Source organism: Bradyrhizobium sp. MI1.7 (assembly GCF_055811795.1).
The window spans coordinates 1-55,653 of sequence record NZ_JBVVPO010000052.1 but is presented as its reverse complement, the minus strand read 5'-3'; the positions used below and the strand labels follow the sequence as shown (position 1 = coordinate 55,653).

Genomic DNA, 55,653 nt, shown 5'->3' with positions numbered 1-55,653 from the left:
TTCCGCGAACAGCCCATCGCTTCGCGGCCCAAGGAGATTGTCCTGATTCTGATAATGAGGGCCAATTCCGGCGTAAAGCCGAATTCGCCCAGCCTGATTTGCGTTCGCGGACTTTTAGACGGTTGTCGGGGGCCACGCAATCAAGGATCGCATCAAAACTGCATAAGACATTGATTTTTAATGTGAATTATAAAAACAGCCCGCCGACGGTCAGGGCTTGGCCAGCGGCACCGCGGAAATGATGACGAAGGCCTGCGCCAGCGGCCAGTCGTCGGTGATCGACAGGTCGATTTTCGCCTCGAACCCCTCGGGCGTCAGGGCCTGGAGCCGGGCCAGCGCCCCGCCCGTCAACTGCATGGTCGGCCGCCCTCCCGGCAGGTTGACCACCCCCATGTCGCGCCACCAGACACCGTTCCGGATGCCGGTACCTAGCGCCTTCGAGCAGGCCTCCTTGGCCGCGAAGCGCTTGGCGTAGGTTGCAACCACCATCTTCTCGCTCTTGGCGCGCCGCTCCGCCTTGGCCCGCTCGGCCGCGGTGAAGATGCGGTCGAGGAAACGCTCGCCATGGCGCTCGATCACCTTGCCGACGCGGGTGATGTCGATCAGGTCGGAGCCGATGCCGATGATCATGCCCGGCTCCGGCCGCGGTCCATCGCCGCGCGCATGCTGCGCACCGTCTCGGCGAGCCCGACGAACAGCGCCTCGCCGATCATGTAGTAGCCGATGTTGAGCTCCATGATCTCCGGCAGCGCCGCGATCGTCTCCGCCGTCGCATAGTCGAGCCCATGGCCCGCATGAACCTCGAGCCCCGCTTCCTTGGCCAGCTTCACCCCTGCCACGATCCGCTGCCATTCCGCCTCGGCCTTCCCGGTGTGGCCGTCGACGACGGCGTCGCACCAGGCCCCCGTGTGGATCTCGATCACGGGCGCACGCAGCCGCGCCGCCATCTCGATCTGCGCGGGATCGGCGGCGATGAACAGCGAGACCCGGATGCCCGCATCGTTCAGCCGTGCGATGTAGGGCGCGAGCGCATTGTGCTGGCCGACCACGTCGAGGCCGCCTTCGGTCGTCACCTCCTGGCGGCGCTCCGGCACGAGGCACACCGCGTGCGGCTTGGTCGCAAGCGAGATCCGCATCATGTCGTCGGTCGCCGCCATCTCGAAATTGAGCGGCCTGGAGATCTCGGCCTTCAGCCGCGCCATGTCCTCGTCGCGGATGTGGCGGCGATCCTCGCGCAGATGCGCGGTGATGCCGTCGGCGCCGGCCTCGATCGCCAGCAGCGCGGCGCGCACCGGATCGGGATGGCGGCCGCCGCGCGCGTTACGCACGGTTGCGACGTGGTCGATATTGACGCCGAGGCGGAGCGGAGAAGCGGACATTTCAGGACTCACGAAATCAGGGAGATGGACGCATACGAGAGGCGTCTATCCATTAACACGTTCGACACGGGCCACGACCGCCTTGGCGCGCAGCTGGGCGAGGATCGCGCTCAGATGCTTGAGATCGTAGACCTCGAGGTCGATCGTCGTCTCCGTGAAATCGGGCGAGCGGCGCTGCATGCTGATGTTGTCGATGTTGCCGTCGTGCTCGGCGATCACGGTCGCGATCTGTGCCAGCGCGCCGGGCTCGTTGACGTTCTCGACCTTGATGCGGGCCGGGAAGCGCTGCGGGGCGGAATCCTCGATGTCCCAGCGCACGTCGAGCCAGCGCTCCGGCTCCTCCTCGAAATCCTTCAGGGCCGGCGCCTGGATCGGGTAGATCGTGATCCCCTCGCCCGGCGTGACGATGCCGACGATGCGGTCCCCGGGCACGGCGCCGCCGTTCGGCGCGAACTTCACCGGCAGGTCGGAATTGATGCCGCGGATCGGGATCGCGACCGGGCTGCGCGGCGGCTCCGACGACTTCTCCCTGAGCTTGGCGGCGAGCCCCTTCTTGACGCCGTAGCGCGCGATGCGCTCCTCCTTGTAGTCGGGATACATCGCACGCGCGACGTGGGAGGCCTTGATCTCGCCGCGGCCGACCGCCGCCATGACGTCCTCGATCGAGGTGCGCGCCAGCCGCGGCAGCGCGCCCTTGAGCTTGTCATCGGCGTATTCGATCTTGGCGCGCTCGAACAGGCGTTCGACGATGCGCCGGCCGAGACCGACATATTGGTCGCGCACCGCCGTCCTGGTGGCGCGGCGGATCGCGGCGCGCGCCTTGCCGGTGACCGCGAGCGTTTCCCAGGCCGAGGGCGGCGCCGCCTGCGCCTCCGAGGTCAGCACCTCGACCTCGTCGCCGTTCTGGAGCTCCGAGGACAGCGGCGCGAACTGGCCGTTGATCTTGCAGCCGACGGCGCTGTTGCCGACGTCGGTATGCACGGCATAGGCGAAGTCGATCACATTGGCATGGCGCGGCAGCGCGATCAGCTTGCCCTTCGGGGTGAAGCAGAACACCTGGTCGTGGAACAGCTCGAGCTTGGTGTGCTCGAGGAATTCCTCGGGGTTGGCGCTCTCCGAGAGGATGCCGATGGTGTGGCGCAACCAGGCGAACGCATTGGACTCGCGCTTGAGAAACTCGGTCGGCGAGCCCACGTCTTCCTTGTAGAACACGTGTGCGGCGATGCCGCGCTCGGCGATCTGGTCCATCGCCTCGGTACGGATCTGCAGCTCGACGCGCTGGTTGCCGGGGCCGATCACCGTGGTGTGGATCGAGCGGTAGTCGTTCTGCTTCGGCGTCGAGATGTAGTCCTTGAAACGCCCGGGCACGACCGGCCAGTTGGTGTGGACGATGCCGAGCGCGCGATAGCAGGCCTCGATGTCGTTGACGACGAGGCGGAAGCCGAAGATGTCGGACAATTGCTCGAAGCCGACCGACTTGCGTTCCATCTTGGTCCAGATCGAGAACGGCTTCTTGCGGCGGCCATAGACCCGCGCGCCGAGCCCCCGGTGGCGCAGATTGTTGGAGAGCTGGTCCTCGATCTCGCCGATCAGGTTGCGGTTGCGCTCGGCGAGCGCGTCGAGCCGCTGCATCACCACCGAATAGGCTTCGGGATCGAGGGTGCGGAAGGACAAATCCTCCAGCTCCTCGCGCATTTCCTGCATGCCCATGCGCCCGGCCAGCGGCGCATAGATGTCGAGCGTCTCCTCGGCAATGCGCCGTCGCGACTCCGGCGGCACGAAGTCCAGCGTACGCATGTTGTGCAGGCGGTCGGCGAGCTTGACCAGCAGAACGCGGACATCGTCGGCAATGGCCAGCAACAATTTGCGCAGGTTCTCGGCCTGCTTGGCCTCGCGCGACACCAGCTCCAGCCGCTTCAGCTTGGTCAGGCCCTCGACCAGCGCGCCGATCTCGGGCCCGAAGATCTGGTCGATCTCGGCACGCGTCGCCTCGGTGTCCTCGATCGTGTCGTGCAGCAGGGCAGCCACGATGGTGGCGTCGTCGAGCTTCAGATCGGTGAGAATCGCCGCCACTTCGAGCGGGTGCGAGAAATACGGATCGCCCGAGGCACGTGTCTGCGAGCCGTGCGCCTTCATGGCGTAGACATAGGCGCGGTTCAGCAGGTCTTCGTTGGTATTGGGATTGTAGGACCTGACGCGCTCGACGAGGTCATATTGACGCATCATGCGCGCGCGAGGCTTGGCCGGGCGCCCCACCGGCGCAGTCGGGGCCACGGCAACCGATTCGGTTGCGGCCAGCATCTGCGTTTGTCTCCGGCGCCGATACACCATGCCATCCTGCCTTCAAACGGACCATGAGCTGCCCGTTGCATACATCTTAGCCCCGATCGCGCGTGCGTCCGATCAATTCGGTGACAGGCGCGCAACGCGATGCGGCAACGCTATGGTAACCACGAAAACGCCAACAAAAGCAAAGGCCCGAACACGGGTTCGGGCCTTTGATAAGATCACAAGAAATCGACGACTGCGACGGGACGATTACTCGTCCTCCTCGGGCTGTTCTTCCGGCGGCGCGAGGCCCTCGAGGCCCTTCAGGAGCTCCTCTTCGGTCATGCGCTCAACGGCAACTTCGGTATCGTCGGCATCGACGCTGGCACCGGCGGAACCGATCAGCGGGACCGTATCGGGCTCGGGCTCGTCGACCTCGACGAATTTCTGGAGCGAGTGGACCAGCTCCTCGCGGAGGTCCTCCGGCGAGATGGTTTCGTCCGCAATTTCGCGTAAAGACACAACGGGGTTCTTGTCGTTATCGCGGTCAACCGTTAGTTGTGAACCGGACGAAATCATGCGGGCCCGGTGGGCGGCCAGCAGGACCAGGTCAAACCGGTTGTCGACCTTGTCGATACAATCTTCTACGGTGACGCGAGCCATGGACTGTCGCTCCGTTGTGGGTGGGACGAAATATGTGGATGATTGGGGCTAGTTATAGGGGACAGGGCGATTTCGCAAGGCCAATTTGTGATTTGGCCTCGCCAAACGGCTCTGCTACCCCCACATTGGGGCTGGGATGGGTGGTTTGCCGGGCTGCTGTTGAGGGTGGCACCGGGCGTATGCAGGTCCGCCATAACTATACCTTGATTGCCACGACTTCTCCGGATTTGCGGTTTCGACGGGCTTCGGCGGCACCATAGACCTGCGCGGCTTGCTGTCGCCGCGCCAACAATAAACGATCAATCACGAACGCTACGCGAGCAAACTGAATGTCACCTTCTGCCACTAACAAGATCGCGCTCTTCATCGACGGGGCCAATCTCTACGCGACGGCGAAAACTCTCGGCTTCGACATCGACTACAAGCGCCTGCTGAAGGAGTTTCAGAGCCGCGGGACGCTGTTGCGGGCGTTCTACTACACCGCGATCATCGAGGATCAGGAGTACTCCTCGATCCGCCCGCTGATCGACTGGCTCGACTACAACGGCTACACGGTCGTCACCAAGGCGACCAAGGAGTTCATCGACGCCTCCGGCCGCCGCAAGGTCAAAGGCAACATGGACATCGAGCTCGCCGTGGACGCCATGGAGCTCGCCGAGCACATCGACCAGATGGTGCTGTTCTCGGGTGACGGCGACTTCCGCTCCCTGGTCGAAGCCGTCCAGCGCCGCGGTGTCCGGGTCACCGTGATCTCCACCATCGCGAGCCAGCCGCCGATGATCGCCGACGAGCTGCGCCGCCAGGCCGACGTCTTCACCGACCTCGTCGAGCTGCAATCCAAGCTCGGCCGCGACCCGTCCGAACGACCCGCCCCGCGTGACCGCGGCGAGCGTGGCGAGGGACGCCATCACGCCCCGCAGTTCCTCCAGCGCGCGACCACGATGGCGCCGAGGGGCGATGACGACTTCGAGGAGTGAGGCGGCCCGGTCAAGCCGCCAGCCTCTCACCCTCGTTCCCGACCGTGACTGTCCGCTTTGTCCGCGCCTGGTCGCCTTTCGCGAGGCGAACCGCGCGCGCGAGCCGTTGTGGCACAACGCGCCGGTCCCCCCCTTCGGCGACATCAAGGCGCGCCTGCTGATCGTCGGCCTTGCACCAGGCATGCAGGGCGCCAACCGCACCGGCCGCCCCTTCACCGGCGACTATGCCGGCGACCTGCTCTACGCCACGCTGCTCGAATACGGCTTCGCCAAGGGCACCTATCAGGCGCGGCCCGACGACGGCCTGAAGCTGGTCGACTGCCGGATCGCCAATGCCGTGCATTGCGTTCCGCCGCAGAACAAGCCGCTGCCGGTCGAGATCAACACCTGCCGCCAGTTCCTCGGGGCTACCCTGGCGTCGATGCCGAAGCTGCGCGCGATCGTCGCGCTCGGACGGATTGCGCACGACACGGTGCTCAAGCCGCTGAACCTGAAGGCCTCGCAAGCTCCCTTCGGCCACGGCGCCGTGCATCAGGCCGGCGCATTCAGGCTCTACGACAGCTATCATTGCTCGCGCTACAACACGAACACCGGCGTGCTGACGACGGACATGTTCCGCAGCGTGTTCGCGAAGGTGAAGGCCGACCTGGACTAGGGTTCGGCTGGATTGGCCTTCAGCCAGTCCAGGACATCGCCGGCGTTCCGGTCCGGCGGAAACACCGGATAGAACACATGCGTGACTTTGGCGTCGTCGATGATCAGCGCAAGCCGCTTGATCAAGGTCAGGCCAGCGACCTCCATGGTCGGCAGATTGAGGGCGCGCGTCAGCGCCAGCTTCTCGTCCGACAGCACGGGGAACGGCAGGTGCAGCCGCGATGCCATCTCGGTCTGGTACGCGTTGCTCTGGGTCGAGAGGCCGTACACCTGGGCGGCGCCGGCAGCTTTCAGCTCGGCAAACAGATCACGAAACGCGCAAGTCTGCGGCGTGCAACCGCGCGCGCCCGGGATCATGTCCCAATCGTCGACCAGTCCGATCTTGCCGGGCTCGCCGGTGCGCGGATAGGCGAACACCACGGTCCGGCCGGAGAGTGCTGACAGATTCACCGACGTATCGTCGGTCGCGAGCAGGCTGACCGGAGGCAAGGTCATGCCCTTGAGATGCGCGGCGCCGCCGTCGTCGGCGGGTGCGGGAATCTGGCTCCAATCGACCTCGAGCAGGTTCTTCTGAGTCATCCGCCAACCTCTTGCCGCTATCCCCTCGCCCGCAACAGCCGGCCCTTCTCCCGGCTCCAATCGCGCTTCTTCTCGGACTCGCGCTTGTCGTGCAGCTTCTTGCCCTTTGCAACCGCCAGCTGCAGCTTGGCCCGTCCGCGCTCGTTGAAATAGAGCTTGAGCGGGATCAGCGTCATGCCTTCGCGGTCGACCGCGCCCATCAGCTTGTTGATCTGCTTGCGATGCAGAAGCAGCTTTCGCGGCCGCTTGGGTTCGTGATTGAAGCGGTTGCCCTGGAGATATTCGGGAATGGTGGCGTTGATCAGCCAGATCTCGCCGTCCTTGGAATCGGCGTAGGACTCCGCGATCGTGCTCTTGCCGTTGCGGATCGATTTGACCTCGGTGCCGGTGAGCGCAATGCCCGCCTCGATCGTGTCTTCGATCGCATAGTTGAAGCGGGCCTTGCGATTTTCCGCCATGACCTTGATAGGACGTTCGTTCTTATCGGCCATAACAGACAAATCCGGTCGAGATGCGCGCGTAAGCTAACAGTTTGGATGAAGCGCGCGCGTCACTTCTTGAGGAGATCGCGGATCTCGGTCAGCAGTTCGACCTCGGCCGACGGCTTCGCTGGAGCAGCGGGCGCAGCCTCTTCCTTGCGCTTCAGCGTGTTCATGGCGCGGATTACCAGGAACAACACGAAGGCAACGATGATGAAGTTGATCGTCAGCGTCAGGAAGCTGCCGTAAGCAAGTACTGCACCTTGCTTTTTCGCATCCGCTAAGTTGGTGGCGGTCACCGCCTTCGACAAGGGGGCGAAGTAGTTCGAGAAGTCGAGGCCGCCGGTCGCGGCGCCGATGATCGGCATGATGACGTCACCGACCAGCGACGTGACGATGGCGCCGAAGGCCGCACCGATGATGACGCCGACGGCGAGGTCGACGACGTTGCCTTTCATGGCGAACTCGCGGAACTCCGTGAGCATCTTCCTGCCCTTCTCGTCGACGCTCATGAACGGCTCCCCGGTTGGCTAAATCAGTTGATCAGCCCAGCATGAACCATCGCGCTGCGCACGGCAACGCGCGTCGGCTCGGTGACCGGAACCATCGGCAGGCGCAGCGTCTCGTCCAGCTTGCCGAGCAGCGACATCGCGTACTTGATCGGCGCCGGATTGCTCTCGATGAAGAGGTTGTTGTGCAGCGGCATCAGCTTGTCGTGGATTGCGAGCGCCGCCTTGGTGTCGCCCTTCGCCCAGGCGGCCTGGAATTCCGAGCACAGGCGCGGCGCGACGTTCGAGGTCACCGAGATGCAGCCATGGCCGCCATGCGCCATATAGCCGAGGATGGTCGCGTCCTCGCCGGAGAGCTGGTTGAAATCCTCGCCCATCGCCGCGCGCTGCTGCGAGACGCGGACCATGCTGGCGGTGGCGTCCTTGACGCCGGCGATGTTCTTCAGCTCCCACAGCCGCTTCATGGTGTCGACCGACATGTCGATCACCGAGCGCGGCGGAATGTTGTAGATGATGATCGGGATGCCGATCGCATCGTTGATCGCCTTGAAGTGCTGGTACATCCCTTCCTGGGTCGGCTTGTTGTAATAGGGCGTCACGACCAGCACGGCATCCGCGCCAGCCTTCTCGGCGTGCTGCGCGAGCTCGATCGCCTCTTTCGTCGAATTGGAGCCGGCACCCGCGACCACGGGTACGCGCCCCTTGGCTTCAGCGATGCACCATTCGACGACCTTCTTGTGCTCGTCATGGCTGAGCGTCGGGCTCTCGCCGGTGGTGCCGACCGGGACCAGGCCGTTGGTGCCTTCCGAGATCTGCCAGTTGACCAGCGAGCGGAACGCCGCCTCATCCAGCGAGCCGTTCTTGAACGGCGTGACCAAGGCGGTGAACGATCCCCGGAATTTCGTCTTGGCTGCCATGGACTTCCTCCGTACGCGGCTATCTCTTGAGCAAGCTGCATTCATATCGGGTCTATCCCGCCGGTAAAAGACCCGCTTCCGTGTGACGCACCGTTTAGGCCGCGATTTTGCCGCGGTGGTGGTGCAAACCGGGCAAAGGTAAGCAGCTGTTGGTATTTTGTCCGCATATTCAAGCGAATACAGCTAGGTCTTGAGCCAACTGACTGATTCGGGGCGACCAAACGCCGTGACCTCCTTTCCTCGTTCCGCATGGCGATCCACCGGTCTGGCCGTGTGCCTCATGGCCGGGCTGTCGGTCGGCTGCGCCGCCCTGGCCAAGTCCAATGAGACGACCGCGGACGGGGCCAAGGACACCGCGAAGGGATCCGCCAAGGAAACACCGAAGCAAACAACGAAGGGAACCGGCAAGGAAGCACCGAAGGGCGCGAGCAAGGGAGCAGCTGCCGCCCCGGCCAAGGATGCCGCGAAGAAACCCGGCAAGGATGCTGGCAAGGACGCCGCCAAGGATGCAGGCAAGAGCGCCGGCAAGGAACCCGCCAAGGACAAGCCCAAGCCCGCAGCCGCCGCGCCAAAATCACAGCCGGCCGCCAATGGCTCGTCCCCCAAGACCGCACCCGCGCCGGCCGTGACGGCCACCGTCAGGCCTGCCGCCCCGGCGCCCGTCGCCAAACCCGTCGCAGCTCCTCTGCTTGCGCCGGCGACCCGCCAGCACGCCACGCCGCGCAAGCCGGTCACGCCGGCCGCGGTCGCTGCGACCTCCTCGACGTCGCAGGCCGACAAGGACACGCTTGAGAACGTCATCGAGCTCGTGCGCAAGCGCAAGGCGGCCGACGCCACCAATTACGCTGCCTCGATCTCGGATCCCGTCGCGCGAAAGCTCGCCGAATGGATCATCCTGCGCAGCGAGGACAATGGCGCGACCGTGGAACGCTATCGCGCCTTCCTCTCCGCCAATCCGAGCTGGCCGTCGCAGACCTTCCTGCGCCGGCGCCTCGAGGCCGCGATGTGGGACGACAGGCGCGACGATTCGGTCGCGTGGTCGTGGTTCGAGAATGAATCGCCTGTGTCCGCCAAGGGCCGCTTCACGCTCGCCAAGGCGATGCTGGCGCGCGGCGACCGCGCCAACGCCGAGCGGCTGGTGCGCGAGGCTTGGCGTAGCGATCCGATGTCGGAGGAGACCGAGAACAACGCGCTCGACCAGTTCGGCGCCCTGCTGACGCCGGGCGACCAGAAGGCGCGGATGGACACCTTGCTCTACGGCAGCGAGAACGAAGCCGCGCTCCGCGCCGCAAAGCGCCTCGGCGCCGGCTATCTCGCGCTCGCCAAGGCCCGCATCGCCTCCGTCAAGAAGGCGCCGAACGCGCGCGCGCTGCTCGACGCCGTGCCGCGCGAGCTGCACAACGATCCCGGCTTCATCTTCAGCAAGATCCAGCTCCTGCGCCGCGAGGAGAAGTTCGCCGAAGCCGCCCAGCTGATGCTGTCGGCGCCGAAGGATCCGAACCGTCTCTACAATCTCGACGAATGGTGGATCGAGCGGCGCCTGCTGGCGCGCAAGATGATCGACACCGAGGAATTCCGCAGCGCCTATCTGATCGCGCGCGACGCGGCCCTGCCCTCGCGCGACATCTACAAGACCGAGCAGGAGTTCACCGCCGGCTGGATCGCGCTGCGCTTCCTCAACGACCCCGCCGCCGCCACCCAGCATTTCGCCCGCATCGGCGTCGGCAGCGTCAATCCGACCACGCTGGCGCGCGCCGGCTATTGGCAGGGCCGCGCGGCGGAAGCGGCGGGCCGCCAGCAGGAGGCGCGCAATGCCTACGCCCGGGCGGCCGAGCAATCCACCAGCTATTACGGCCAGCTCGCGCGCGCAAAACTCGGCCTGCCGCAGATCGAGCTCAACAGCCAGCCGCGCGGCCGCAGCGCCGAACGGCTGGAGATCGTGCGCGCCGCGCACCTGCTCTACGAGCTCGACGAACGCGAGATGGCGATACCTGTTCTCGCCGACATGGGCGAGAACGGCGATCCCGAGGCGCTTGCCGGCCTTGGCGAGCTCACCCAGCGCTACAGCGACGCGCGCGGCATGCTGCTGCTCGGCAAGGCTGCGCTCAACCGCGGCCTCCCCTTCGACTTCTACGCCTATCCCGTCAACGGCATTCCGCAGTTCACGCCGATCGGCCCCGAGGTCGAGCGCAGTATCGTCTATGCGATCGCGCGGCAGGAAAGCGCGTTCAACCCCTCCGTGGTCTCGCCGGCGCAGGCTTACGGCCTAATGCAAGTGACGCCGGACGCCGCGCGTTACGTCTGCAAGCGGCACGGCGCGACCTACGATCTGGGGCGGCTGAAGAACGATTCGGTCTACAACGCCACGCTCGGCTCGGCCGAGCTCGGCGGACTGCTCGAGGACTACCGCGGCTCCTACATCATGACCTTTGCCGCCTACAATGCCGGCCGCGGCAGCGTGAAGAAATGGGTCGACCGCTACGGCGACCCGCGCGATCCCAAGGTCGACGCGGTCGACTGGGTCGAGCTGATTCCGTTCTCCGAGACGCGCAACTACGTGCAGCGGATCATGGAGAATCTTCAGGTCTACCGCGCCCGCTTCGGCGGCGGCACACGGTTGCAGATCGAAGCTGACCTGCGCCGCGGCACCGGCAGCGTGGAATAGAGTCATCCTCCTGTGCGCTCCCGATTGACCGCCGAGAGCGTCGGCGGCGAGTGCCGCAGCGCGTCCGGACGTGAGCTGCTGAAGAAGAGCTGAAGCTCGCGCGTGATCTTCAGGCAAGCCTTGCTCGACACTGAGCCCCGAGCGCTCCCTGGTCGCAGTCCGATCGGCAAGCTCGCCGTTCCACCTCCTCGAGGATGAAGGCGTCGATTGCCGCCTGCTGCAGCGTCAGGACGATGGGGCGCTTGCAAGGCCATGCCGTCAACGGCAGTCGGCCCGTTGCATACATTGCGCGGAGATGCCCGCAGCGCAGGGGCCCCTCCTCCGTAACAGCCTCGTCCAGATCGTCACGGACGATGGAGCACGAGAGCAACGCCAGCCCTCCGCCAGCATTCCGCGGCGTTAGAACAGCCATGCCGCCAAAAGAAAAGCCCCGGCGGTTTCCCGCCGGGGCTCTCTGTCAGGTCGTTAGACCAAACTTACCAGTTGCGCTGAGCGCGGAGCAGCAAGCTGACCGTGCTCTGATCCTTCAGCTCGTACACAGCACCCGGCTTGGCCACAGCAAACGCAGGGCCAGCAGCGAGCGTGCTGATCGTGCCCGCGAACTTCTGGTCGAGCATGGTGTAAGCCACGTCCGCCGAGAAGGTCAGGTTCTTCACCGGCGTCCAGCGGGTGATCACACCAATCGTGCCGATGTTGAAGTTCGGGTTGCAAGAGGTGATACCCGCAGTGGCGGCACCCAACGTAGCGAGTTGGCCGCAAATGGCAGCCGCACCAGCGGCGCCGTACGTCAGCTGAGCGTACGAACCGTAGATTGCGGTGTTCCAGTACGGATCCCAGTTGTGGGTGTAGGCGCCGCGCATACCCCAGCTCGTAACCGTGTTGATGCCGGTTCCGTTGGCGAACACACCGTCAGCCGCACCGGCAAGGCCAATGCTCTGATAGGCACCAGCCAGGTTGGTACCGCCGAACATTGCATAGTTCTGCGAAGCCAAGCTCTGGAAGTTGTAGCGGGTCGCACCATCGGTGTAGACCGCCTGGACGTTGATCACGTCGCCCGCACCAGTCGGAATGTTCTTGATGGACAACGCCGCCTGGACAGCCCAGCCCCACTTGTCGCCCGGATGACCGGCCGCTTCGGTTCCGACAAGTCCCGGAGTCGCGTAGTACGCTACGTGGTTGTTGTGCGCCGCGGCGGACAACTGGAACAGACCCCAAGCCTGGTCAATACGGACCATACCCTGGATGTCAGGAGCCCGCGTGCCGCCGAAGGCATTGATGCCGTAGCCGCCGGTACCAAAATTCGCGATCGAAATGCCGGCGCTGGTGTTGTACAGGTTGCTCTGATAGTAGGCCGTCGGATCCACCGCCGAAATCGCGGCAGTGATGCCCTGACCGAAGTCGGCAGTATAGGTGAACTGGTTCACACCAGTGACCGTGCCGCCGCCGCCAGTCAGACCGTCGAAGTTGTTACCCGGATAGTTGGTCCAGGGAGCGTCGAACTGGGCAACAGCTTTACCCATCGTGAAGCCCGCGAACTGGATGAAGGCGTAGTACACACCGAGCGTACCGCCAGCGATGGCGCCCGCGTTGGCATTGTTCGGAGCGCTAACGCCCGTTGCGCCGAGCTGCGAGTAAACGGTGGAGCCGTTGCCGGTGCCGTTGCCCGAGTAGGTATCCGTCGTCCACGAGAACACCACGTCGGCGAAGGTACGAACCACGCCGTATTCGGTCGCGGTGCGCGTGTCGACGTTGAAGTCTTCACGGGCGCGAGTGACGTAGTAGTTCGTCAGACGGTTCGCAGAACCGTTAACACTGCTGAAGTTACCGTTGAAATCGGTCGCGTTGACCGCGACTTCAGCACGCAGATAACCACCCAGCTTGATGCAGGTGTCAGTGCCCGGGATGTAGTAGAAACCCGCACCGTAGAGCGAGCAGATCCTCACGTATTCGACCGCCTTGGCCTTTACGGGAAGATCAGCCGCTTGTGCTCCGCCGACGGCAAGCAGTGCTGCCGCAGAACCGAGCAAAAGGCCCTTGAATTTCATGTTAAACCTCCAAGTTGAAGCCCCGTACAATTCCTCGTACAAAGCCGTTTGAACCACCCGCGAAAAAACGTTGGAAATCAACGCATCCTCGTAGCGAAGGTGGACTTAAGCGAACCACCTAAAACGGGACGACCTCGGGATGCCCCCCTCCGTCGCTCAGTCACAATTACCGAACGTCTTTGCACACACAACAAGAGAACGCTCCGTAGCGAGCCCATGACGTTTGTTTTCCGAAGGGTGTTGCACAAATAACACGCAGATGTGATCGAAGCGCGCTCGCAACATATTGTTTTTGCTTATGTTTCTAGGACGGTTCCGTTTGCCGTCAAAATTCCCCACCTGAGGCGTTGTGGACGGAACTCCGGCCTGAACAGGCTTTGACGCGCACGAATCGTGGAATCAGAAGGAGACTCAAGGAGAAGGCACACAGGTCTTCCCGCGACTCTCCACCAGGCGCAGACATGGTCGCGGCAACGCCCAAGGCGCGCTGCGAAGGCTCTTTGTCGATGGTGGGGATGATTGAGACCGGAGCGGACAGCTCGGCTGGCGGAGACGGAGGGATTCGAACCCTCGATAGGCCTTTACAAGCCTATAACGGTTTAGCAAACCGCCGCCTTCAGCCACTCGGCCACGTCTCCAATATGCCGGGTATGCCCGACACGGCGGCGAGCCGCAAGCGGCAGAATCAAGGTCTGTGCGTTCTTTCACCTGAAAGCGACCGCCGGACGACCGCGAAAGCCTGGCGCATGGATCAGCGCGGCACGCGCAACCGATTCGCGCTCTCTATATATGTGCGCATCCATCCACGGGATTGCCGGATCCGCCGCTGCCAGGGCGCATTCAGCACCACCTCGCCGGCTCAGATATTGAACCAGACGCCGGAGCTGCGCCGGGACGGAAGGCCCAAGACCTCTACATCCCCGGCAAGAGGCCCGTCTTGTGCGGCCGTCCGGGTTCCAGAGCGGAATCGTCGGGCGGCGGCTCGGTCATGCCGCGCGGGTCCGGGTGGCGACACGACGAAGGAACTTGATTGAGCGCAATCCGGCGCACCCGTGAAGACAAGGGTGCGGATGCGATTCTCGGCTCAGTGAGCCGAGACCCACGCCCTCGCCTCGCGCTGCGCGGCCGAGATCTCGGCGTCCGACATCTGCCCGGCGACTTCCTGGCGCAGCGCCACGGCGTCCCTGCGGCCCTTCAGCGCGGCGAGGTTGAACCATTTATGCGCCGCGACGAGGTCAACGAGGCCGGAGCGGCCGCTCGCCCAATAGATCCCGCGCTCGAACAACACGTCCGACAGCGCGCTCGCGTCGATCGGCGTCGCCGTCTCCAGATCGAAAGTACCCTGAAACATAACGCATCCCCTTTTTTTCTGCCGCCTCGTTCCCCCGAGCGCGGCTCCCGTCCAAAGACCTGTTCAACTCATCCCCATGCCGTTTGCCGGCTTGTTGAAGGCGATGATGGCGGGCAAATTTGAATGGCAGTTTAAGTATCGCGATGAAGCAGACGTAAACGCACCCGCACGGCGCGCGCGCGACGAATGCAAGAAGTCCCCGCTTTGCAGGCACTTCTGCGATTCGTCAGATTCGGTTTACCCTGGGATTTTGGGAGAACGATAACCATCGCGCGCGGTGACGCGCGCCCTGCGGTTACAATTCATGGGAGGGGCGCGTTGTGGGAGGGGCGCGCTGGCAAGGCCACACAGGCGCCTCGCGCGGCGGCGCCACCCCGTGGCCGGCAGGCCGCGCAGCGCGAAGCGCGCGACTTTAGGAATCGGAGCGCCGGCCTCGCATTGCGCCTGCGCGGCGAACGACAGTTCGCCCCAGCCCTCGCCTGCCCCAAGGCAGCGCGGCCACGTCACGGTCAGATCAGCAATGTGGGAAAAGGGAATGCCGGCAATACCCCGGCCTCAAGAGAACGAGGGCGTCGGCGAACACGTCAGGACCAGATTCCACGTTGGCCCGAAGGCCGCTTGTGAAATTGCGGAGCCCTTGAGAAGGAGAACCGCACCGAACGAAGAAAACTTGTTTCTTCTGCCGGACCGTACTTTGGCGAGCGAACCCGCGAAAGAGAACGATCCGACCGTTGGCCTGATGTCTCGCCGACACCCTCTATCGCCGACCAGAACCTGTTAGAAGGCGCTGATGACGTGCCGGCTCTCTAGGAGCCGGCAACTTCAGAAGCGAAGTTACTTCTTCTTCGCGACCTTGCGGGTCTTCTTCGCAGTCTTCTTCACTGCGCTCTTCGCCTTCTTCGCCTTCTTCGCCTTCTTCGCTTTCTTGGCCATGTTGCCCTCCGATGTGTGAGATGGCTGTAATCGCTGCATGCAGTCGGGGATCGAATGCACACTCATCCCGAATACACCAACACGACGAAAAAAACAGCTTCTCGCTTAAAGAAGTGTTGACGGCACAACGCGCCTGCGCTTGGCGAGCGCGATGCGGGCGCACTGCATGACGCGTGCTTGCGATCGCGGGGAGTGCCCGCATCGTCGATGTTTGCGCGAGATGCGATTGCAGAAAAACACTACACGGCAAGTATTTTTCTGCACGCGCGCATTGCGCATGCGCGATGCGATGATGTGCATCGTCGATCCCGCGATCGCCGCGCAAGGGCGCTTCGCGGACTCTGAGTCGCGAGTTTTGGCAACGAAAATATTTTCATGCTTAACGGCGCAAGCGCTCGTCAGCGCGTGTGGAAGCCGCCGTTTTGCGCGAATCGCGTGGCGGCGATTCGGCCGCCGCATCGCCGTCGGTCGGGATGGAGTTTGCCGCCGAGGGTGCGCGCGAGCGTCGCAGCGCGAACCGGAAGCGAGGTGACGAAGCGTATCCGTCACCTCGTTCGAACGTGTGACGTCAGATGCCGAGCTTCGACTTCAAGAGGTCGTTGACGCTCTGCGGGTTGGCCTTGCCGCCGGACGCCTTCATCACCTGGCCGACGAACCAGCCGAGCGACTGCGGCTTGTCCTTGACCTGCGCGGCCTTGTCGGGATTGGCCGCGATGATGTCGTCGACCACCTTCTCGATCGCCGAGAGATCGGTGACCTGCTTCATGCCGCGGCTTTCGACCAGCGCGCGCGGATCGCCGCCCTCCTGCCAGACGATCTCGAACAGATCCTTGGCGATCTTGCCGGAGATCGTGCCCTCGCCGATCAGGTCGATGATCGCAGCCAACTGCTCGGCGTTGACCGGAGCGCCCGTAATATCCCGCCCTTCCTTGTTGAGACGGCCGAACAGCTCGTTGATCACCCAGTTCGCCGCCACCTTGCCGTCGCGGGCACGGTTGCCGAGCGTATCCAGCACCGTCTCGTAGAACACCGCGCTCTCGCGCTCGGCGACCAGCACGCTCGCATCGTAAGCCGACAGGCCGAAATCAGCGACGAAGCGCGCCTTCTTCTGGTCCGGCAGCTCCGGCAGCTCTGTCTTCAGCTCGTCGACGAAGCTTTGCGAGAATTCCAGCGGCAGCAGGTCGGGATCGGGGAAGTAGCGGTAGTCATGCGCCTCTTCCTTGGACCGCATCGATCGCGTCTCGCCCTTGTTGGGATCATAGAGCCGCGTTTCCTGGTCGATCTCCCCGCCGTCCTCGAGGATCTCGATCTGGCGCCGCGCCTCGTACTCGATCGCCTGGCCGATGAAGGTGATCGAGTTCATGTTCTTGATCTCGCAGCGGGTGCCGAGCGGCGCGCCCGGCTTGCGCACGGAGACGTTGACGTCGGCGCGCAAGGATCCCTTCTCCATGTCGCCGTCGCAGGTGCCGAGATAGCGCAGGATCGAGCGCAGCTTGGTCACATAGGCCTTGGCCTGCTCGGCGTCGCGGATGTCGGGCTTGGAGACGATCTCCATCAGCGCCACGCCGCAACGGTTGAGATCGACATAGGACATGGACGGCGACTGATCGTGCAGCAACTTGCCCGCGTCCTGCTCAAGATGAAGGCGCTCGATGCCGATGGTCGCGGTCTTGCCGCCATCCAGTTCGACCACGACCTCACCTTCGCCGACGATCGGCGACTTGTACTGGCTGATCTGGTAGCCCTGCGGCGAGTCCGGATAGAAATAGTTCTTGCGGTCGAACACCGAACGCAGATTGATCTGCGCGTTCAGCCCGAGCCCGGTCCGGACAGCCTGTCTGACGCATTCCTCGTTGATGACGGGCAGCATGCCTGGCATCGCGGCATCGACCAGCGACACGTGGCTGTTCGGCTCGCCGCCGAACGTGGTCGAGGCGCCCGAGAACAGTTTTGAGTTCGAGGTCACCTGGGCGTGGATCTCCATGCCGATGACCATCTCCCAGTCACCGGTGGCGCCCTTGAGAAGCTTGTGCGTGGCCGTGCTCATGTCCTGCTCCCGAGCAGCGTGGCAGCGATCCGCTCCCACTCCGCCTCCAATGAATCCTTTGCCGCGGGTTGGCCGGCCTGGCGATACCAGTAGCCGGCATTGCCGAGATCGCCTTCGACCCGGTGCAGATAGGCGTGCACCCAGGCGGCGTCGCGGCTGTTCTCGTCCTGAACGATCTTGTGCGCCTGATCCCAGTCGCCCTTCGCGGCCCACCAGAGGCCGGCGAGCGGCGCGTTCAGATCCGGCGCGGGCGCCGCGCCGTCGAGGCTCGCGATGAACGCGGCGACATTCACCACCACCTCGCGGGCGTGAAGCGGCCGGCGGCCTGCTCGATCACCTCGCCGAGCGAGAACAGCGTCTCCTCATCGAACGGACGGCCGATCAGCTGCAGGCCGAGCGGCAGGCCTTGCGCGTCCTTGCCGGCGGGCACGGCGATGCCCGGCAGGCCCGCCATGTTCACGGTCACCGTGAAGATGTCGTTGAGATACATCTCGACGGGATCCGCCCCGCCCTTCTCGCCGATGCCGAAGGCCGCCGACGGCGTCGCCGGCGTCAGGATCGCGTCGACGCCCTTGGCGAAGCAGTCCTCGAAATCCTTCTTGATCAGCGTCCGCACCTTCTGCGCGCGCAGATAATAGGCGTCGTAATAGCCGGCCGAGAGCACATAGGTGCCGATCATGACGCGGCGCTTCACCTCCGCGCCAAAACCCTCGGCGCGGCTGTTCTCGTAGAGCTCGATGATGTTCTTGCCCTGCTCGCGCAGTCCGTAGCGCACGCCGTCATAGCGCGCGAGGTTGGAGGACGCCTCCGCCGGCGCCACGATGTAATAGGCCGGCAGCGCGTATTTGGTGTGCGGCAGTGACACCTCGACGAGCTCGGCACCGGCCGCCTTCAGCCAGGCCGCGCCCTCGCTCCAGAGTTTCTCGATCTCGGCCGGCATGCCGTCGAGGCGATATTCCTTGGGGATGCCGATCCTGATGCCCTTCACGGACTTGCCGATCGCGGCCTCATAGTCCGGCACGGCAATGTCGACCGACGTCGTGTCCTTCGGATCGTGCCCGGCCATCGAGCGCAGCAGCATCGCGCTATCGCGCACGCTGCGCGCGATCGGACCGGCCTGGTCGAGCGAGGAGGCGAAGGCGACGATGCCCCAGCGCGAGCAGCGGCCGTAGGTCGGCTTGATGCCGACGGTCGCGGTGAACGCCGCCGGCTGGCGGATCGAGCCGCCGGTGTCGGTCGCGGTCGCACCCATGCACAGCAGCGCCGCCACGGCCGAAGCTGAGCCGCCGGACGAGCCGCCCGGCACCAGCGTCGTGTTGCTTCCCTCACGCCGCCAGGGATTGCCGACGGGGCCGAAGCACGAGGTCTCGTTGGCCGAGCCCATCGCGAACTCGTCATTGTTGAGCTTGCCGAGCATCACCGCACCATCGCGCCAGAGCTGGGAGGTGATCGTGGACTCATAGGTCGGCACGAAATTGCCGAGAATCTTCGAGCACGCCGTGGTGCGCACGCCCTTGGTCGCGAACAGGTCCTTGATGCCGAGCGGAATGCCGGCGAGCGGGCCGCCCTCACCCTTGGCGATCTTTTCGTCCACGGCCTTCGCCATGTCGCGCGCGCGATCGGGCGTCTCCATCACGAAGGCATTGAGCACGCGTGCTGCTTCGATCGCGTTCAGATGCGCGTCGGTCAGCTCGAGGGACGTGAAAGTCTTGGCCGCGAGACCCTTGCGGGCCTCGGCGAGCGTCAGCGATGTCAAATCGGTCATTTATTGATCGGGCTGCAGAAGAACGGAGACAGGGTTTTGTCGTTGGCCGGGTCGTCTTTTTTCTTGGCGGCGGCGTTCGCGGCGGCCTCGATCTCGTCGAGCACGGCATTGACGGCGACGTTGGGATCGGCAGCCTTGCCCTGCCGCTCCATCTTGTCGAGATAGTTCATGTAGGCCTGATAGGCCTTCTCATCGTCGCAAAGCATGCACATCGGACTTGGTCCTAAGGCTCTTTAGTTTGACGCGTTTTCTTTACGCGAACCGGCTTCCACTTCGCTCGAAAACGCTACGTCACTCGACCACCTTGGGCACAAGAAAGAAGTGACCTTCGGTCGCGGGCGCGTTGGCAACGATATCGTCGGCGATCTCGCCGTCATTGACCACGTCCTGCCGCTTCTTCATCTGCATCGGGGTGACCGAGGTCATCGGCTCCACGCCCTCGACGTTGACCTCCGAGAGCTGCTCGACAAAGGCGAGCATGGCGTTGAGCTCGCCCTGCAGATGCGGAACCTCGCCCTCGGAAACCGCAATGCGCGCCAGATGCGCGATGCGGCGGACGGTAGTGGCGTCGACGGACATTATATAAGGCCTCTCACGGCAAAATCTAACTGCCGTATAGCAGAGGCCGGTTTTGCGCCGCAACCGGCGGCGCGACCTTAGCCAGCCAGTCCCTTCATGCGGGCCAGGGCCGATTTGGCAAAATCCCGGGTCAATTCGGCTGCGGGGACCTCGCGGCCCAGGGCCACGGCCTGGCCGGCCCAGAGATTGGTGAAATCCACCCTGCCCTGCTTTTCGGCAGCTGCCTTGAGCGGCCCCAGCGCGGTCGCGGCATGGGGAAAAGGCGGCGCCTCGGGCGAGATCGGGCCGGCTTCGCGCATCAGGCGATTCTGGACGCCGCGCGCCGGACGCCCGGTCATGACGTTGGTGATGACGGTGGAATCGTCCCGCGCTTCAGCCAGCGCCTTGCGCCCGCCCGCGCTGACCTTGGATTCCGGGCAGCGCAGATAGGCGCTGCCGATCTGCACGCCGGATGCGCCGAGCGCAAAGGCTGCGGCGATGCCGCGCCCGTCGGCAATGCCGCCGGCCGCGATGACAGGCACCTTCACGGCGTCGGCGACCTGCGGCACCAGCGCAAAGGTGCCGGGCTGCTCGGAGATCTTGTCGGTCAGGAACATGCCGCGATGGCCGCCGGCCTCGGCGCCTTGCGCAATGACGGCATCGACGCCGCGCTCTTCCAGCCAGACTGCTTCCTTCACCGTCGTGGCGGACGAGATGACGAGGCAGCCGGCAGCCTTGACGCGCTTGAGCAGCGCCTGATCCGGCAGGCCGAAATGAAAGCTGACGATCTCCGGCTTCAGCTCCTCGACGACCTCGCAGAACGCGGCGTCGAACGGCGCACGGTTCGCGGCGTTGATGGGCGCTGCGGGATCGAGGCCGTGCTCGGTGTAATAGCCCGTAAGCCGCTGCTTCCAGCGCGCTTCGGCTTCGGCCGTGAGGTCAACCGGCGTGTGGCAGAAGAAGTTCATGTTCACCGGCGCCTTCACGCGCTGGCGAATGATGTTGACCTGCTCGCGCGCCTTCTCCGGCGACAGCATCGCGCTCGGCAGCGAGCCGAGCCCGCCGCCCTCCGCCACGGCGATCACCAGTTCGGCATCCATCACACCAGCCATCGGCGCCAGCACGATCGGGAATTCGGTCTTGAAGAGATCGATCAGTCGACGGTCAGGCCACATAATTCTTGCCTCATGTTCGCTCTTCCCTCGCCCCTTGTGCGAGAGGGTGGATCGCCGCGCAGCGGCGAGACGGGTGAGGGGTTTGCATCCGCGGAGACAGACCCCTCATCCGGCGCGGATTGCCTCCGCGCCACCTTCTCCCACAAGGGGGGAAGGAAAAGAAGAAACCGAGTTGCGCCGGCCGGCGAGCAATTGCCCCGCTTCAATCGCAATCCGCTCCACGATCTCGGCCGCCGGTGCAATATCATGAATCAATCCGACCGCCTCGCCCGCGATCACGGCCGCGACATCGAAATTGCCGGCTGCTTTCGCGGCCGCATAGTCCGCCGCGACTGCGGCAACATTCTGCATCAGCTCGACCTCGCGGCCGATCCAGCGCCTGGCGTGGTCGTTGATGAGGCACCTTCCCGTGAACGGCGCCGGCCAGACATTGTTGCGCGAGAGATCGAAGATGATGCCGCGCACGGTCGTGCCGCTGTTCGCTGCGCAGATACGCCGCTTGGCCTCCTCCGCGCCATCAGCCTCCTGGCTCGCATAGAAGCGCGTGCCGAGCAGCACGCCGCTCGCGCCCAGCATCATCATGGCGGCGAGACCGCGCCCGTCGGCGATGCCGCCGGCCGCGACGACAGGCACGTGGCCCGCGGCAAGATCGACGATTGCAGGCACGAGATCGACGGTGGTGCGAGAGGCGCCGTGACCACCTGCCTCCGTGCCCTGCGCGATCAGGATGTCGGCGCCGGCATCGAGCGCCTGCCGCGCCATGGCTTCATCCTGCACCTGGCAGATCAGGCGTGCACCTGCGGACTTGATCTTCGGCGCGAACGGCGCGGGATCGCCAAACGACAACATGATCGCAGACGGTTTTGCGGCAAGAGCGACATCGAGAAGCTCGGGCCGCTTGGCGAGGCTCCAGGTGATGAAGCCGATCCCGAATGGCGCCGACAACCCCGCGAGCTTCGCAGTCTCCTGCTCCAGCCACACCTTCTCGCCATAGCCGCCGCCCAGAATGCCGAAACCGCCGGCACGGCTCACGGCCGTCACAAGCCGGCTGCCGGCAACGATGTCCATCGGCGCCAGCAGGATGGGATGCTCAATCTCCAGCAGCCTAGTCAGCGACGTCTCAATGGGCATAGCCCCTCCCTGATCTGGACAGGGAGACTAGGCGCGACTAGCATTCTCGAAAAATGAATTGTTGCGAACGCTGCCATCACAAAAGCGAAACGACGCCATGGAACTCAGCGATATCCAGACCTTTGCCGCCGTCGCCCGCACCGGCGGCATCACCCGCGCCGCGGAGGAGCTCAACACGGTGCAATCCAACGTCACCCAACGCGTGAAGGCGCTGGAAGCGGAGATCGGCACACCGCTGTTCGAACGCCACAGCCGTGGCATGACGCTGACCGGCGCCGGCAAACGCCTCCTGCCCTACGCACAGCGGATGGCCGCGCTATCACGGGAGGCCGTGCTCGCCGCGCGTGACGACGGCGAGCCGAAAGGACCGCTCGCGATCGGCTCGATGGAGACGACGGCAGCCGTGCGCTTGCCGTCCCTCCTCGCCGATTTCCACCGCAACTTCCCAGCCGTGCGGCTGAGCCTGCGCACCGCGACCACCGCCGACCTCGTCGCGGGCGTGCTCGAAGGCACGCTCGACGGCGCCTTCGTCGCGGGTCCCATCGCACATGCCGACCTCACTGCGACGAGTGCGTTTCGCGAAGAGCTGGTGCTGGTCAGCGCGCGGCGCTGGGCCTCGCTTGCCGAGCTGCGCGCCGGCACGCCGGAGTCTGGTCCGACCGCGCTGGTGTTCCGCACCGGCTGCACCTACCGCCAGCGTCTCGAACAGATCTTTGTTGAGTTCGGCTGGCCGTCGGCCGCACGCTTCGAGCTCGGCACGCTCGACGGCATGATCGGTTGTGTCGCTGCCGGCATGGGCGTGACGCTGCTGCCGCGCGCCGTGGTCGAACGCAGCGCGATGGCCGGCAGCGTGTCGATCCACGCGCTGGGCCCGTCGCATGCGCGCGTCGAGACGCTCTTCATCCAGCGCAGCGGCGGACATCAGTACAGCGCGCTCGGCGGTTTCATGTCCTGCCTGAAGAAAGACAACGACGTCATCGCGGCCTGACACCGGCGCAGCGTTCCACGTGGCGAAATTCGTCACAAATCCATCGCGCTTGAATTAGTCTGCGCTGCGTTCAGCCGCCGCAGCGCGGCACCGCGAAATGCTTTGAAGCACGCATCCGTTCTACGTTAGGATGCGTCACTGGCCAGCGCAAAAACACAACGAAGCCAAAACATCGGGAGGACTATCGATGCGCAATACGCTCGTGTTGTGCTGTGTCGCCGCGTTGTCGGCGATATCAGGAACTGCAAGCGCACAGGACTGGACCAAATCGAAATGGGGACCGAACGACGAGATCGGTGCCGCCAACTACATGACGCCCGAGCTCGTGGTCAAAGCGGCATCGCTGGTGAGGACCGGCAAGACCTACGCCCTCGGCATTCCCGTCACGCCACAGACACCCGCCTATCCGCCACGCACATTCAAGCTCACCATCGTTCAGCCCGGACAGGCCGGCAGCCCGGGTCTCGGTCCGAACAAGGCGACCTATAACGACGACATCCTTGATACGTGGGTCGGCATCGGCAGCCAGCTCGACGGTCTCGGCCATCTCGGCGTCGAGCACGTCTATTACAACGGCAACAAGCTCGCCGATTTCGCCGATCCGAATGGCTTGAAGAAGCTCGGCATCGAGAAGGTGCCGCCGATGGTCACCCGCGGCGTGCTGCTCGACATGGCCGCCTATTTCAAAACCGACATCGTGAAGGAAGGTACCGCTTTCAACGTCAAGGAGATCGAGGAAGCCGCCAAGCAGCAGAACGTCGAGATCCGCCAGGGTGACGTCGTCATCTTCCACACTGGCTGGCTCAGCCTGATCGGCAAGGACGACAAGCGCTACTCGGCCGGCGAGCCCGGTCTCGGCGTCGAGGGCGCGAAGTACCTGACCGGCAAGGGCGTGGTCGCCATCGGCGCCGACACCTGGGCGCTCGAGGTGCTGCCGTTCGAGTCCAAGAACGTGTTCGAGGTACACCAGATCCTGCTCGCGATGAACGGGACCTACATTCTCGAGAACATGGACACCGCCGCGCTCGCTCGCGACAAGGGCTATGAATTCCTGTTCGTGCTCGGCCAGCCGCGCTGGACCGGCGGCGTGCAGGCGATGATCAACCCGATCGCGATCCGCTGATCGATACGTCGACCCGGGCGGGGATCCGCCTGCCACCCGGCAGGCCCCTCGCCCGGCCTCTCCGTCACCGCGGCCTGAGATGCCAGCGCCGCAATGCAACGAAGGCCCAGATAGCTTCGACGAGGCCAAACGGCCAGGCGCCCTGCAGGAAGCCGTAAGCCGAGCCGAGCGCGCAGGACACAGCGAACAGCAGCACGAACCAATGGCTGCGATCCTCCAGGGCATAGCAGACCAGCATCGTCGTCACGGCAAACAGGCCGAATAGTGTCAGTGCATCCATGTTCCGGGTTCACTCCGCGGCGCGACGCGTGATATGCGCTAACACCATGCCGGCTCTTATCCTGCCTCTCGTCGATGCTGCAACCCACTGGCCCGAACGCGGCGGGTTGGTCGGCCTTGACCTCGGCACCAAGACCATTGGTGTTGCCGTGTCCAATCCGGACCGGCGGTTGGCGACCGGCGTCGAGACCATCCAGCGCAAGGCGTTCAAGCAGGACGCGGCGCGGTTGCTCGCGATCGCGGCCGAGCGCAAGGCGGTCGGCTTCGTGCTCGGCCTGCCCATCAACATGGACGGCAGCGAGGGCCCGCGCGCGCAATCGACCCGCGCCTTCGCCCGCAACCTTGCCGGGCTGACCACACTCACCATCGGCCTCTGGGACGAGCGTCTGTCGACCGCAGCGGTCGAGCGCGAGCTGATCGGCATGGATGTCAGCCGCGCCAAGCGCGCCGAGGTGATCGACGAGCACGCCGCGATCTTCATCCTGCAAGGCGCGCTCGACCGCCTCGCCAATTTACGACAAGCCTAATTCCCGGAAGCGACAACATGGCATTGCCGACGAGCGCAAAAATTTCGATCGGCGCCGTCCTCCTGGTTCTCCTCGCTGTGCAGGGTTGCTCTGCCGCGGAGGATCATGCGGTGTCGGAGCTCAAAGGCACGTGGTCCGGGACGTTCAACCAGTATTCGCACAACATCAACGGCAGTTTTCCAGTCAAGCTCACCATCGACGCGATCTCTGGGGCTGAATTCACGGGCACCATGGAGTGGCCAAGCTTTGACGGCACCCGGACAAAAGTGAAGGGAATGGTCGACGGCCCGCTGATCAAGTGGACCGAGACCGAATATCTCAAGGGCGACGATGCCGTCCTCGGCGGACTGTACGTCACGCGCTTCAGCGCGGACAACGAGATCGCCGGCGACTGGATGGACCCCAAACACACCATCACGCCGAAGGGCCCCCGCTACGGGACACGCGGGGCCGACTTCGTTCTGAAAAAGGAATAGGCGCCTGCCATGGCCGTCGTGATCGCGGCGCTGCTGCCGGTCTTCATTCTCATCGTGCTCGGCGTGGTGCTCAGGCGCACCCTGATGCGGCTCGACACGCAATGGCACGGGCTGGAGCGGCTGACCTATTTCGTGCTGTTCCCGATGCTCCTGATCCAGACGCTGGTGAAGGCCGACCTCTCCAGGGTGCCGGTCGCCGGCGTCGGCGGTGCGCTGCTGCTGTCGGTGCTGGCGATGTCGCTGCTCTGCCTCGCGCTCCGCCCAGCGCTCGCGCGGTTCGACATCGACGGTCCCGCCTTCACCTCGATCTTCCAGGGCGCGACGCGGTGGCAGACCTATGTGGCGCTCTCGGTGTCCGCCAACATGTTCGGCGATGTCGGACTCGCGCTGGCGTCGGTGGCGATGGTCGCGATCATTCCGCTGGTCAACGTGTTCAGCGTCGCCGTGCTCGCGCACTATGCATCGCCCGAGAAGCAGTCCGCGCGCGCCATCGTCATGACGGTGATCCGCAATCCCCTGATCTGGGCTTGCGTGATCGGCCTCGTCATCAATGTCATCCATCTGCCGCTGCCAAAGATCTGGCACGAGGTTGCGGACGCGCTCGGCCGGTCCTCGCTCGCCATCGGCCTGCTCGTTACCGGCGCCGGCCTGCAGCTCAACGGTCTGCTCCGCCCGAGCGTGAGCGCAACCATCGGCGTGGCGTTCAAGCTGGCGCTGATGCCCGTGCTGGCGCTGGCGCTCGCCGCCTGGTTCGGTCTCTCGGGCGACAGCCTGGCGATCGTCGCAATCTGCGCGGCGGTGCCGACCTCGCCCAGCGCCTATGTGCTGGCCCGCCAGATGGGCGGCGATGCGCCGCTGCTGGCGCAGATCATCACGCTGCAGACGATCTTGGCGGCGGTCACGATGCCGATCGCGATCGCGCTGGTGGCTTAGGCCTCGTGCGAGGCCTCAGCTCCCCAGCCACATCGTCAGCACCACCGCAGTCAGATTGTTCAGCGCATGCAGCACGACGGTGAGCCAGAGCGAGTTGGCGCGATAACGCATGTAGCCGAACCACAGGCCGATGGAGAAGACCTCGGCGAGGAAGTACATGTCGTACTGCAGGTGCACGACCGTCCACACCAGTGACGACAGGATGATCGCGCCGGGCACGCGCAGGAAGCTCGCCGACCAGCCGCGAAACAGGAAGCCGCGCGCCAAAACCTCTTCCGACATCGGCGCAGCGACACTGAACGCGAACAGCAGCATCACAGCCGCGCCCTTGTCGCGGCCCGATTTCAACAGATCGGTCATGAAGCCCGGCGTCGCCTCGCGGCCAAGGCTCCGCGACATCGTCTCCCAGGCGACCACGATCAGGACAAGCCCGATGGCGCCGAACAGCATTTGCTTCCAGGACGGCCAATGCAGCGCGAGATAGTCGACGAACGAGGCCTTCTTGATGCGGATGGCGAGCCACACCGCGGCCAGCGTCGCCGGCAGGCCCATGGTCACCGACAGCGCGAGCGCCGCGGGCTCGCGACCGACACGCTGGATCGACATCAGGTCGAGGGGGTCGCCACGGTCCCAGACCAGATAGAGGATGGCACCGACCTGGCCGAGGAACATCGCGACGAAGATGAGCAGGCCCCACACCGCCGTGCCCCAGAATTTCCAGACGCGCGGCGCAGCTGGCGTCACGGTCATCGGCGGGAGATCGGGATTGAGGGAGTCCATTCAAGCGCTTTCGTTGGGACGGCACCATCATTCCGGGGCCGTTCGCACGACGATCTACTTCGTTCGCGGCGGAATCGGGAAATCATAGGCCGCCGCGCCCGCCCCCGGCAGGGAAAAATGCCACCACTCCTTCGCATAGTTCACAAAGCCTTGCTTCGCCATCGCGGCCACCAGCCGCTTGCGCCAGGCGCGCTGGTCCGGATTGATCGACGGTGCCGCAGTGTGCCCCTTCGTGTCGGTGCAGTCGTAGCCCGTGCCCATGTCGACGCTGCCCTCCGGCAATCGTGCCTCGACCGGCGCCGTGCAATCGGCATAGGCTTTTGACGGATCGTATCTGGCGGAATTGTCAGCCTTGAGATCGACCAGCGTGAGATCGAGCGCCGCGCCCGTGGAATGCTGCGAGCGGCTCGCGATGTAGCCGAGGCGGAACAGCTCGCTCTTCGGGATCTTCGGATTGTAGCGCCGCTCGGCCGCCGTCTCGTAGCCGTTCTGCGACCACTTCACCATGTCGAGCGAGGCCCGCGCCGGCCGGTAGCAGTCGAACATCTTCAGCGACAGGCCTTGCGCCGCCAATTCCTGCTGAACCGCCTTCAGCCGCAGCCCCACCTCCCGCTTCACCACGCATTCGCCGGCGCCGTAACCGGCCAGCGGACGGCCGACGAAATTGTTCGAGGTGGCGTAGCGGATGTCCTGGATGATGCCGGGGTCGATGTCGCGCAGATAGACGAAGCCGCCGGGGAGCGACTGGGCGTTGGCTGCGCTGATAACGGTTGCTGCCAAGAGCGCGGTCAAAATTGTTTTCAACTGGAGCTCCCCACATCGTGATGGCCGGGCTTGTCCCGGCCATCACGGCCTTTTACGTCAAATGCGAATGAAGCACGTGGATGCCCGGGACAAGCCCGGGCATGACGGAGAGGATGAGCCCGCACCGACAGATCAGGGGATAACTCCCCGCCCCGGCATTGGCCCTTGCTCCCCCAGCCATCCCCGCCTATAGCTCTCGTTTTAATGACATCGAAATCGACCTTCGTCCTCGGCCACCGGCATTTGCTGGGCATCGAGGGCCTTTCCGCGGCCGACATCACCGGCCTCCTCGACCTGTCCGAAGAATATGTCGAGCTCAACCGCCAGGTTGACAAGAAGCGTACCGTCCTGCGTGGACGGACGCAGGTAAATCTGTTCTTCGAGGCCTCGACCCGGACCCAGTCCTCGTTCGAGCTCGCCGGCAAACGGCTGGGCGCCGACGTCATGAACATGTCGGTCTCCTCCTCGTCCATCAAGAAGGGCGAGACGCTGGTCGACACTGCGATGACGCTCAACGCCATGCACCCGGACATTCTGGTGGTTCGGCATCACGCGTCCGGCGCGGTGGAACTGCTGGCGCGCAAGGTCGACGGTTCCGTGATCAATGCCGGCGATGGCGCGCACGAGCATCCGACGCAGGCGCTGCTCGACGCGCTGACCATTCGCCGCAACAAGGGCCGGATCGAGGGCCTCGTGGTCGCGATCTGCGGCGACGTGCTGCATTCGCGTGTGGCCCGTTCCAACATCATCCTGCTCAACACTATGGGCGCCCGCGTCCGCGTCGTCGGCCCCTCGACGCTGCTGCCGCCCGGCATCGAGCGCATGGGGGTCGAGGTTGCGCGCGACATGCGCGAGGGGCTCAACGGCGCCGATATCGTCATGATGCTGCGGCTCCAGCGCGAGCGCATGAACGGCTCCTTCGTGCCGTCGACCTCCGAATATTTCAACTATTTCGGGCTGGACCAGAAAAAGCTCGCTTACGCCAAGCCGGACGCGCTCGTCATGCATCCCGGCCCGATGAACCGCGGCGTCGAGATCGACACCGCGGTCGCCGACGGCGCGCAATCGCTGATCCGCGAACAGGTCGAGATGGGCGTGGCGGTACGCATGGCCGTGCTCGAAGCGCTCGCCCGCAACTTGCCGAACGCGTGATGCTCATGCTGACTGACCGCCGTCCCATCCTGCTCGCCAATGCCCGCGTCGTCGATCCCTCCAGGGATTTCGACGGCCCCGGCGATGTCCTGATTGCCGACGGAATCATCCGCGAGACCCGTCGCGGGATCGGAGCGGCCGGCGTCCCCGAGGGCACCGACGTCGTCAACTGCGCCGGCAAGATCGTGGCCCCCGGCCTCGTCGACATGCGCGCCTTCGTCGGCGAGCCCGGCTTCAGCCACCGCGAGACCTTTGCCTCCGCGAGCCAGGCGGCTGCGACCGGCGGCATCACCACCATCATCTGCCAGCCCGACACGTCTCCGGTGATCGATAACTCGGCGACCGTCGACTTCGTGATGCGCCGTGCCCGCGACACCGCGATCGTCAACATCCAGCCGATGGCGGCGCTCACCAAGGGAATGCACGGCGAGGAGATGACCGAGTTCGGCCTCCTCAAGGCCGCCGGCGCGATCGCCTTCAGCGACAGCGACAAGAGCGTGATCAACGCGCAGGTGATGCGCCGCGCGCTGACCTACGCGCGCGATTTCGACGCGCTGATCGTGCATTACACCGAGGATCCCGATCTCGTCGGCGAAGGCGTGATGAACGAGGGCGAGTTCGCCTCGCGGCTCGGCCTGATGGGCATCCCGAACGCGGCGGAGGCCGTGATGCTCGAGCGTGACATGCGTCTCGTCGCGCTCACCGGCGGGCGCTATCACGCGGCGTCGCTGACCTGTATCGACTCGCTCGACGTCCTCAAGCGCGCCCGCGACGCCGGCCTCGCCGTGACCGCCTCCGTCTCGATCAATCATCTTGCGCTGAACGAGAACGATATCGGCCCCTACCGGTCGTTCCTGAAGCTGTCGCCGCCACTGCGGACCGAGGACGACCGGCGCGCGCTGGTCGCGGCTGTCGCCTCCGGCCTCGTCGACGTCATCATGTCCGACCACAATCCGCAGGACGTCGAGGTCAAGCGCCTGCCGTTCGCGGAAGCAGCACACGGTGCCATCGGGCTCGAGACCATGCTGCCGGCGGGCCTTCGCCTCGTGCACAATGAGGAACTCGACCTGAAAACGCTGATCCGGGCCATGTCGACGCGGCCGGCCGAGATCCTGGGTCTGCCGGGTGGAACCCTGCGCACGGGCAGCCCGGCCGATGTCATCGTGATCGATCCCGATGTGCCCTGGATCGTCGATCCCGCCGACCTCAAATCGCCCTGCAAGAACACGCCGTTCGACGAGGCCCGCTTTACAGGCCGCGTGGTGCGCACCATTGTCGGCGGACGGACGGTGTACGAGCATGTCTGACGGGCAAATTCATGCGTGGCGTCGCGGTTCAGCATGGAGATGCGGCCATGGGGCTTGAAGCCTTCCTGCCGGTGGCCTTTGTCATCGGCTACCTGCTCGGCTCGATTCCGTTCGGGCTGGTCCTGACCAAACTCGCCGGCACGCAGGATATTCGCTCGATCGGCTCCGGCAGCATCGGCGCCACCAACGTGCTGCGCACGGGACGCAAGAGCCTTGCCGCGGGCACCCTGCTGCTCGACGCGCTCAAGGGCACGGTCGCGGTGGTGATCGCCGGCTACATCGCGGGACCCAATGCCGCCATGGTGGCCGGGCTCGGCGCCTTCCTCGGCCATCTCTTCCCGGTCTGGCTGAAGTTCAAAGGCGGCAAGGGCGTCGCCGTCTATATCGGCATCCTGCTCGGCCTGTTCTGGCCCGGCGCGATCGTGTTCTGCCTGCTTTGGCTCGCCACCGCCTTCACCACCCGCTACTCCTCGCTGTCCGCGCTGGTGGCGGCGTTCATCACCCCGATTTTCCTGTGGTGGTTCGGGCATCTCGCGCTCGCATCGCTGTTCGCCGCGCTGACGCTGCTCTTGTTCTACGCGCATCGCGAGAACATCAAGCGACTGCAATCGGGCAAGGAAAGCCGGATCGGCGAGAAGGCCTAGAGCGTTTTCGAGCGAAGTGGCTACCGGTTCGCGTCAAGAAAACGCGTCAAAACAAAATCCCAAGGCCGGAAAAAGTACGGATATCGCCGCACCGCCTCCGCATTATGTGCCAATTCCTGTTCGCAACTCGGAAGCTGCTCGCGGCCGGAGTGGCGAACGAGTTCCACGCCTGTCATCCTGACAGCGGAAATGGCGTTACGCGGTAGCTCAGAATGAGCGAGAAGATTGTCGGCGCGCATGACGGGCCTGGTTCGCACGGTGCTTCCAGCACCGCAGCAAGCCGGCTGCTCTCGATGACCAATGTCTGGTCCGATGCGCCCTCGCCGCTGCCCGCGCCCGAGCCTGCTCCCGTACCCCCGCCAGTGACCCGGCCTGCGCCCGTCGCGCAAGCCGCCGCGCCAGTCGAGATCGTGACCATTGCCGCGCCGGTCGCGCCCGTGCAGCCGCGCTCCAGCCAATGGCCGCCGCAAAGAGTGTCGCTGGCCCTTCAGGGCGGCGGCACTTTTGCGGCCTTCACCTGGGGCGTGCTGGAGCGGTTGCTGGAACACCCGACCATCCAGATCGACACCATCAGCGGCGCCAGTGCCGGCGCCATCAATGCGCTGCTGCTCGCCTCCGGCCTCGCCGAAGGCGGACGCGAAGGCGCCCATTCGCGGTTGAACCGGTTCTGGGCCCGCCTGATGCACGAGGCCTCGTTCCGCTCCTTGATGCTGGTCGGCGGATTCTCGCCGGCGGGAAGCTCGGTCGCGTTCGGTCCGACGCTGCGCTCCGGCCAATTCGATCCGTTCGATCTCGATCCGCTGCGGCTGGCGCTGTCGCGCGACATCGATTTTGCCGCCTTGCGCGACGCCGCCTGCCCAAAACTGCTGATCGCCGCGACGCGAATCCGCGATGGGCAGCAGCAGATCTTCCGCAACGATTGCATTACCGCCGACGTCGCGCTGGCCTCGACCTGCCCGCCTTTGGTTCACTGCGCCGTCGAGATCGACGGCGAGGCCTATTGGGATGGCGGCATTGGCGGCAATCCGCCGCTGGTGCGCCTGGCGCAGGAATCGACAGCCCCCGATCTGCTGCTCGTCCAGGTCACGCCCACGCGTGACAGCTACGTGCCGATCACGCTCGCCGCGATCGACCGCAGGCTCGACCAGATCGCCGCCAACGCCGCCCTCAACGCCGAGATCGCGGCGCTGGAATGGGCGCGAGCAGCTGCCGCACCTTCGCTGCGGCTCTCCAGGATCGCGGCCGAAGACTCCATTGAGGGCCTGGCGCAGCGCTCATCCACCGATCTCGGCCGCGGCTTCATTCGTACGCTGCACCGGAGTGGCCGCGAGGCCGCCGAGCGTTGGCTCGGACAAGGCGCCACAGGCGCCGAGGCCGAACGCGCGCTGCCCGCCACTGAGCCCGCGCTAGCCTGATTTCGCCAGCGCATCCTCCAGGAACCATGCCGCCGCAAGCGCGCCCGGATCGTTGCCGAAGCGCGCGATCACCTGCACGCCGATCGGCAGGCCGCCGACCTTCAGCACCGGCACGTTGACGCAAGGATTGCCCATCAGCGTCCAGAGCCGGTTGTAGCGGGGCGAGCCGGTCGAGGCGAGCTCCTTGGCCGGCGCGGTGCCCGGCGCCGAATAGGTCAGCAGCACGTCAAAACCCTCGAACAGCTCGCCGAGCTCGCGGCGGCCACGGCGGGCGATCCGACGCGCGTCGTCATACTGCTTCGGCGTCAAGCCGACGGTGTCATCGAGGCTGGCACGCAGCATCGGCGCGATCTCGTCATGATGCTCCGAAAACTCCCAGGCCAGCGCGCGATGCGCCTCGAAATCCTGGATGATCGGGTGGATGCGCCAAGCTTCCTGCACCGACTCCGGCAGATCGATGGTCTTGACACTGGCACCGGCCTTCTCGGCCGCCTTGATCGCAGCCTGCAAGCCCTCTTCCGCCGCCGGCTCCACGGCCTCGGCAAACTCCTGCCTCACCACGCCGATGCGCGGCGCCTTGGCCGCGGCGATGCCATCGAATTCAGTGCGGCCGGTGATCGCCAGCAGCCCGCGCGCGAGATCTTCCGCGCGATATCCGAACAGGCCGACAGTATCAAGCGCCCATGAGTAGCACTTCACGCCGATGGTCGGCAGCATCCGGAACGACGGCTTGATCGCGGCAGCCCCGCAATAGGCGGCGGGCCGGATCACCGAGCCGCCGGTCTGGGTGCCCAGCGCCAGCGGGATCATGCCGGCACCGACGGCCGCGGCCGAGCCCGAGGACGAACCGCCCGGCGTATGGCCGAGATTGTGCGGATTGAGCGTCGGGGTCGGATCGCGCGAGGCGAACGCCGTGGTCGTGGTCTTGCCGATGATGGTGGCGCCTGCCCGCTTCAGCATCATCACGACCGGCGCGTCCGAGCGCGGCTGCCAGCCGCGGTAGATCTCCGAGCCCATCTCGGTCGGCATGTTGGCGGTGTCGATGATGTCCTTGATGCCGACGGCGATGCCGCGCAGCGGGCCGGAGGCTTGCGCCTTCGCGGATTTGTCGTGACGGACGAAGGCGTGGACGTCCTTCTCCCTGGCCTCGATCGCCGCGTGCGACTGGGCGATGGCGTCATCGGGCGAAAGCTCGCCCGCTTCAATGCGGCGCTGGAGGTCGGCGAGTGAGATCATGGCAATACCCTTCTTATTGCCATCGCTTTTAGCATCGGGACGAGGTCGCGCAAGCGCACGTGGACGCGGTCGATCCATGCGTGCAGTCGACCGGGACCAGCGGCTCGACCAGAGCATCCGCGTCCGCGGGCGCCGCGCGGATGAGATCAAAAATGGAAACAGAATCTTTCAATTATTTCTATTTTTATCGCGATTCAATCGAGCCAGTGTGAGGTCACAACGCAGGGCCCTGCGGCGCGCACTCTCTTACGAACCACAAACGCCTGGTGCGTCACCGCCGTCGGACCTCAACCAAGCACAGGAGCGATGACCATGGATACGACCCGTTATGCTTCCCTCGTTGGCCGGCTGCTGATCGGCCTCCCGTTTGCAATGAGTGGCTTCAGCAAGCTCACCGCCTATGGTGCGACGACCGCTTACATCGCCGCTGCGGGATTGCCGGTGCCCCCGTTGGCATATGCGATCGCAGTTCTCGTCGAGCTCGGTGGCGGTCTCCTGCTGATCGCGGGCTATCAAGCCCGCTCGGTCGCGCTGGCGCTCGCCATATTCTCGCTGGCCGCGGCAGTCTCGTTCCACAACAACTTTGCCGACCAGAATCAGATGATCCACTTCCTCAAGAACGTGATGATGGCAGGCGGCCTGCTCCAGATCTTTGCCTTCGGTGCCGGTGCGCTCAGCCTTGACGCTCGCGTCTCGCGGAGCGGCGTCGCTGTCGCTCAGGCGGCCCACGCGCGTTGAATCGACGACCTTGCGGAAGACCCGTCGACCACGTCGGGTCTTCCTGCAGCGCCTTTGAAGCCCGATCAAGCGCACGCAACTGTTGCCCACGCCCTCAGGTTGTTCCATGCTGCCTCCACAAGGAGACGCCGTGGACGCCATCAATCCGAGCGTTGAGCTGACCGAGGCTGAGCGGATCGACCGCCTGCGGCTGATCCGCTCTGACAATGTCGGGCCGCGTGGCACTAACGCGGAAACGCCGCAACCTTTGCGTTAGTTCTAAATTGCCCCGACAATCAAGGCGATGAGATTCGAATTGCCGGACTGTTGGACGCTCACGCCGTCTCGGCTTAGGCTGTGCGCCTTCTGACCCAACCTGTTCATTGACGCGGCTGGACCAATGTCGAAAAATGCTTACTCTCTGCCAGAGGATAAGCGATTTAGCGGTGCTATGAAACGACGCGGATTCATCACTTTGGCTGGCGGGGCGTTGGCGTGGGCAACGGCCGCACGCGCTCAGCAAGTGAAGCGCGTCTCGCGGATCGGCCTTTTCCTCCCCCCACCGCGAAATTCGGAGGTCGACGCGTTCCTCGTTGCGCTTCGCGGTCTCGGTTGGGTTGAGGGCGAGAACGTCCACGTTGAATATCGCGACGCCGACGGCGACGATAACCGGCTTCCGGCGCTGGCTGCTGAACTGGTCGCCCTCGGCGTCGACGTTCTCGTGACAGCCACATTTCCCGGGGTTCTTGCCGCGCACCGTGCGACGACCACAATTCCAACCGTGATGATCGTGGGTCCCGATCTGGTGACCTTGGGCCTTGCAGCCAGCATGGCTCATCCCGGTGGCAACATTACGGGACAGACCTTTTTCCTTACAGAACTAGCTGCGAAGCGGTTAGAGGTTCTTGCGAGCATAGCTCCCTCGATGACCCGCGCAGGGGTGCTCATGCAGCGAGGCAACCCCTGAACAACGGCACCATGAGTGCCATGACGAACGCCGCGCGGGCAATGAAGGTTGAGCTGCGACCGATCGAGCTTGACGTCCCCGGCGACCTCGACAACGCGCTATCAATCGTCGGCTCCTCCGCCATGGACGGTCTCGTCATCACGGACGCCAATGCGTTTGTCACCAATTCGGCGTTGGTCTCGGCGATTGTCGACAAGTGCCGCGTGCCATCGATTGCCGCACCCATCGTCGCGTCCCGGGGGGGCGCACTGGTAGGGTACGGGGTAGACTTCACCTCCATGTTTCGCCGCGCCACTGTTTTCGTTGACAAGATATTGAAGGGCGCGAACCCGGCCGACATCCCCATCGAGCAGCCGACGCTGTTTAAGACGGTCATCAACTTGAAGACCGCCAAGGCGCTCGGCCTCGAGATACCGCAGTCGTTGCAGGTGCGCGCGGACGAGGTCATCGAATAGCAAAAGCCTTGAGGAATGAGGCAGCGCGTTGCTCCATTCCTCCTCCGCCCATGATTGGGGCGATAGAAACGACCACACGTCGCTGTTGCCCACGCCCTCAGGTTGTTCCATGCTACTCCCACAAGGAGACGCCGTGGACGCCATCAATCCCAGCGTGGAGCTGCCCGAGGCTGAGCGGATCGACCGCCTGCGGCTGATCCGTTCTGACAATGTCGGGCCGCGCACCTTCCGTTCGCTGGTCGATCATTTCGGCACGGCGCGCGCTGCGCTGGAGCGGCTGCCCGATCTGGCGCGCCGCGGCGGCGCGGCCCGTTCCGGGCGCATCTGTAGTGCCGATGAGGCGAAGGCCGAGCTCGCCGCAAGCCGCAAGTACGGCATCGCCTGGCTTGCGCCCGGCGAGGACGGCTATCCGGCGCGCCTCGCAACACTCGACGATGCGCCGCCACTGCTCGCCGTGCGCGGCGACACCGCGACCCTGATGCGGCCGATGATCGCGATCGTCGGTTCGCGCAACGCCTCCGGCGCCGGCTTGAAATTCGCTGGCCAGCTCGCGCGTGAGCTGGGCGAAGCCGGATTCCTCATCATCTCGGGGCTCGCCCGCGGCGTCGACCAGGCCGCACACCGCGCCAGTGTCGAGAGCGGCACCATCGCGGTGCTCGCCGGCGGCCATGATTGCATCTATCCGCCCGAGCATGGCGACCTGCTCGCCTCGATCCTCGATCACGCGGGCGCTGCGATCTCGGAGATGCCGCTCGGCCACGAGCCGCGCGCCCGCGACTTCCCCCGCCGCAACCGGCTGATCTCCGGCGCCGCGCTCGGCGTGGTCGTGGTCGAGGCGGCGCACCGCTCGGGCTCGCTGATCACCGCGCGCATGGCGGCCGAACAGGGCCGCGAGGTATTCGCGGTGCCCGGCTCGCCGCTCGACCCGCGCGCTGCCGGCACCAACGATCTGATCAAGCAGGGCGCAACGCTCGTCACCGAAGCCGCCGACATCATCAACGCTGTCGCACCGATCATGGAGCGGCCGCTGATGCATCCGGCGAGCGAGCCCGATAGCGAACCGTTCGAGAGCGACCCGCAATCACACGACCGCGACCAGATCACCGGCCTGCTCGGCCCTGCCCCCATCTCGATCGACGATCTCGTGCGGATGTCCGGCGCCTCGCCCGCAATCGTCCGCACCGTGCTGCTGGAGCTCGAGCTTGCGGGCCGCCTCGAACGCCACGGCGGCGGTCTCGTTTCTCTTCTCTAGGTGTCGTTGCGCTCATCGAACCGCGTGCGTGCCGCCGCGATCTGCGCCTGGTGCTCCTTCGCCCATAGCCCAAGCGCCATCACGGGCTGCTGGAGCCCGCGGCCAAGATCGGTCAGCTCATAGTCCACGCGCGGCGGAATGGTCGGGAAGATCGTGCGCGTGACGAGGCCGTCGCGCTCCAGCCCGCGCAGGGTCAAGGTCAGCATCCGCTGCGAGATGCCGTTGATCATCCGCTTCAGCTCGTTGAAGCGCTTGGGCCCGTCGCTCAGCATCATGATGACGAACACGCTCCATTTGTCGCCGACGCGCGCCAGGATCGAGGCGACCCCGCGGCAGTCCGCGTGGTCGCGATCCGGCATCTGGGGAGCAGGAAAATCGGTGTGTGCAGGTCTCAAAGATGTGCCCATGGCTCAAAAAAGTGCGTTCTTGCGGGGAATTTGACAGTCACTCATGTAGTGCGGGTTACAAATCTATACCATAGGTGAACCCCAATGAAACTCCTCCATATCGACTCCAGCGTGCTCGGCCCCCACTCCGTCTCACGGCAGGTTTCCGCCGCCATCGTCGACCGTCTCAGGCAGGCGACGCCGTCGCTCGACCTCGTCTACCGCGATTTGACGCAGATTCCGCTCGCCCACCTCTCCGGCTCGCACCTTGCGGCCGCGCAAGGCGCGCCGGCGCCGGCGGAACTCGGTCCCGACCTGGCCGCGAGCGCGGCCGTGCTCAACGAGTTCCTCGATGCCGATATCGTCGTGATCGGCGCGCCCATGTACAATTTTACGATCCCGAGCCAGCTCAAGGCCTGGATCGACCGCGTCCTGGTGGCGGGGAAAACGTTCAAATACGACGCGAACGGCCCGCAGGGCCTTGCCGGCAACAAGCGCGTGATCGTGGCGATCTCGCGCGGCGGCTATTATGGCCCGGGCACGCCGGCCGCCTCGCTCGAGCACCTCGAAACCTATTTGCGTGGCGTGTTCGCGTTCATGGGCATCACGAGCCCCGAATTCATCGTCGCCGACGGCATCCAGGTTGGCCCTGAGCATCGTGAGAAAGCGCTGGCCGGAGCGCTTCAGGCTGCCACCAGCCTGCAGGCGGCGTAAGACTTACGCCGACACCAGCCGCTGCCGGAGCCCGGCGGCGGCTGAGAATTCGACAGCGCTAAAACCAGGCGCCCTGAACGCCAAGAATGACGGCGACGAGCGAAATGAAAAGCCCGATGCCTGAGAAAAGTGCCACCCCGATGAACTCGGACGTATCGGAGTGCTTGGCTGGAATGGCGGAATGTTCGGTGTAAATACGTGGTTCTGAAATCGACGAAGAAATACGAGCTGCTTTTGACATCGCGGGCTCCCTGAAAGTGAGTCTTATGACCCTGCCCGCAAAAGGGTCTTGGCAGCGCAAGCGAAGGTTCAACGCCTCACGGAAGGTTCAGAGGAATACAGCCACCGAGGTGTAGGAACAGGCCGGCGCAACCGATGTCGTCGCGCCGACCGATTCAATTTTCGCAAACGTTGATCAGCCGCGATAGATCGGTGCGCCCGCGGGAGAGGCAACCGCGCCACCATCGACGAAGATCTCCTGGCCCTGGATGTGCCCGGCATCGTCGGAGGCGAGGAACAGGACCGTCTTCGAGATGTGATCCGGTTCAGCAATGCGGCCGAGCGGCGTGGATAGTCCAAGGCGCTTCTCGAACGCCTTCTCCGCTTCAGGCGTTGCGATCGCGGCGCCCCAGATCGGCGTGCGGGTCGCGCCGGGCGCAACGACGTTGACGCGGATGCCGCGCGGCGACAGTTCCGAGGCCATGATCCGCGCTAGCGCGCGCACGCCGGCCTTGGCGGCTCCGTAAGCGGAGTAGCCGGGAACGCCGAGCACGGAGATTACCGAACCGTTGAGGATGATCGAGGCGTTGTCGTTGATATAGTGCAGTGCCGACTGCACCGTGAAGAACACGCCCGTGAGGTTGGTGCTGATCACCTTCTCAAAGACATCCAGCGTCGTCGAGCCCAGCGGCGTGCTGCCGGGGATGCCGGCATTGGCGAACACGATATCGAGCTTGCCGAATTTTTCGGTGCCCTTCTTGATCGCCGCTTCAGTCGCGGCGACGTCGGTCGCGTCCGCAACCAGAGCGATCCCGTTCGGCCCGAGTTCCTTTGCTGCGGCCTCCAGCGTCTCCTTATTGCGCCCGGTGATGATCACCTTCGCGCCCTCGGCCACGAACAGCTTTGCCGTTGCCAATCCAATTCCGCTGTTGCCGCCGGTGATGAGTGCCGTCTTGCCGCTCAGTCTCATGCTCGCCTCTCCAGTAGTTTCATTATGAAACCGTATTGCAATCTAGGCGTATGGTTTTATGATGCAACCACACAAGCGCGTGATTGGCGCCGACATCGTGCGAATGTGAGGAGACCTCAGACGATGGTGAAACGAACGAGTTTTGAGGGTGACGGCTGCCCGGTCGCGCGGTCGCTGGAGGCGATCGGCGACTGGTGGACTCTGCTGATCATCCGCGAAGCGATGCTCGGTATGCGCCGCTTCGGCGAGTTTCAGGGCAAGCTCGGCATGGCCAAGAACATCCTGTCGGCGCGGCTGCGCTCAATGCTCGAACACGGCATACTGGCGACCGCCCCCGCCTCCGACGGCAGCGCCTACCAGGAGTATGTGCTGACGCCGAAGGGACTTGGCCTCTTCCCGATCCTGGTCGCGCTCCGGCAATGGAGCGAGGAGTTCGACGACACGCCCGAGGAGATCGACACCGTCATGGTCGATCGCGTCAAAGGCCGCCCGGTGAAGAAGCTCGAGCTGCACGCCGAGGATGGACGGTTGCTCAGCCTGGCCGACATCACGCTGAAGCCCCGACCGGCACCGCGGCGGCGGTCGGCGTGAGCGCCCGACTGCCTTCACACCGTCATTGCGAGCGCAGCGAAACAATCCAGACAGCCACCCGAGGAAGGACTCTGGATTGCTTCGCTGCGCTCGCAATGACGAGGTTGATGCAGCGCGGTCAACTCTCCGACCGTCACCCCGAGGTGCTCGCCTCTTCGGCGAGCCTCGAAGCTGACAAAGGCGAAAGCCATCACGACAGCTTGCGCTTGCTCCGCAGCCGCAGATGCTCGTCGGCCTCCAGCTTGGTCATGCCCAGGAGATAATGCAGCACATCGAGCTTGTGGCGCTCGGCGAGCTTGCGCAAAGCCCCGACCTGCTCGGCGATGAAGGCGACGGCCTCATCGACGCCGCCCTCCCCTGGTTCCTCACCGCGCGAGCCTCCCGCCACGCCTGACGCGGCGCGCGCCCGTTTCTTTCCTGGCTTAGTCACCAGACCCCACCCGAATCCATGCCCCGGGCGACTCTACGCCGACATTGACCGCAACTCCAAGGTGGTATTTTGCAACTTTCTCGATATGAAACTTTTCCCATTTGGGGTGCTTTCAACACCCCTCGATTTGACAGCGAGGGCCTCACCACCCATGTTCGGGTCGAAACGGCCGATCCGAATCTCATCGAAAGCGGCTCGTAATTTCCCCGTAAGCTACTGGAACTACATGAATATCGTCATTGTGGAGTCGCCGGCGAAAGCCAAGACGATCAACAAGTATCTGGGCTCGTCCTACGAGGTTCTGGCCTCGTTCGGCCATGTCCGCGACCTCCCGGCGAAGAACGGTTCCGTCGATCCGGACGCAAATTTCAAGATGATCTGGGAGGTCGACCCCAAGGCGGCCGGCCGGCTCAACGATATCGCCAAGTCCCTGAAGAACGCCGACCGCCTGATTCTGGCGACCGACCCTGATCGCGAGGGCGAGGCCATCTCCTGGCACGTGCTGGAGGTGTTGAAGGAAAAGCGCGCGCTGAAGGATCAGAAGATCGAGCGCGTGGTGTTCAACGCCATCACCAAGCAGGCCGTCACGGACGCGATGAAGAATCCGCGCCAGATCGACGGCGCGCTGGTCGACGCCTACATGGCGCGCCGTGCGCTGGACTATCTGGTCGGCTTCACCCTCTCCCCCGTGCTCTGGCGCAAGCTGCCGGGCGCCCGCTCGGCGGGCCGCGTGCAGTCGGTGGCGCTGCGGCTGGTCTGCGACCGCGAACTGGAGATCGAGAAGTTCGTCGCGCGCGAATATTGGTCGTTGATCGCGACCCTGCTGACGCCCCGCGGCGACGCATTCGAGGCGCGCCTCGTCGGCGCCGACGGCAAGAAGATCCAGCGTCTCGACATCGGCACCGGTGCGGAAGCCGAAGACTTCAAGAAGGCGCTGGAAGCGGCCGCCTACGCCGTGACCGCGGTCGATGCCAAGCCGGCCCGGCGCAATCCGCAGGCGCCCTTCACCACCTCGACGCTGCAGCAGGAAGCCAGCCGCAAATACGGCTTTGCGCCGGCGCACACGATGCGCATCGCGCAGCGCCTTTATGAGGGCATCGACATCGGCGGCGAGACCACCGGACTCATTACTTATATGCGTACCGACGGCGTGCAGATCGATCCGTCCGCGATCACCCAGGCGCGCAAGGTGATCGGCGAGGATTACGGCAACGCCTATGTGCCGGAGGCCCCGCGCCAGTACCAGGCCAAGGCCAAGAACGCCCAGGAAGCGCACGAAGCGATCCGCCCGACCGACATGTCGCGCCGCCCCGACAGCATGAGCCGCAAGCTCGATGCCGACCAGGCCCGACTCTATGAGCTGATCTGGAAGCGCACCATCGCGAGCCAGATGGAATCTGCCGAGCTCGAGCGCACCACCGTCGACATCACCGCGAAGGCAGGCTCCCGCACGCTGGAGCTGCGGGCGACGGGTCAGGTCGTCAAGTTCGACGGCTTCCTCGCGCTCTACCAGGAAGGCCGCGACGACGAGGAAGACGACGATTCGCGCCGCCTGCCCGCCATGAGTGCGGGCGACGGCTTGAAGCGGCAGTCGCTCGCCGTCACCCAGCACTTCACCGAGCCGCCGCCGCGCTTCTCGGAGGCCTCGCTGGTCAAGCGCATGGAAGAGCTCGGCATCGGCCGTCCCTCGACCTATGCCTCGATCCTCCAGGTCCTGAAGGACCGCGGCTACGTCAAGCTCGAGAAGAAGCGCCTGCACGGCGAGGACAAGGGCCGCGTCGTGGTCGCCTTCCTCGAAAGCTTCTTCAGCCGCTACGTCGAATACGACTTCACCGCCAATCTGGAGGAGCAGCTCGACCGCATCTCCAACAACGAGATCTCCTGGCAGCAGGTGCTGAAGGATTTCTGGACCGGCTTCATCGGTGCCGTCGACGAGATCAAGGATCTGCGCGTCGCCCAGGTGCTCGATGTGCTCGACGACATGCTGGGCCAGCACATCTATCCGCCCCGCGCCGATGGCGGCGATATCAGGCAGTGCCCGAGCTGCGGCAACGGCAGGCTGAATCTCAAGGCCGGCAAGTTCGGCGCCTTCGTCGGCTGCTCGAACTATCCGGAATGCCGCTACACCCGCCAGCTCGCCGCCGACAGCGAGACCACCGCCGACCGTTCGCTCGGCCAGGACCCTGATACGGGTCGCGATGTCTGGGTCAAGGCCGGCCGCTTTGGGCCCTACATCCAGCTCGGCGAGCAGAAGGATTATGAGGAAGGCGAGAAGCCGAAGCGCGCGGGCATCCCGAAGGGCACCTCGCCGGGCGATGTCGAGCTCGAGCTTGCGCTGAAGCTGTTGTCGCTGCCGCGCGAGATCGGCAAGCATCCGGAGACCGGTCAGCCGATCACGGCAGGACTCGGCCGTTTCGGGCCGTTCGTGAAGCACGAGAAGACCTACGCCAGCCTGGAGAGCGGCGACGAGGTCTTCGATATCGGCCTCAACCGCGCGGTGACGCTGATCGCGGAAAAGGTCGCCAAGGGCCCGAGCCGCCGCTTCGGCGCCGACCCCGGCAAAGCGATCGGCGATCATCCGACGCTGGGCACCGTCACGGTGAAGAGCGGCCGTTACGGCGCCTATGTCACGGCAGGTGGCGTCAACGCGACGATCCCGGCCGAGTTCGAAAAGGACACCGTCACGCTGCCGCAGGCGATCGCGCTGATCGACGAGCGCGCGGCCAAGGGCGGCGGCAAGAAGCCGAAGAAGGCGGCGAAGCCGGCCAAGGCCAAGAAGGCTACAGAGAAGGCCGCCGACGGCGATGACGCCGCGCCGAAGCCGAAGAAACCGGCCGCCAAGAAGGCGGCCAAACCCAAATCCGAATCCACCAGCAAGGCGCGCGCCGCCGTGTCGTCGACCGCAAAAACGTCGCCGACCAAGGCCGCCGCCCCCAAGGCTCCGGCCAAGAAGAGTGCCGGCAAGACCTAGATCAAGAATTAGAGGTTAAGTGAAACGCAAGAATGACCATGGCTTTCCCGACCGGAGCGCCATCGTCGCCTTCATCAAGGCAAATCCCGGAAAGGTCGGGACCCGCGAAATTGCGCGCGAGTTCGGCCTGAAGAAGGCCGATCGCATCGAGCTCAAGCGCATGCTGCGCGAGCTCGCCGACGACGGCACCATCAAGAAAAAACGCCACAAGGTTTCCGAGCCGGACGCGCTCCCGTCGACGCTGGTCGCCGACATCACCGGCCGTGACAGCGACGGCGAGCTGATCGCCTCCCCCACCGAATGGGACGAGGTCGAAAGCGGCGAACCGCCAAAAATCCTCATCGTGATGCCGCGCCGGCCAAAGCCCGGCACCGCGGCCGGAATCGGCGATCGCGCGCTGCTGCGCGTCGAGCGCTCGGATGAGAACGAAGGTCCGGCCTATCGCGGCCACATCATCAAGGTCTTCGACAAGACGAAGAGCCGCATCCTCGGCGTGTTCCGCGAGCTGCCCGAAGGCGGCGGACGGCTGGTCCCGGTCGACAAGAAGTCTGCCGACCGCGAGCTGAACATCGCCGCGGCCGACACGCACGGCGCCCGGGACGGCGACCTCGTCAGCGTCGACATCATCCGTTCGCGCGCGTTTGGGCTGGCCTCCGGCCGGGTCAAGGAGAAGCTCGGCTCGGTCAAGTCGGAGAAGGCGATCAGCCTGATCGCGATCTACGCGCACGACATCCCCCTGCAATTCCGCCCCGCGGCGGAGCGTGAAGCCGAAGCGGCAGAGCCGGCCAATCTGAAGGGACGTGAAGACTGGCGCGACGTGCCGCTCGTCACCATCGATCCGCCGGATGCGAAGGATCACGACGACGCGGTGCATGCGCAGCCCGACCCCGATCCGAACAACAGAGGCGGCTTCATTGTCGATGTCGCCATTGCCGATGTGAGCTTCTACGTGCGGCCGGGCACCGCGCTCGACCGCGACGCGCTCGATCGCGGCAACTCGGTCTATTTCCCGGACCGCGTCGTGCCGATGCTGCCCGAGCGCATCTCCAACAATCTCTGCTCGCTGGTGCCGGGCGAGCCGCGCGGCGCGCTCGCGGTGCGCATGGTGCTCGGCCCCGATGGTCGCAAGCGCTCGCACAGCTTCCACCGCATCCTGATGCGCTCGGCGGCGAAACTGAACTATGCGCAGGCGCAGGCCGCGATCGACGGCCGGCCCGACGACACCACCGGCCCGCTGCTCGATCCGATCCTGAGGCCGCTCTACGCCGCCTATGCCTGCGCCAAGCGCGCCCGCGACGAGCGCGATCCGCTCAATCTCGATCTGCCCGAGCGCAAGATCCTCTTGAAGAGCGACGGCACGGTCGATCGCGTCGTCGTGCCTGAACGTCTCGACGCGCACAAGCTGATCGAGGAGTTCATGATCCTCGCCAACGTCGCGGCGGCCGAGATGCTGGAGAAGAAGTCTCTCCCGCTGATCTACCGCGTGCATGACGAGCCGACGCTGGAGAAGGTCCACGCACTCGCGGAGTTTCTGGAGACGCTGGACGTTCCGTTCGCGAAAGGCGGCGCGCTGCGCCCGGCTTTGTTCAATCGCGTGCTGGCGCAGCTCGAAGGCCACGATCACTTCCCGCTGGTGAGCGAGGTCGTGCTGCGCGCCCAGGCCCAGGCCGAATACTCCGCCGAGAATTACGGTCATTTCGGCCTGAACCTGCGCCGCTACGCGCATTTCACCTCGCCGATCCGCCGCTATGCCGACCTCGTCGTGCATCGCGCGCTGGTCCGCGCGCTCGGCCTCGGCGAAGGCGCCCTGCCCGACAGCGAGACGCCGGAAAGCCTCGGCGAGGTCGCAGCCCATATCTCGGTGACCGAGCGGCGCGCGATGAAGGCGGAGCGCGAGACCGTCGACCGGCTGATCGCCCATCACCTCGCCGACCGCATCGGCGCGAGCTTCCAGGGCCGCGTCTCCGGCGTCACCCGCGCCGGCCTGTTCGTCAAGCTCGCCGAGACCGGCGCCGACGGCCTGATCCCGATCAGATCCCTTGGCACGGAATATTTCAACTATGACGAGAGCCGGCACGCGCTCGTCGGCACGCGCAGCGGCACCATGTATCAACTCGGCGACGTCGTCGACGTCCGCCTGATCGAAGCGGCCCCCATCGCGGGCGCGCTGCGCTTCGAGCTGCTGTCGTCCTCCAGCGAGACCGCACCGCGCGACCGCAGGCCTCCCGGCCCACAACGCCGCCCCTCGTTCAAGGCACATCCTGGACGCAGTCCGGATAAAAAACGCAAGCCGCCGAAGCAAAAGTCCGGCAAACCCAAGAAGGGCAAGGGCAAGAACAAAGGAAAAGGCGGGGGTCAGAAGGGCAAGGCATGGTGACGACGAGCACGGCCCCAAAGATCTGGACGCGCGAGACCGGCCTCGTCGAGAAGCGCGACGTCTGGACGGCCATGAAGCGCGGTTTCCGCAGCCGCTGCCCGCGCTGCGGCGAGGGCAAGCTGTTCCGTGCTTTCCTCAAAACCGCGGACAATTGCTCGGTCTGCGGCCTCGACTTCACGCCGCACCGCGCCGACGATCTGCCGGCCTATCTCGTGATCGTCATCGTCGGCCACATCGTGGTGCCCACGATCCTCTGGATCGAGACCAACTACACCACGCCGGTCTGGCTCAGCTTCGCGGCCTATCTGCCCTTCACCTTCGTCGCCTCGCTCGCGCTGCTCCAGCCGGTCAAGGGAGCTGTGGTCGGCTTGCAATGGGCTCTGCGCATGCACGGCTTTGACGACAACCCTCCGGATGGTATTCCGCCGGTCTAAGCAAATAATCAAAAAGCGGTTTGGGTGAGGACATGACGGATACGTCGCAGGGAGCCGAGAAGGCCAAGATCCACGAGGGCAAGGAAGCCGACCACCATCCCTATTTCCGCCCCCGCGATGCGGCGACGCTGATCCTGGTCGATCGCAGCGGCAGCATTCCAAAAGTCCTGGTCGGCAAGCGCCACGACAAGGTGGTGTTCATGCCCGGAAAGTTCGTCTTCCCCGGCGGCCGCGTCGACAAGGACGATTACCGCGTGCCGTGTGCTGCACCCATCACCGCCGAGCTGGAAGCCAATCTCGCCAAGGGCAGCCCGAAGACTCCGGCCTCGCGCGCAAAGTCGCTTGCGATTGCCGCAATCCGCGAGGCCTGCGAGGAGACCGGCCTCTGCCTCGGACGCAAGTCCGAGGGGAAAGCAAAACTCGAGGGTGCCTGGAAGCCGTTCGCGGATGCGGGCCTGCTGCCCGATCCCTCCAGCCTGTTCCTGATCGCACGCGCGATCACCCCGCCCGGCCGCGTCAAGCGCTTCGATACCCGCTTCTTCACCGCGGACGCTTCCGCGATCACCCACCGCGTCGAGGGGGTGATCCATGCGGATGCCGAGCTGGTCGAGCTGGTCTGGGTCGAGCTCGGCTCAAAGCCGCTCGCCGATCTGCATCCGATGACACGCAACGTGCTCAACGAGCTCGACACCCGCCTTGCCACCGGCCCGCTCCGCCACGATGCGCCGGTGCCGTTCTTCCATTTCTACGGCGGCAAGATGCAGAAGGATATCTTGAGCTGATCCAGCCGCCGAACTCTCCAGGCTCATTCACGCGATCAGCAAACTCAGCGCGGCACCTCTGAAGGCGCGGTCTTCGCTACCACCTTGTCCGTGGCCGATCGCCCATTGCTGCGGCCACGCCAGCTGATCCAGCCCTCGCGCCGTCGCAGAGGTGAAGGACGACCAACGCGTGGAATCGTGACGACGATACAAGAGACCGCCCGGGCCCATGTCCGGGTAGATCGCGACGTGAATATCGAAACCCTCGCCCGCCGGAAGATCAGGTCCAAACCAATAGGTTGGGCTTCGCCCCGGCTCACGAGCAACGATGGCTGTCAGGGTTTGTCTCGGTCCCCGAAGCCCAAGCCAGAACGGCGCGATCGAACCCGGCGCGAAAGCCGTGAAAATCGTCTGGACCGCTGCGACATCGGTCGCAGCACTTTGCCCCACGAGCCTCAGCTCGATCCGGCGCCCGCTTTCCACACGTCCGCTAAACGGTGCTTCGACATCTCCGGGCCGCAGCTCTCTCCATTTAGCGGGATCAGGATCGCGCAGCGGCCATTCCATCCTCTCCCTGACAACGCCGTCCGTATCGAGCACCTGATAACGCAGGCCTTCCTCGTCAAGCGCGGCCTGAATGCAATGCAGATACTCGACGCCTTCCGGCATCCTGTGAGCCGTTCCCGCGCCCGCAGTGCAGATCTGCAGGACACCGCGATGCGCCTGCACGTCGAAGGCGAGGATGTGGCTGCACAGATAGGCAAGCACGTTTTCGTTCACCAGGATGTCCCAGAACGGGCGAGCATATTCGTGGCCGATCTCGCGCTGATACGTCCCCGTATAGCCGTTGATCGGAAACACCGGATGATGGCCAAGGACGAGCTTGTGTCGGGCATCGCCATGCTCTCTGAGCGTTGTTTCGAGCCACCCGAGCTCGACATGGCCCTCACCTCCCAGGCCGCTCCAGAGCGTGTTGACGAACACCATCAGGAGGTCGCCGCGTCGCACGAAGTAGGAGAGGCCCACCTGTCCCGGCGGCCCATTTTTCGGCAGCGCGAGCACAGCACGAAACACCGCCTCGCTCATCAAATCATAGGTCGTGTGGTTGCCGGTTGTGTGCCACATCGGAATGGCCGCACGGTCGAGCCATGCCATTTCCGTATCCAGCCAATAGCGCCACTGCGCGCGGAGCGCGTCCGGATCCGGCGTCAGTCCGATGATTTCATCGCCCGGGAAGAGCACGAATTCAGGCTGCGGCCTCAGGCGTTGAACGACCGCATTGACCGAGGCGAAGGTCTTTTCGTGCAATCCGCCCGGCACGCCCGAACAGGAGTCGCCATACAACAGGAATTGGTGGCCCTTGCCGCGCGGTCGAAGCGCGGGAATGGAATTATTCGCTGAGGTCATGGCCTTCCATTGCGGTGTGAGGCCGCGAGGATGGCAATTTCCGCAACAGGTAGCAACAGGCCGTGGCTGGACCTAATCAGGAATCATCAGGCTCGGTGCCGACATAGTCGCGCGCCGGCAATTTCAGGACGCGGCCGATCTCGCTTGCGAGCTTGTCCGCCTCCTCGCGCCTGGTGAAGCTCTGAAGCGTGATCGGCTCGGTGCCTCTGTTGCCGCAGAGATTGACGTCGTAGGTCGTCAGATCCGCATCGTAGTCGTCGGTGATGCTGACGAAGTGATAGTCGGCGAGATCGCGCTGGCTGCGGATATTGAGCGGGCCGAACTGCCTGGTGATGACGATCTGGCGCAGCGTCTCGTTGAGCACGACGAAAGTGCGGTACGTCAGCAGGATCATTCCGGGGATGCCGACGAGCAGTCCCAACCCCGTGAACACCAGCACCGGCACGAGATCATCGGCGAGCCGGCCGAAGCCGGAAAAATCCTGGCGCAGGCCGAGGCCGACATTCCACAAGAGATAACCGCTCGCGGCCAACAGAGGCAGCGACAGCAGGCGGCCGACCCAGGGCATGGGCCGGTCGATGCGAACGGTGCCGCCGTCCACGGTCATTGCGCCTGCCATGTCGGGTCTCCTCACGAGGTCATGGCTTGGTCGAAGCGAGAGGCGGATTGGTTCGAAGAGACGCCCCGATGCGCCGGTGCAGTTCTTCCATTTCTATCGCGGCAGGATGCGACGAGATGTGCTAGGTGAGGGAACGGGTGCTTAAACGACTGGAGAATCGGATGACGTGGTTCGTAAGGCCTCTGCTCGCTTCCGTGGCGTTGTGCGGCCTGCTCTCGACGCCCGCCCATGCGGAGCTCGACGTCGCCAGATTGAAGCAAACGATCGAGACCTCCTTCGAGAGCGAATACCCGAAGCTCGACGCGCTCTACAAGGACATCCACGCCCATCCCGAGGTTGCCTACCAGGAAGTGAAGACCGCGGCGAAACTCGCCGCCGAGATGGGTGCGATTGGCTTTGAGGTCACCGAGCACGTCGGAAAGACCGGCCTTGTTGCCATCTACAGGAACGGCGACGGTCCCACCATCATGGTTCGCACCGAGCTCGACGCGCTGCCGATGGAGGAGAAGACCGGCCTGCCCTATGCCAGCCGCGACAAGCAGATCTGGCAGGGCCGCGAGACATTCGTCGCCCATAGCTGCGGCCATGACATCCACATGGCGAGCTGGGTCGGCACAGCGAAGACCCTGGTCGGCATAAAGGACCAGTGGCACGGTACGTTGATGTTCATCGCGCAGCCCGCCGAGGAAGAGGTCACGGGCGCAAAGGCGATGATCGACGATGGCCTGTTCACCCGCTTTCCGAAGCCCGACGCGGGTTTTGCCCTGCACGACGGCGGTGGAGCCTACGGCTCCGTGACCTATAGGGTCGGGGTCGGATCGTCGAATGTTGACGGTCTCTTCATCAGATTCGTTGGCCGCGGCGGCCATGGTGCGATACCGCAGGCGACCATCGATCCCGTGATGATGGCATCCCGCTTCGTCGTCGACGTGCAGAGCGTGATCAGCCGCGAAAAGGACCCGACCGAATTCGGCCTCGTCACCATCGGCGCGATCCACGCCGGCACCGCCGGCAACATCATTCCCGACGAGGCCAGGGTGATCGGCACGATCCGCAGCTTCAAGCCGCAGGTGCGCGCCAGGATGCTGACTGGGATCGAGCGGACGGCGAAGGCGGTGGCGGCGATGGCGGATGCGCCGGCGCCCGAAATCCATCTCGACGAGGGGACCAAGGCGGTGATGAACGATGCCGCTGTCGTCGGCCAGGCCGAGCGAGTGCTGAAAGTGGCCTTCGGCGACAAGTTCAACGTCAGCCCGGCAAACACGACCAGCGAGGACTATTCAGAATATGTCAACGCCGGCGTGCCTTCGATGTTCTTCAACATCGGCGTCTATGAGCCCGACCGCGTCGCCGCCGCGCGTAACGGCAGCGGCCCGCCGCTTCCCGGCAACCACTCGCCGCAATTCGCCCCGGTGCCGAAACCGACCATCCGGACCGGCGTCACCGCGATGACGCTCGCAGTGCTGAGCGCCTTCGATCAAAGGGCGCGGGGGCAGTAGCTTCCTCGCATCAGTGTCTGCGGCTTGATGGGCTTCTCAGATGCGCAATTGCGCATCTGAGCTCACGGCTCCGCGCGGCGCCCCGGAATGACGCGAACATGCTGAGAGTCGATCAAAAAACGAAAAAATCTTCCCGCCTCCCCCGATGGCGGAGTTCCCAGGCGTCCCTATGTCTTCCCCAACGACACCCAGAACGGATACGGGGCAATGGCACAACGGCAACTCAAGCTTGGCGCGTTCATGCGCCCGATCAGCATCCACACCGGCGCCTGGCGCTATCCCGGGGCCTGGCCGGACGCCAATTTCAACTTCGGCCATATCAAGACGCTGATCCAGAAGCTCGAGGCCGGCAAGTTCGATGCCTTCTTCATGGCGGACCACCTTGCCGTGCTGAACATGCCGGTCAATGCGCTCAAGCGCAGCCACACCGTGACCTCGTTCGAGCCATTCACGCTGCTGTCGGCGCTGTCCGCCGTCACCGAGCGCATCGGCCTGATCGCGACGGGCTCGACGACGTTTGACGAGCCCTACCACGTGGCGCGCCGCTTCGCCTCGCTCGACCATCTCAGCGGCGGGCGCGCGGGCTGGAACATCGTCACCACCTCGAATCCAGACGCGGCGCTGAATTTCGGCCTCGACGACCACATGGAGCATGCCGAGCGCTACAAGCGCGCCCGCGAGTTCTACGACGTGGTCACGGGCCTCTGGGATTCCTTCGCCGACGACGCCTTCGTGCGCGACGTCGAAAGCGGCGTGTTCGTCGATCCCGCGAAGATGCACGTGCTCGACCACAACGGCAAATATCTGAAGGTGCGCGGCCCCCTCAACATCGCGCGGCCCGTGCAGGGCTGGCCGGTGATCGTGCAGGCCGGCGCATCGGAGGACGGCAGGCAGCTTGCGGCAGAGACGGCGGAAGCTGTGTTCACCGGCGGCGGCCCCCTCGCCGACGGCCAGAAACTCTATGCCGACATCAAGGGCCGCATGGAGAAGATCGGCCGCGATCCTGAACATCTCAAGATTCTTCCCGGCGCCTTCGTCGTGGTCGGCGACAGCGTCGATGAGGCCAAGGAGAAGCGCGCGCTGCTCGACAGCCGCGTGCATTACGACAGCGCCATCGCCTCGCTCTCGGTCATCCTCGGCACGGATGCCTCGGGCTTCGATCCGGACGGACAACTGCCGGAGATTCCGGAGACCAACGCCAGCAAGAGCGGCCGCCAGCGCATGGTCGATCTCGCCAGGCGCGACAAGCTCACCGTGCGCCAGCTCGCCCAGCGCGTCGGCGGCTATGGCGGGCTGTCCTTCGTCGGCACGGCCAAGACCATCGCCGACCAGATGGAGGAATGGCTGGTCGGGCGCGGCTCCGACGGCTTCAACATCATGTTCCCGTTCCTGCCCGCCGGCCTCGACGATTTCGTCGACAAGGTGGTGCCGGAGCTGCAGCGGCGCGGGATTTTCCGCAAAGAGTATGAAGGGGCCACTTTGAGGGAGAATCTGGGCCTGCCGCGGCCGAAAAACCGGTTCTTCGAGGCGTAATGGGACCGTTTTGGGTGGTTTTCCGCCCTAGAGCCCCGTTCGGGGCTCTAGGTTGTTGTTTTTGACGCGTTTTCTTGACGCGAACCGGTGCCCACTTCGCTCGAAAACGCTTCGAAACCTTGACATCAGGCGGTTTCTGGCTAGGTTGCCGGCCAACGCGGGCCGTTTGGCCGGCTCCAGATTCCCTTCATTCCTGAGGTTCTGAACATGGCCAAAGCGGTCACCATCAAGGTCAAGCTCGTGTCCTCGGCTGACACCGGCTTCTACTACGTCGCCAAGAAGAATTCGCGCACCATGACCGACAAGCTGGTCAAGAAGAAGTACGATCCGGTCGCGCGCAAGCACGTCGAATTTCGCGAAGCCAAGATCAAGTAAGAAGATCAAGTAAGATCGCGGAATAAGCTACGGACTTTTGACGGGGCCTCACGGCCCCGTTTTTATTTGTGCCCTCTCCTGTCGGGGCACGAGACCGAAGTGACGCGCTGCTCCTTCTCCACGCCGTCGTTGCGGGGAGCTCTTGCGACGGAGCAATCCAGAGCCGTTCCGCCGAGGGCCACGCTTTGTGTGGATGGCGAGTTTATAGGCAGATGCCCCTTCAACCCTCGGTTGCCCAATCCGAAATGTATGTTACCGTGCATTTACCGGGGCGGCATCTCCGTCCCGAATTTGGGAAGGACATGCTCATGAAATTCTCGTCAAGCTTTGTCGTGCCCTCAGCCGTCGCTGTCTTATCAACTGCCTTGCTGTGCGCCCCGGCAGCGTCGCAAATCCCGACTGGCTCCGCCGCCACGATTCCCCCTGTCACGGTCGACGCGCCGAAACAGGTGGCAAAGCCGCACGTGTCGGAGCGGGGAGCAAACACAACGGCGCCGCGTCGGACTGCGTCAACCGCTCGAACGTCAACCGCGAGCACGCCTTCGTATGCGCCGGGTTCGGTGATGGGGAGGATTGCCAGCCTGGAGAAAGTCGCCAGCAGCTGCAACGGTGGCTGTGCATCAAGCTTCCCAAGCGGCAAAGATCCCTGGGTCGGATGCAGCGAGTCGGGCGGCGGTACGAACTATGGACCTTTCTCGCCAACGTGCCGAGACACCATCACCCATAAATCCTACCTGGATTGCGTTGAAACCAAGGTGTTCCTGGGCGAAAACCGAAACAAGGCCCACTGGTTTTGCAGCAGCCTGGCCGCCGGCAACAGGTTTAAGGTCGCCGAACTCAAGCGATCAGGACGTCGCTAGTCCATACCGCCCGCTGGCTTTCTGTTTCAGTTGAACTTGGACCCGATGTCGGCCAGCGCTGGCCGCAGCTAGCCCAGCGTCGCCCGCCGGTCGCGCGCAAGCGCACCGTCGAGGTGACGCTGCGCTGCGCCCGGGGCACGAGAGCATGGCGGCGGTGGACCATTCTTTTGCGTTCCGCAAGCAAACGATTCTTTCTGCATTTGAACGACGAGATCGCGTCAGGTCGCGCGCATGGGATCAAGCGAGCTTGTTCAGCGCAGATGTCGATCCAACTCCTCTCGCACCGGCAGCACGATTGCACCGGGCAATGATGGAGATGGACCATGACTGGACTTAAAATTCTCGCTGCCGTGGCTTTGTTGTCGGGCCTGACCGCAAGCGCCGCCTACGCGCAATCCGGCTTTGCGAGCAGCCATCCCGATACGTACGAGGCCGAGAACCCCAATCGCAACCTGAACGGCACGCTGACGCCGGCCGGTCGGCTGGGCCTCGAGTTGCCGGATGGCGCAGCTCCTGCGCAAGGCGCGGACAGCGCCATGGCTCGCGCAGATGGCACTGCTTCACGTTCCTGCGCGGAGCGTTATCGATCCTACGATCCGGCGACGAGCACCTACCTCGGGTGGGACGGCAACCGCCATATCTGCAGGTAACGCTAAGCCGCAAGTCACCGGATCAGATGGAGTTCGAACGGATGGCCAGATGACCCGGTTGGATTCGAGGCGCCGTCGAGGTGGCGTCTCGAACTTTCCATGACACCTTACGCGTCACGGCCAACGCGTGACTCTCCTCGGGTCTTCATGCTCGTCGTTCTGCCGGAGACGCCTCGGGTGCCGACGCTTGTGACAGCGCGCCCCCAAAGCGCCGCGTTGCGTCCAAGGCACGAGCGCAGAAGTAGATGTATGCTCCTGAATTGTCGCGTCCGCCATGCGCATAGAAGACGACGTTGATACCTAGTCGCTCCATGTCAACGATGGGCCATAAGCGGAAGTCGAAACGTGAAGCTTCAAGACGCGACGTCGGTCACCGAAACTCAGTCGAAGACCGCCAAAGTCTTGTCATCGCGGACCTCGAAGAAGCGAGCCGCGATGACCTCACGCTCCGAGCCGCGGGCCTTTGTCGCCAGCATACAGGCGACATAATCGGGACGTTTCGCATCCGGCTGCGAAATCATCGATTCGACCCAGGATGCCGCCAGAATGCGGCACACCTTGCGGGAGAACAGGCGCACCCAGAAACTGGCGTCGACACGTGCAAAGCCGACCAACGCGGTATGCGGTCCCCCATCGGATTGCATCAGGCAAATCGAGCTCGTATCGACACGAAAGTCCGAAGCGTACAACGGAAACCCGAACTCAGGTGGTTTGGGGGAATGGCAGTGAGCCGGCCGCCAGTCACGGTTGCCAAATTCAAGCGCCTCCGCCGGGGCCGTCTTCGCGAAGCTAGCCTTGACCTTGTCGACCGTCTTGTCCGGCTTAACAGGATCTTTTGGTTCGATCGAAAGCTCGAACGGAAAGCTCTCCACGTTCGACACCATGAACACGCCAAGGAAGCCGTACACGGAAAATCCAAAGGGACGTGTTTCGACAACCTTGTCTCCGACACGGGCCACCCATGTCAGCTTATGGGAAGACATCGACGCAAATGTCGACGCATCCGGTCCATACTTGGCTTTGGCTGCGCGATTCCATTCGTCGATGTGCGAGAGGTCCGCCTTTTCCGATGTTGTAACATCGAAATACCCAGTCCGGCGCGTATGCGGGACAGGCCAATCCGTCACCAGGAGGGCAACGGAGATTGCTGCCGCCCCGCAAAGCGCTGCCGCCACGATCACTTTCTTAAGCACCGGCGTCACCGATTGACTGAGCGACAAAGCCATTGCGGCAGCTAAGATTCGCGCCGAATGTTGCATGTCCCTTGCGTTGATTGAGGCCGGTAATGTAAGCAACCAAAGGTTAAGCTCCGGTATCAGCAGCACATGACGGTGCTGAGGGCCGCTCTGGCTCACAAGCCCCCATCACGAAGAAACAGCACGGCGTCCGCTGTGAGCTCCCAAGCTGCCCGCTACGCCGTCCGCAACACCGGCGCCGGCGGCTGCGACGGCCGGATCAGCGCGAACGCAACGCGGATGATGCCGCGGGCAAGTCCGAGCGCCACGCCGATGCGCCAGGCCATGGTGTAAGAGCCAAGCGCGCTTCCAGGATGACCCCGCCCGCTATGCGTGCCGAATACGACATCAAAGCTAGACGGCTCATGAACCGTAAGCGTCGTTATCAGGCCACGGCTTTGAGGAACTGAGTGCGGTAGGCCCAAGGCAATAGCTGGTCGATGTCGCGGTTCGGATGACCACTGACGATCCT

General features: G+C 64.4%; 55 protein-coding genes, 1 tRNA gene and 1 pseudogene. 28 read left to right on the top strand and 29 right to left on the bottom strand.

Annotated features, from left to right (window positions below; translation table 11 throughout):
- Positions 1–210: 210 nt before the first annotated feature.
- From acpS to rpoZ, 4 genes are all read right to left on the bottom strand, one after another.
- Positions 211–630, bottom strand: coding sequence for a holo-ACP synthase (gene acpS, locus AC0L3X_RS34210; protein ID WP_014494745.1), 420 nt, complete (start codon positions 628–630; stop codon positions 211–213).
- A complete protein-coding gene (locus tag AC0L3X_RS34205) occupies positions 627–1,379 on the bottom strand; it encodes a pyridoxine 5'-phosphate synthase (RefSeq protein ID WP_283016769.1) in 753 nt (250 codons plus the stop codon). The genes acpS and AC0L3X_RS34205 overlap by 4 nt, the downstream gene beginning before the upstream one ends.
- 45 nt (positions 1,380–1,424) lie before the next feature.
- Positions 1,425–3,710 (bottom strand): RelA/SpoT family protein, encoded by a 2,286-nt coding sequence (locus AC0L3X_RS34200; protein ID WP_071913178.1) that lies wholly within the window; start codon positions 3,708–3,710, stop codon positions 1,425–1,427.
- Between the two features lie 207 nt (positions 3,711–3,917).
- Positions 3,918–4,310: a DNA-directed RNA polymerase subunit omega gene (rpoZ, locus tag AC0L3X_RS34195; protein ID WP_014494742.1), complete on the bottom strand. Its 393-nt coding sequence runs from the start codon at positions 4,308–4,310 to the stop codon at positions 3,918–3,920.
- A 329-nt stretch (positions 4,311–4,639) separates the two neighbouring features.
- Here rpoZ and AC0L3X_RS34190 point away from each other — a divergent pair, with 329 nt between their 5' ends.
- Together AC0L3X_RS34190 and AC0L3X_RS34185 are read left to right on the top strand one after the other, a co-directional pair.
- Positions 4,640–5,287 (top strand): LabA-like NYN domain-containing protein, encoded by a 648-nt coding sequence (locus AC0L3X_RS34190; protein WP_014494741.1) that lies wholly within the window; start codon positions 4,640–4,642, stop codon positions 5,285–5,287.
- Entirely contained in the window at positions 5,268–5,942 is a 675-nt protein-coding gene (locus AC0L3X_RS34185) for a uracil-DNA glycosylase (protein ID WP_063982832.1), read from the top strand. The genes AC0L3X_RS34190 and AC0L3X_RS34185 overlap by 20 nt, the downstream gene beginning before the upstream one ends.
- Here the strand turns inward: AC0L3X_RS34185 and AC0L3X_RS34180 are convergent.
- From AC0L3X_RS34180 to dapA, 4 genes are read right to left on the bottom strand one after another with little or no spacing between them, the layout of a single operon-like run.
- A complete protein-coding gene (locus tag AC0L3X_RS34180; protein WP_063982831.1) occupies positions 5,939–6,520 on the bottom strand; it encodes a peroxiredoxin in 582 nt (193 codons plus the stop codon). The two genes, AC0L3X_RS34185 and AC0L3X_RS34180, sit on opposite strands and share 4 nt — an antisense overlap.
- Positions 6,521–6,537: 17 nt before the next feature.
- Positions 6,538–7,011, bottom strand: a complete 474-nt coding sequence (gene smpB, locus AC0L3X_RS34175; RefSeq protein WP_008133025.1) for an SsrA-binding protein SmpB — start codon at positions 7,009–7,011, stop codon at positions 6,538–6,540.
- Between the two features lie 59 nt (positions 7,012–7,070).
- Positions 7,071–7,484: a large conductance mechanosensitive channel protein MscL gene (gene mscL / locus AC0L3X_RS34170; RefSeq protein WP_063986320.1), complete on the bottom strand. Its 414-nt coding sequence runs from the start codon at positions 7,482–7,484 to the stop codon at positions 7,071–7,073.
- Positions 7,485–7,534: 50 nt separating this feature from the next.
- On the bottom strand, positions 7,535–8,425 hold the full coding sequence (gene dapA / locus AC0L3X_RS34165; RefSeq protein WP_038975901.1) for a 4-hydroxy-tetrahydrodipicolinate synthase: 891 nt from the start codon (positions 8,423–8,425) through the stop codon (positions 7,535–7,537).
- 280 nt (positions 8,426–8,705) lie between these two features.
- Here dapA and AC0L3X_RS34160 point away from each other — a divergent pair, with 280 nt between their 5' ends.
- The gene (locus AC0L3X_RS34160) at positions 8,706–11,090 is read left to right on the top strand and encodes a lytic transglycosylase domain-containing protein (RefSeq protein ID WP_231142123.1); all 2,385 of its coding nucleotides are present in this window, start codon (positions 8,706–8,708) and stop codon (positions 11,088–11,090) included.
- A 476-nt stretch (positions 11,091–11,566) separates the two neighbouring features.
- Here AC0L3X_RS34160 and AC0L3X_RS34155 read toward each other — a convergent pair whose 3' ends face one another.
- The 10 genes from AC0L3X_RS34155 to AC0L3X_RS34110 all read right to left on the bottom strand — a co-directional run bounded on the left by AC0L3X_RS34155 (position 11,567) and on the right by AC0L3X_RS34110 (position 22,095).
- Positions 11,567–13,135: a porin gene (locus AC0L3X_RS34155; RefSeq protein ID WP_063982828.1), complete on the bottom strand. Its 1,569-nt coding sequence runs from the start codon at positions 13,133–13,135 to the stop codon at positions 11,567–11,569.
- 544 nt (positions 13,136–13,679) lie between these two features.
- Positions 13,680–13,773: transfer RNA gene (locus AC0L3X_RS34150), tRNA-Ser, on the bottom strand.
- 446 nt (positions 13,774–14,219) lie between these two features.
- A complete protein-coding gene (locus tag AC0L3X_RS34145; protein ID WP_063982827.1) occupies positions 14,220–14,486 on the bottom strand; it encodes a hypothetical protein in 267 nt (88 codons plus the stop codon).
- A gap of 1,501 nt (positions 14,487–15,987) precedes the next feature.
- Positions 15,988–17,466 carry an Asp-tRNA(Asn)/Glu-tRNA(Gln) amidotransferase subunit GatB gene (gene gatB, locus AC0L3X_RS34140; RefSeq protein ID WP_354096593.1) on the bottom strand — a complete coding sequence of 493 codons (1,479 nt, stop codon included), beginning with the start codon at positions 17,464–17,466 and terminating at the stop codon, positions 15,988–15,990.
- Positions 17,463–17,765, bottom strand: coding sequence for a hypothetical protein (locus AC0L3X_RS34135; protein WP_094183808.1), 303 nt, complete (start codon positions 17,763–17,765; stop codon positions 17,463–17,465). Before AC0L3X_RS34135 ends, gatB begins: the two co-directional genes overlap by 4 nt.
- Positions 17,756–19,231, bottom strand: coding sequence for an Asp-tRNA(Asn)/Glu-tRNA(Gln) amidotransferase subunit GatA (gene gatA, locus AC0L3X_RS34130; protein ID WP_247310028.1), 1,476 nt, complete (start codon positions 19,229–19,231; stop codon positions 17,756–17,758). The genes AC0L3X_RS34135 and gatA overlap by 10 nt, the downstream gene beginning before the upstream one ends.
- Positions 19,228–19,443: a hypothetical protein gene (locus AC0L3X_RS34125; protein WP_014494728.1), complete on the bottom strand. Its 216-nt coding sequence runs from the start codon at positions 19,441–19,443 to the stop codon at positions 19,228–19,230. The genes gatA and AC0L3X_RS34125 overlap by 4 nt, the downstream gene beginning before the upstream one ends.
- Before the next feature lie 79 nt (positions 19,444–19,522).
- Entirely contained in the window at positions 19,523–19,810 is a 288-nt protein-coding gene (gene gatC, locus AC0L3X_RS34120; protein ID WP_028150645.1) for an Asp-tRNA(Asn)/Glu-tRNA(Gln) amidotransferase subunit GatC, read from the bottom strand.
- A 77-nt stretch (positions 19,811–19,887) separates the two neighbouring features.
- Entirely contained in the window at positions 19,888–20,964 is a 1,077-nt protein-coding gene (locus AC0L3X_RS34115) for an NAD(P)H-dependent flavin oxidoreductase (protein WP_354096591.1), read from the bottom strand.
- Between the two features lie 105 nt (positions 20,965–21,069).
- Positions 21,070–22,095 carry an NAD(P)H-dependent flavin oxidoreductase gene (locus AC0L3X_RS34110; protein ID WP_354096590.1) on the bottom strand — a complete coding sequence of 342 codons (1,026 nt, stop codon included), beginning with the start codon at positions 22,093–22,095 and terminating at the stop codon, positions 21,070–21,072.
- Positions 22,096–22,192: 97 nt separating this feature from the next.
- Here AC0L3X_RS34110 and AC0L3X_RS34105 point away from each other — a divergent pair, with 97 nt between their 5' ends.
- Both AC0L3X_RS34105 and AC0L3X_RS34100 read left to right on the top strand, forming a co-directional pair.
- Positions 22,193–23,083: a LysR family transcriptional regulator gene (locus AC0L3X_RS34105; RefSeq protein ID WP_063982821.1), complete on the top strand. Its 891-nt coding sequence runs from the start codon at positions 22,193–22,195 to the stop codon at positions 23,081–23,083.
- Between the two features lie 187 nt (positions 23,084–23,270).
- A complete protein-coding gene (locus tag AC0L3X_RS34100; protein WP_063982820.1) occupies positions 23,271–24,206 on the top strand; it encodes a cyclase family protein in 936 nt (311 codons plus the stop codon).
- Positions 24,207–24,270: 64 nt separating this feature from the next.
- Here AC0L3X_RS34100 and AC0L3X_RS34095 read toward each other — a convergent pair whose 3' ends face one another.
- Positions 24,271–24,486 (bottom strand): hypothetical protein, encoded by a 216-nt coding sequence (locus AC0L3X_RS34095; RefSeq protein WP_063982819.1) that lies wholly within the window; start codon positions 24,484–24,486, stop codon positions 24,271–24,273.
- A gap of 46 nt (positions 24,487–24,532) precedes the next feature.
- On the opposite strand from AC0L3X_RS34095, the gene ruvX reads away from it, so the two are divergent.
- From ruvX to AC0L3X_RS34080, 3 genes are read left to right on the top strand one after another with little or no spacing between them, the layout of a single operon-like run.
- Positions 24,533–25,012, top strand: coding sequence for a Holliday junction resolvase RuvX (ruvX, locus tag AC0L3X_RS34090; protein ID WP_063982818.1), 480 nt, complete (start codon positions 24,533–24,535; stop codon positions 25,010–25,012).
- Positions 25,013–25,029: 17 nt separating this feature from the next.
- Positions 25,030–25,488: a hypothetical protein gene (locus tag AC0L3X_RS34085; protein WP_063982817.1), complete on the top strand. Its 459-nt coding sequence runs from the start codon at positions 25,030–25,032 to the stop codon at positions 25,486–25,488.
- 9 nt (positions 25,489–25,497) lie between these two features.
- A complete protein-coding gene (locus AC0L3X_RS34080) occupies positions 25,498–26,421 on the top strand; it encodes an AEC family transporter (RefSeq protein WP_063982816.1) in 924 nt (307 codons plus the stop codon).
- Between the two features lie 15 nt (positions 26,422–26,436).
- Here AC0L3X_RS34080 and AC0L3X_RS34075 read toward each other — a convergent pair whose 3' ends face one another.
- The gene (locus tag AC0L3X_RS34075) at positions 26,437–27,201 is read right to left on the bottom strand and encodes a CPBP family intramembrane glutamic endopeptidase (RefSeq protein ID WP_063982815.1); all 765 of its coding nucleotides are present in this window, start codon (positions 27,199–27,201) and stop codon (positions 26,437–26,439) included.
- A gap of 54 nt (positions 27,202–27,255) precedes the next feature.
- Complete coding sequence (locus AC0L3X_RS34070) at positions 27,256–28,005, bottom strand: M15 family metallopeptidase (RefSeq protein ID WP_283016770.1); 750 nt, start codon at positions 28,003–28,005, stop codon at positions 27,256–27,258.
- Between the two features lie 204 nt (positions 28,006–28,209).
- Here AC0L3X_RS34070 and AC0L3X_RS34065 point away from each other — a divergent pair, with 204 nt between their 5' ends.
- From AC0L3X_RS34065 to AC0L3X_RS34050, 4 genes are all read left to right on the top strand, one after another.
- Positions 28,210–29,157 (top strand): aspartate carbamoyltransferase catalytic subunit, encoded by a 948-nt coding sequence (locus AC0L3X_RS34065; protein ID WP_014494716.1) that lies wholly within the window; start codon positions 28,210–28,212, stop codon positions 29,155–29,157.
- A gap of 5 nt (positions 29,158–29,162) precedes the next feature.
- Entirely contained in the window at positions 29,163–30,464 is a 1,302-nt protein-coding gene (locus tag AC0L3X_RS34060; protein WP_063986318.1) for a dihydroorotase, read from the top strand.
- Positions 30,465–30,511: 47 nt separating this feature from the next.
- Entirely contained in the window at positions 30,512–31,108 is a 597-nt protein-coding gene (gene plsY, locus AC0L3X_RS34055; protein ID WP_063986317.1) for a glycerol-3-phosphate 1-O-acyltransferase PlsY, read from the top strand.
- A gap of 212 nt (positions 31,109–31,320) precedes the next feature.
- A complete protein-coding gene (locus tag AC0L3X_RS34050; protein ID WP_283016771.1) occupies positions 31,321–32,523 on the top strand; it encodes a patatin-like phospholipase family protein in 1,203 nt (400 codons plus the stop codon).
- Here the strand turns inward: AC0L3X_RS34050 and AC0L3X_RS34045 are convergent.
- Entirely contained in the window at positions 32,515–33,759 is a 1,245-nt protein-coding gene (locus AC0L3X_RS34045; RefSeq protein WP_063982812.1) for an amidase, read from the bottom strand. The genes AC0L3X_RS34050 and AC0L3X_RS34045 overlap by 9 nt on opposite strands.
- A 312-nt stretch (positions 33,760–34,071) precedes the next feature.
- On the opposite strand from AC0L3X_RS34045, the gene AC0L3X_RS34040 reads away from it, so the two are divergent.
- From AC0L3X_RS34040 to dprA, 5 genes and pseudogenes are all read left to right on the top strand, one after another.
- The gene (locus AC0L3X_RS34040) at positions 34,072–34,497 is read left to right on the top strand and encodes a DoxX family protein (RefSeq protein WP_063982811.1); all 426 of its coding nucleotides are present in this window, start codon (positions 34,072–34,074) and stop codon (positions 34,495–34,497) included.
- A gap of 106 nt (positions 34,498–34,603) precedes the next feature.
- A pseudogene (locus tag AC0L3X_RS34035) lies at positions 34,604–34,717 on the top strand (DNA-processing protein DprA); the annotation flags it as partial.
- A 210-nt stretch (positions 34,718–34,927) separates the two neighbouring features.
- Entirely contained in the window at positions 34,928–35,443 is a 516-nt protein-coding gene (locus tag AC0L3X_RS34030; protein ID WP_283016772.1) for an ABC transporter substrate binding protein, read from the top strand.
- Between the two features lie 11 nt (positions 35,444–35,454).
- Positions 35,455–35,898: an ABC transporter substrate binding protein gene (locus AC0L3X_RS34025; RefSeq protein ID WP_283016773.1), complete on the top strand. Its 444-nt coding sequence runs from the start codon at positions 35,455–35,457 to the stop codon at positions 35,896–35,898.
- A 109-nt stretch (positions 35,899–36,007) separates the two neighbouring features.
- Positions 36,008–37,150 (top strand): DNA-processing protein DprA, encoded by a 1,143-nt coding sequence (gene dprA / locus AC0L3X_RS34020; protein ID WP_231142126.1) that lies wholly within the window; start codon positions 36,008–36,010, stop codon positions 37,148–37,150.
- Here the strand turns inward: dprA and AC0L3X_RS34015 are convergent.
- Positions 37,147–37,557 carry a winged helix-turn-helix transcriptional regulator gene (locus tag AC0L3X_RS34015; RefSeq protein ID WP_028152772.1) on the bottom strand — a complete coding sequence of 137 codons (411 nt, stop codon included), beginning with the start codon at positions 37,555–37,557 and terminating at the stop codon, positions 37,147–37,149. The genes dprA and AC0L3X_RS34015 overlap by 4 nt on opposite strands.
- An 84-nt stretch (positions 37,558–37,641) precedes the next feature.
- Here AC0L3X_RS34015 and AC0L3X_RS34010 point away from each other — a divergent pair, with 84 nt between their 5' ends.
- A complete protein-coding gene (locus AC0L3X_RS34010) occupies positions 37,642–38,250 on the top strand; it encodes an FMN-dependent NADH-azoreductase (RefSeq protein ID WP_014494708.1) in 609 nt (202 codons plus the stop codon).
- 58 nt (positions 38,251–38,308) lie between these two features.
- Here AC0L3X_RS34010 and AC0L3X_RS34005 read toward each other — a convergent pair whose 3' ends face one another.
- Together AC0L3X_RS34005 and AC0L3X_RS34000 are read right to left on the bottom strand one after the other, a co-directional pair.
- Positions 38,309–38,491 (bottom strand): hypothetical protein, encoded by a 183-nt coding sequence (locus tag AC0L3X_RS34005; protein WP_071917406.1) that lies wholly within the window; start codon positions 38,489–38,491, stop codon positions 38,309–38,311.
- 174 nt (positions 38,492–38,665) lie between these two features.
- Positions 38,666–39,439 carry an SDR family NAD(P)-dependent oxidoreductase gene (locus tag AC0L3X_RS34000; RefSeq protein ID WP_063982809.1) on the bottom strand — a complete coding sequence of 258 codons (774 nt, stop codon included), beginning with the start codon at positions 39,437–39,439 and terminating at the stop codon, positions 38,666–38,668.
- A gap of 123 nt (positions 39,440–39,562) precedes the next feature.
- Here AC0L3X_RS34000 and AC0L3X_RS33995 point away from each other — a divergent pair, with 123 nt between their 5' ends.
- Positions 39,563–40,030, top strand: coding sequence for a winged helix-turn-helix transcriptional regulator (locus AC0L3X_RS33995; RefSeq protein WP_063982808.1), 468 nt, complete (start codon positions 39,563–39,565; stop codon positions 40,028–40,030).
- Positions 40,031–40,220: 190 nt separating this feature from the next.
- Here AC0L3X_RS33995 and AC0L3X_RS33990 read toward each other — a convergent pair whose 3' ends face one another.
- Positions 40,221–40,460 (bottom strand): hypothetical protein, encoded by a 240-nt coding sequence (locus tag AC0L3X_RS33990; protein WP_071913093.1) that lies wholly within the window; start codon positions 40,458–40,460, stop codon positions 40,221–40,223.
- 226 nt (positions 40,461–40,686) lie between these two features.
- On the opposite strand from AC0L3X_RS33990, the gene topA reads away from it, so the two are divergent.
- The 4 genes from topA to AC0L3X_RS33970 are packed head-to-tail and all read left to right on the top strand — an operon-like array spanning position 40,687 to position 47,024.
- On the top strand, positions 40,687–43,431 hold the full coding sequence (gene topA / locus AC0L3X_RS33985) for a type I DNA topoisomerase (protein ID WP_063982806.1): 2,745 nt from the start codon (positions 40,687–40,689) through the stop codon (positions 43,429–43,431).
- A 19-nt stretch (positions 43,432–43,450) separates the two neighbouring features.
- Entirely contained in the window at positions 43,451–45,808 is a 2,358-nt protein-coding gene (gene rnr / locus AC0L3X_RS33980) for a ribonuclease R (RefSeq protein ID WP_063982805.1), read from the top strand.
- The gene (locus AC0L3X_RS33975; protein ID WP_063982804.1) at positions 45,802–46,242 is read left to right on the top strand and encodes a DUF983 domain-containing protein; all 441 of its coding nucleotides are present in this window, start codon (positions 45,802–45,804) and stop codon (positions 46,240–46,242) included. The genes rnr and AC0L3X_RS33975 overlap by 7 nt, the downstream gene beginning before the upstream one ends.
- Before the next feature lie 32 nt (positions 46,243–46,274).
- Positions 46,275–47,024 carry an NUDIX hydrolase gene (locus AC0L3X_RS33970; protein WP_063982803.1) on the top strand — a complete coding sequence of 250 codons (750 nt, stop codon included), beginning with the start codon at positions 46,275–46,277 and terminating at the stop codon, positions 47,022–47,024.
- Between the two features lie 27 nt (positions 47,025–47,051).
- On the opposite strand, the gene AC0L3X_RS33965 is transcribed toward AC0L3X_RS33970, so the two are convergent.
- Both AC0L3X_RS33965 and AC0L3X_RS33960 read right to left on the bottom strand, forming a co-directional pair.
- On the bottom strand, positions 47,052–48,410 hold the full coding sequence (locus AC0L3X_RS33965; protein ID WP_063982802.1) for a metallophosphoesterase family protein: 1,359 nt from the start codon (positions 48,408–48,410) through the stop codon (positions 47,052–47,054).
- A 76-nt stretch (positions 48,411–48,486) separates the two neighbouring features.
- A complete protein-coding gene (locus tag AC0L3X_RS33960; protein WP_063982801.1) occupies positions 48,487–49,029 on the bottom strand; it encodes a hypothetical protein in 543 nt (180 codons plus the stop codon).
- Positions 49,030–49,190: 161 nt separating this feature from the next.
- Here AC0L3X_RS33960 and AC0L3X_RS33955 point away from each other — a divergent pair, with 161 nt between their 5' ends.
- From AC0L3X_RS33955 to AC0L3X_RS33935, 5 genes are all read left to right on the top strand, one after another.
- Positions 49,191–50,528 (top strand): amidohydrolase, encoded by a 1,338-nt coding sequence (locus AC0L3X_RS33955; RefSeq protein WP_063982800.1) that lies wholly within the window; start codon positions 49,191–49,193, stop codon positions 50,526–50,528.
- 207 nt (positions 50,529–50,735) lie between these two features.
- A complete protein-coding gene (locus tag AC0L3X_RS33950; RefSeq protein ID WP_063982799.1) occupies positions 50,736–52,061 on the top strand; it encodes an LLM class flavin-dependent oxidoreductase in 1,326 nt (441 codons plus the stop codon).
- A 207-nt stretch (positions 52,062–52,268) separates the two neighbouring features.
- Positions 52,269–52,436: a 50S ribosomal protein L33 gene (gene rpmG, locus AC0L3X_RS33945; RefSeq protein WP_007603295.1), complete on the top strand. Its 168-nt coding sequence runs from the start codon at positions 52,269–52,271 to the stop codon at positions 52,434–52,436.
- 308 nt (positions 52,437–52,744) lie between these two features.
- The gene (locus tag AC0L3X_RS33940; RefSeq protein WP_084795366.1) at positions 52,745–53,296 is read left to right on the top strand and encodes a hypothetical protein; all 552 of its coding nucleotides are present in this window, start codon (positions 52,745–52,747) and stop codon (positions 53,294–53,296) included.
- A 323-nt stretch (positions 53,297–53,619) separates the two neighbouring features.
- The gene (locus AC0L3X_RS33935) at positions 53,620–53,946 is read left to right on the top strand and encodes a BA14K family protein (protein ID WP_063982797.1); all 327 of its coding nucleotides are present in this window, start codon (positions 53,620–53,622) and stop codon (positions 53,944–53,946) included.
- 380 nt (positions 53,947–54,326) lie between these two features.
- Here the strand turns inward: AC0L3X_RS33935 and AC0L3X_RS33930 are convergent, their stop codons facing one another.
- Complete coding sequence (locus tag AC0L3X_RS33930) at positions 54,327–55,172, bottom strand: hypothetical protein (RefSeq protein ID WP_187388031.1); 846 nt, start codon at positions 55,170–55,172, stop codon at positions 54,327–54,329.
- Between the last annotated feature and the right edge of the window lie 481 nt (positions 55,173–55,653).

Coding starts and splice junctions, on each gene's coding strand:
- AC0L3X_RS34180 (WP_063982831.1), bottom strand. CDS start 6,520: ATGACTCAGAAGAACCTGCTCGAGGTCGATTGGAGCCAGATTCCCGCA.
- AC0L3X_RS34065 (WP_014494716.1), top strand. CDS start 28,210: ATGACATCGAAATCGACCTTCGTCCTCGGCCACCGGCATTTGCTGGGC.
- AC0L3X_RS34145 (WP_063982827.1), bottom strand. CDS start 14,486: ATGTTTCAGGGTACTTTCGATCTGGAGACGGCGACGCCGATCGACGCG.
- AC0L3X_RS34100 (WP_063982820.1), top strand. CDS start 23,271: ATGCGCAATACGCTCGTGTTGTGCTGTGTCGCCGCGTTGTCGGCGATA.
- AC0L3X_RS33955 (WP_063982800.1), top strand. CDS start 49,191: ATGACGTGGTTCGTAAGGCCTCTGCTCGCTTCCGTGGCGTTGTGCGGC.
- AC0L3X_RS33975 (WP_063982804.1), top strand. CDS start 45,802: ATGGTGACGACGAGCACGGCCCCAAAGATCTGGACGCGCGAGACCGGC.
- AC0L3X_RS34110 (WP_354096590.1), bottom strand. CDS start 22,095: ATGCCCATTGAGACGTCGCTGACTAGGCTGCTGGAGATTGAGCATCCC.
- ruvX (WP_063982818.1), top strand. CDS start 24,533: ATGCCGGCTCTTATCCTGCCTCTCGTCGATGCTGCAACCCACTGGCCC.
- AC0L3X_RS34085 (WP_063982817.1), top strand. CDS start 25,030: ATGGCATTGCCGACGAGCGCAAAAATTTCGATCGGCGCCGTCCTCCTG.
- AC0L3X_RS34200 (WP_071913178.1), bottom strand. CDS start 3,710: ATGGTGTATCGGCGCCGGAGACAAACGCAGATGCTGGCCGCAACCGAA.
- AC0L3X_RS34155 (WP_063982828.1), bottom strand. CDS start 13,135: ATGAAATTCAAGGGCCTTTTGCTCGGTTCTGCGGCAGCACTGCTTGCC.
- AC0L3X_RS34190 (WP_014494741.1), top strand. CDS start 4,640: ATGTCACCTTCTGCCACTAACAAGATCGCGCTCTTCATCGACGGGGCC.
- AC0L3X_RS34105 (WP_063982821.1), top strand. CDS start 22,193: ATGGAACTCAGCGATATCCAGACCTTTGCCGCCGTCGCCCGCACCGGC.
- AC0L3X_RS33960 (WP_063982801.1), bottom strand. CDS start 49,029: ATGGCAGGCGCAATGACCGTGGACGGCGGCACCGTTCGCATCGACCGG.
- AC0L3X_RS34160 (WP_231142123.1), top strand. CDS start 8,706: ATGGCCGGGCTGTCGGTCGGCTGCGCCGCCCTGGCCAAGTCCAATGAG.
- mscL (WP_063986320.1), bottom strand. CDS start 7,484: ATGCTCACGGAGTTCCGCGAGTTCGCCATGAAAGGCAACGTCGTCGAC.
- AC0L3X_RS34010 (WP_014494708.1), top strand. CDS start 37,642: ATGAAACTCCTCCATATCGACTCCAGCGTGCTCGGCCCCCACTCCGTC.
- AC0L3X_RS34050 (WP_283016771.1), top strand. CDS start 31,321: ATGAGCGAGAAGATTGTCGGCGCGCATGACGGGCCTGGTTCGCACGGT.
- AC0L3X_RS34060 (WP_063986318.1), top strand. CDS start 29,163: ATGCTGACTGACCGCCGTCCCATCCTGCTCGCCAATGCCCGCGTCGTC.
- AC0L3X_RS34000 (WP_063982809.1), bottom strand. CDS start 39,439: ATGAGACTGAGCGGCAAGACGGCACTCATCACCGGCGGCAACAGCGGA.
- dapA (WP_038975901.1), bottom strand. CDS start 8,425: ATGGCAGCCAAGACGAAATTCCGGGGATCGTTCACCGCCTTGGTCACG.
- AC0L3X_RS34005 (WP_071917406.1), bottom strand. CDS start 38,491: ATGTCAAAAGCAGCTCGTATTTCTTCGTCGATTTCAGAACCACGTATT.
- AC0L3X_RS34115 (WP_354096591.1), bottom strand. CDS start 20,964: ATGTGGCCTGACCGTCGACTGATCGATCTCTTCAAGACCGAATTCCCG.
- AC0L3X_RS33935 (WP_063982797.1), top strand. CDS start 53,620: ATGACTGGACTTAAAATTCTCGCTGCCGTGGCTTTGTTGTCGGGCCTG.
- AC0L3X_RS34015 (WP_028152772.1), bottom strand. CDS start 37,557: ATGGGCACATCTTTGAGACCTGCACACACCGATTTTCCTGCTCCCCAG.
- topA (WP_063982806.1), top strand. CDS start 40,687: ATGAATATCGTCATTGTGGAGTCGCCGGCGAAAGCCAAGACGATCAAC.
- AC0L3X_RS34095 (WP_063982819.1), bottom strand. CDS start 24,486: ATGGATGCACTGACACTATTCGGCCTGTTTGCCGTGACGACGATGCTG.
- AC0L3X_RS34075 (WP_063982815.1), bottom strand. CDS start 27,201: ATGGACTCCCTCAATCCCGATCTCCCGCCGATGACCGTGACGCCAGCT.
- AC0L3X_RS34045 (WP_063982812.1), bottom strand. CDS start 33,759: ATGATCTCACTCGCCGACCTCCAGCGCCGCATTGAAGCGGGCGAGCTT.
- gatB (WP_354096593.1), bottom strand. CDS start 17,466: ATGAGCACGGCCACGCACAAGCTTCTCAAGGGCGCCACCGGTGACTGG.
- AC0L3X_RS33970 (WP_063982803.1), top strand. CDS start 46,275: ATGACGGATACGTCGCAGGGAGCCGAGAAGGCCAAGATCCACGAGGGC.
- rpoZ (WP_014494742.1), bottom strand. CDS start 4,310: ATGGCTCGCGTCACCGTAGAAGATTGTATCGACAAGGTCGACAACCGG.
- gatA (WP_247310028.1), bottom strand. CDS start 19,231: ATGACCGATTTGACATCGCTGACGCTCGCCGAGGCCCGCAAGGGTCTC.
- AC0L3X_RS33950 (WP_063982799.1), top strand. CDS start 50,736: ATGGCACAACGGCAACTCAAGCTTGGCGCGTTCATGCGCCCGATCAGC.
- AC0L3X_RS33940 (WP_084795366.1), top strand. CDS start 52,745: ATGAAATTCTCGTCAAGCTTTGTCGTGCCCTCAGCCGTCGCTGTCTTA.
- AC0L3X_RS34185 (WP_063982832.1), top strand. CDS start 5,268: ATGACGACTTCGAGGAGTGAGGCGGCCCGGTCAAGCCGCCAGCCTCTC.
- smpB (WP_008133025.1), bottom strand. CDS start 7,011: ATGGCCGATAAGAACGAACGTCCTATCAAGGTCATGGCGGAAAATCGC.
- acpS (WP_014494745.1), bottom strand. CDS start 630: ATGATCATCGGCATCGGCTCCGACCTGATCGACATCACCCGCGTCGGC.
- plsY (WP_063986317.1), top strand. CDS start 30,512: ATGGGGCTTGAAGCCTTCCTGCCGGTGGCCTTTGTCATCGGCTACCTG.
- AC0L3X_RS33930 (WP_187388031.1), bottom strand. CDS start 55,172: ATGGCTTTGTCGCTCAGTCAATCGGTGACGCCGGTGCTTAAGAAAGTG.
- AC0L3X_RS34030 (WP_283016772.1), top strand. CDS start 34,928: ATGAAACGACGCGGATTCATCACTTTGGCTGGCGGGGCGTTGGCGTGG.
- rpmG (WP_007603295.1), top strand. CDS start 52,269: ATGGCCAAAGCGGTCACCATCAAGGTCAAGCTCGTGTCCTCGGCTGAC.
- AC0L3X_RS33965 (WP_063982802.1), bottom strand. CDS start 48,410: ATGACCTCAGCGAATAATTCCATTCCCGCGCTTCGACCGCGCGGCAAG.
- gatC (WP_028150645.1), bottom strand. CDS start 19,810: ATGTCCGTCGACGCCACTACCGTCCGCCGCATCGCGCATCTGGCGCGC.
- AC0L3X_RS34025 (WP_283016773.1), top strand. CDS start 35,455: ATGAGTGCCATGACGAACGCCGCGCGGGCAATGAAGGTTGAGCTGCGA.
- AC0L3X_RS33995 (WP_063982808.1), top strand. CDS start 39,563: ATGGTGAAACGAACGAGTTTTGAGGGTGACGGCTGCCCGGTCGCGCGG.
- AC0L3X_RS34125 (WP_014494728.1), bottom strand. CDS start 19,443: ATGTGCATGCTTTGCGACGATGAGAAGGCCTATCAGGCCTACATGAAC.
- AC0L3X_RS34080 (WP_063982816.1), top strand. CDS start 25,498: ATGGCCGTCGTGATCGCGGCGCTGCTGCCGGTCTTCATTCTCATCGTG.
- AC0L3X_RS34205 (WP_283016769.1), bottom strand. CDS start 1,379: ATGTCCGCTTCTCCGCTCCGCCTCGGCGTCAATATCGACCACGTCGCA.
- dprA (WP_231142126.1), top strand. CDS start 36,008: ATGCTACTCCCACAAGGAGACGCCGTGGACGCCATCAATCCCAGCGTG.
- AC0L3X_RS34040 (WP_063982811.1), top strand. CDS start 34,072: ATGGATACGACCCGTTATGCTTCCCTCGTTGGCCGGCTGCTGATCGGC.